Origin of the sequence: Ammoniphilus sp. YIM 78166 (assembly GCF_004522215.1) — a bacterium.
Taxonomy (GTDB): Bacteria; Bacillota; Bacilli; order Aneurinibacillales; family RAOX-1; genus YIM-78166.
Window position 1 is genome coordinate 1 of sequence record NZ_SDLR01000013.1, and the last position, 57671, is coordinate 57671.

At 47.6% G+C, this 57671-nt stretch carries 53 protein-coding genes and 2 pseudogenes (1 of these 55 running past the window's edge); 47 read left to right on the forward strand and 8 right to left on the reverse strand.

All coding sequences use genetic code 11. From position 1 onward, the window contains the following. The 3 genes from EIZ58_RS30160 to EIZ58_RS30170 form a co-directional block, all read left to right on the forward strand. Positions 1–1232 (forward strand): stalk domain-containing protein (locus EIZ58_RS30160; protein ID WP_205672417.1); only part of this gene is annotated, 1232 nt, incomplete at its 5' end. A 166-nt stretch (positions 1233–1398) separates the two neighbouring features. Next, positions 1399–1965 carry an REP-associated tyrosine transposase gene (locus EIZ58_RS30165; RefSeq protein WP_134704705.1) on the forward strand — a complete coding sequence of 189 codons (567 nt, stop codon included), beginning with the start codon at positions 1399–1401 and terminating at the stop codon, positions 1963–1965. Positions 1966–2019: 54 nt separating this feature from the next. Next, entirely contained in the window at positions 2020–2223 is a 204-nt protein-coding gene (locus EIZ58_RS30170) for an S-layer homology domain-containing protein (protein ID WP_167578052.1), read from the forward strand. Positions 2224–2293: 70 nt separating this feature from the next. Here the strand turns inward: EIZ58_RS30170 and EIZ58_RS30175 are convergent, their stop codons facing one another. Together EIZ58_RS30175 and EIZ58_RS30180 are read right to left on the reverse strand one after the other, a co-directional pair. Further along, positions 2294–3277, reverse strand: coding sequence for a hypothetical protein (locus EIZ58_RS30175; protein ID WP_134704707.1), 984 nt, complete (start codon positions 3275–3277; stop codon positions 2294–2296). A gap of 472 nt (positions 3278–3749) precedes the next feature. Further along, positions 3750–5348: a putative polysaccharide biosynthesis protein gene (locus EIZ58_RS30180; RefSeq protein WP_134704708.1), complete on the reverse strand. Its 1599-nt coding sequence runs from the start codon at positions 5346–5348 to the stop codon at positions 3750–3752. A 183-nt stretch (positions 5349–5531) separates the two neighbouring features. On the opposite strand from EIZ58_RS30180, the gene EIZ58_RS30185 reads away from it, so the two are divergent. The 9 genes from EIZ58_RS30185 to EIZ58_RS33965 all read left to right on the forward strand — a co-directional run bounded on the left by EIZ58_RS30185 (position 5532) and on the right by EIZ58_RS33965 (position 15711). Continuing rightward, the gene (locus tag EIZ58_RS30185) at positions 5532–7154 is read left to right on the forward strand and encodes a hypothetical protein (protein ID WP_134704709.1); all 1623 of its coding nucleotides are present in this window, start codon (positions 5532–5534) and stop codon (positions 7152–7154) included. A gap of 498 nt (positions 7155–7652) precedes the next feature. Then, a complete protein-coding gene (locus tag EIZ58_RS30190) occupies positions 7653–8714 on the forward strand; it encodes a TAXI family TRAP transporter solute-binding subunit (protein WP_167578053.1) in 1062 nt (353 codons plus the stop codon). Positions 8715–8788: 74 nt separating this feature from the next. Next, a complete protein-coding gene (locus EIZ58_RS30195) occupies positions 8789–10651 on the forward strand; it encodes a TRAP transporter permease (protein WP_134704711.1) in 1863 nt (620 codons plus the stop codon). A gap of 205 nt (positions 10652–10856) precedes the next feature. Continuing rightward, on the forward strand, positions 10857–11909 hold the full coding sequence (locus EIZ58_RS30200; RefSeq protein ID WP_134704712.1) for a TRAP transporter substrate-binding protein: 1053 nt from the start codon (positions 10857–10859) through the stop codon (positions 11907–11909). Positions 11910–11928: 19 nt separating this feature from the next. Then, on the forward strand, positions 11929–13386 hold the full coding sequence (locus tag EIZ58_RS30205) for an aldehyde dehydrogenase family protein (RefSeq protein WP_134704713.1): 1458 nt from the start codon (positions 11929–11931) through the stop codon (positions 13384–13386). A gap of 18 nt (positions 13387–13404) precedes the next feature. Then, positions 13405–14556: an iron-containing alcohol dehydrogenase gene (locus EIZ58_RS30210; RefSeq protein ID WP_134704714.1), complete on the forward strand. Its 1152-nt coding sequence runs from the start codon at positions 13405–13407 to the stop codon at positions 14554–14556. 21 nt (positions 14557–14577) lie between these two features. Continuing rightward, on the forward strand, positions 14578–15351 hold the full coding sequence (locus EIZ58_RS30215; protein ID WP_134704715.1) for an alpha/beta fold hydrolase: 774 nt from the start codon (positions 14578–14580) through the stop codon (positions 15349–15351). Beyond that, positions 15332–15508, forward strand: a complete 177-nt coding sequence (locus EIZ58_RS33960) for a tautomerase family protein (protein WP_167578054.1) — start codon at positions 15332–15334, stop codon at positions 15506–15508. The genes EIZ58_RS30215 and EIZ58_RS33960 overlap by 20 nt, the downstream gene beginning before the upstream one ends. Next, entirely contained in the window at positions 15481–15711 is a 231-nt protein-coding gene (locus EIZ58_RS33965) for a hypothetical protein (protein ID WP_167578055.1), read from the forward strand. The genes EIZ58_RS33960 and EIZ58_RS33965 overlap by 28 nt, the downstream gene beginning before the upstream one ends. Before the next feature lie 36 nt (positions 15712–15747). On the opposite strand, the gene EIZ58_RS30225 is transcribed toward EIZ58_RS33965, so the two are convergent. Next, positions 15748–16614 carry a R2-like ligand-binding oxidase gene (locus EIZ58_RS30225; RefSeq protein ID WP_134704717.1) on the reverse strand — a complete coding sequence of 289 codons (867 nt, stop codon included), beginning with the start codon at positions 16612–16614 and terminating at the stop codon, positions 15748–15750. 287 nt (positions 16615–16901) lie between these two features. Between EIZ58_RS30225 and EIZ58_RS30230 the strand changes: the two genes are divergently transcribed. The 4 genes from EIZ58_RS30230 to EIZ58_RS30245 all read left to right on the forward strand — a co-directional run bounded on the left by EIZ58_RS30230 (position 16902) and on the right by EIZ58_RS30245 (position 21575). After that, on the forward strand, positions 16902–18185 hold the full coding sequence (locus tag EIZ58_RS30230) for a benzoate/H(+) symporter BenE family transporter (RefSeq protein ID WP_205672419.1): 1284 nt from the start codon (positions 16902–16904) through the stop codon (positions 18183–18185). A 218-nt stretch (positions 18186–18403) separates the two neighbouring features. Further along, entirely contained in the window at positions 18404–18928 is a 525-nt protein-coding gene (locus tag EIZ58_RS30235) for a TRAP transporter small permease (protein WP_134704718.1), read from the forward strand. Beyond that, positions 18928–20208, forward strand: a complete 1281-nt coding sequence (locus EIZ58_RS30240; protein ID WP_134704719.1) for a TRAP transporter large permease — start codon at positions 18928–18930, stop codon at positions 20206–20208. Before EIZ58_RS30235 ends, EIZ58_RS30240 begins: the two co-directional genes overlap by 1 nt. A gap of 8 nt (positions 20209–20216) precedes the next feature. Next, positions 20217–21575, forward strand: coding sequence for a sigma-54 interaction domain-containing protein (locus EIZ58_RS30245; protein ID WP_167578056.1), 1359 nt, complete (start codon positions 20217–20219; stop codon positions 21573–21575). A 171-nt stretch (positions 21576–21746) separates the two neighbouring features. Here the strand turns inward: EIZ58_RS30245 and EIZ58_RS30250 are convergent, their stop codons facing one another. Then, complete coding sequence (locus EIZ58_RS30250; protein WP_134704721.1) at positions 21747–22676, reverse strand: DMT family transporter; 930 nt, start codon at positions 22674–22676, stop codon at positions 21747–21749. Between the two features lie 84 nt (positions 22677–22760). On the opposite strand from EIZ58_RS30250, the gene EIZ58_RS30255 reads away from it, so the two are divergent. From EIZ58_RS30255 to EIZ58_RS30310, 12 genes are all read left to right on the forward strand, one after another. After that, the gene (locus EIZ58_RS30255; RefSeq protein WP_134704722.1) at positions 22761–24512 is read left to right on the forward strand and encodes a sigma 54-interacting transcriptional regulator; all 1752 of its coding nucleotides are present in this window, start codon (positions 22761–22763) and stop codon (positions 24510–24512) included. Positions 24513–24718: 206 nt separating this feature from the next. Next, a complete protein-coding gene (locus EIZ58_RS30260; RefSeq protein WP_134704723.1) occupies positions 24719–25126 on the forward strand; it encodes an acyl-CoA thioesterase in 408 nt (135 codons plus the stop codon). Positions 25127–25130: 4 nt separating this feature from the next. After that, positions 25131–26150: an XdhC family protein gene (locus EIZ58_RS30265; RefSeq protein ID WP_134704724.1), complete on the forward strand. Its 1020-nt coding sequence runs from the start codon at positions 25131–25133 to the stop codon at positions 26148–26150. Beyond that, positions 26134–26754, forward strand: a complete 621-nt coding sequence (locus EIZ58_RS30270) for a nucleotidyltransferase family protein (RefSeq protein WP_134704725.1) — start codon at positions 26134–26136, stop codon at positions 26752–26754. The genes EIZ58_RS30265 and EIZ58_RS30270 overlap by 17 nt, the downstream gene beginning before the upstream one ends. Further along, the gene (locus tag EIZ58_RS30275; RefSeq protein ID WP_134704726.1) at positions 26751–29153 is read left to right on the forward strand and encodes a xanthine dehydrogenase family protein molybdopterin-binding subunit; all 2403 of its coding nucleotides are present in this window, start codon (positions 26751–26753) and stop codon (positions 29151–29153) included. The genes EIZ58_RS30270 and EIZ58_RS30275 overlap by 4 nt, the downstream gene beginning before the upstream one ends. A gap of 35 nt (positions 29154–29188) precedes the next feature. Beyond that, positions 29189–29641 (forward strand): SRPBCC family protein, encoded by a 453-nt coding sequence (locus EIZ58_RS30280; RefSeq protein WP_129199134.1) that lies wholly within the window; start codon positions 29189–29191, stop codon positions 29639–29641. Between the two features lie 22 nt (positions 29642–29663). Next, positions 29664–30533 carry an FAD binding domain-containing protein gene (locus EIZ58_RS30285; protein WP_134704727.1) on the forward strand — a complete coding sequence of 290 codons (870 nt, stop codon included), beginning with the start codon at positions 29664–29666 and terminating at the stop codon, positions 30531–30533. 5 nt (positions 30534–30538) lie between these two features. Beyond that, positions 30539–31048 (forward strand): (2Fe-2S)-binding protein, encoded by a 510-nt coding sequence (locus EIZ58_RS30290; protein WP_134704728.1) that lies wholly within the window; start codon positions 30539–30541, stop codon positions 31046–31048. Next, positions 31039–32598, forward strand: coding sequence for a class I adenylate-forming enzyme family protein (locus EIZ58_RS30295; protein WP_134704729.1), 1560 nt, complete (start codon positions 31039–31041; stop codon positions 32596–32598). Before EIZ58_RS30290 ends, EIZ58_RS30295 begins: the two co-directional genes overlap by 10 nt. A 32-nt stretch (positions 32599–32630) precedes the next feature. Next, positions 32631–33413 (forward strand): enoyl-CoA hydratase/isomerase family protein, encoded by a 783-nt coding sequence (locus EIZ58_RS30300; protein WP_167578057.1) that lies wholly within the window; start codon positions 32631–32633, stop codon positions 33411–33413. A 6-nt stretch (positions 33414–33419) separates the two neighbouring features. After that, positions 33420–34037, forward strand: a complete 618-nt coding sequence (locus EIZ58_RS30305; protein ID WP_134704730.1) for a UbiX family flavin prenyltransferase — start codon at positions 33420–33422, stop codon at positions 34035–34037. Positions 34038–34066: 29 nt separating this feature from the next. Beyond that, entirely contained in the window at positions 34067–35419 is a 1353-nt protein-coding gene (locus tag EIZ58_RS30310) for a UbiD family decarboxylase (RefSeq protein WP_205672421.1), read from the forward strand. Positions 35420–35509: 90 nt separating this feature from the next. Here EIZ58_RS30310 and EIZ58_RS30315 read toward each other — a convergent pair whose 3' ends face one another. The 4 genes from EIZ58_RS30315 to EIZ58_RS34985 form a co-directional block, all read right to left on the reverse strand. Then, on the reverse strand, positions 35510–36463 hold the full coding sequence (locus EIZ58_RS30315; RefSeq protein WP_134704731.1) for an MBL fold metallo-hydrolase: 954 nt from the start codon (positions 36461–36463) through the stop codon (positions 35510–35512). 99 nt (positions 36464–36562) lie between these two features. Next, positions 36563–37291, reverse strand: a complete 729-nt coding sequence (locus EIZ58_RS30320) for a YwaF family protein (protein ID WP_134704732.1) — start codon at positions 37289–37291, stop codon at positions 36563–36565. A gap of 310 nt (positions 37292–37601) precedes the next feature. Beyond that, positions 37602–38021, reverse strand: a complete 420-nt coding sequence (locus tag EIZ58_RS34980; RefSeq protein WP_255438472.1) for an ABC transporter substrate-binding protein — start codon at positions 38019–38021, stop codon at positions 37602–37604. Further along, positions 38018–38407: an ABC transporter substrate-binding protein gene (locus tag EIZ58_RS34985; protein WP_255438473.1), complete on the reverse strand. Its 390-nt coding sequence runs from the start codon at positions 38405–38407 to the stop codon at positions 38018–38020. Before EIZ58_RS34985 ends, EIZ58_RS34980 begins: the two co-directional genes overlap by 4 nt. Before the next feature lie 206 nt (positions 38408–38613). On the opposite strand from EIZ58_RS34985, the gene EIZ58_RS30330 reads away from it, so the two are divergent. From EIZ58_RS30330 to EIZ58_RS30415, 19 genes and pseudogenes are all read left to right on the forward strand, one after another. Beyond that, positions 38614–39846, forward strand: a complete 1233-nt coding sequence (locus tag EIZ58_RS30330) for an NADH:flavin oxidoreductase/NADH oxidase family protein (RefSeq protein WP_134704733.1) — start codon at positions 38614–38616, stop codon at positions 39844–39846. Positions 39847–39885: 39 nt separating this feature from the next. Then, positions 39886–41292, forward strand: a pseudogene (locus EIZ58_RS30335) (MDR family MFS transporter). A gap of 98 nt (positions 41293–41390) precedes the next feature. Further along, positions 41391–41585 carry a DUF2524 domain-containing protein gene (locus tag EIZ58_RS30340; protein ID WP_134704734.1) on the forward strand — a complete coding sequence of 65 codons (195 nt, stop codon included), beginning with the start codon at positions 41391–41393 and terminating at the stop codon, positions 41583–41585. Positions 41586–42115: 530 nt separating this feature from the next. Beyond that, positions 42116–42397: a substrate-binding domain-containing protein gene (locus EIZ58_RS30345; protein WP_167578058.1), complete on the forward strand. Its 282-nt coding sequence runs from the start codon at positions 42116–42118 to the stop codon at positions 42395–42397. A 146-nt stretch (positions 42398–42543) separates the two neighbouring features. Then, positions 42544–42945 (forward strand): annotated as a pseudogene (locus tag EIZ58_RS30350) (aldo/keto reductase); the annotation flags it as partial. Continuing rightward, complete coding sequence (locus tag EIZ58_RS34990; protein WP_255438474.1) at positions 42946–43077, forward strand: hypothetical protein; 132 nt, start codon at positions 42946–42948, stop codon at positions 43075–43077. A gap of 32 nt (positions 43078–43109) precedes the next feature. Beyond that, positions 43110–43409 carry a hypothetical protein gene (locus EIZ58_RS30355; protein WP_134704737.1) on the forward strand — a complete coding sequence of 100 codons (300 nt, stop codon included), beginning with the start codon at positions 43110–43112 and terminating at the stop codon, positions 43407–43409. A 34-nt stretch (positions 43410–43443) separates the two neighbouring features. Then, a complete protein-coding gene (locus EIZ58_RS30360; protein WP_134704738.1) occupies positions 43444–45450 on the forward strand; it encodes a LacI family DNA-binding transcriptional regulator in 2007 nt (668 codons plus the stop codon). Between the two features lie 177 nt (positions 45451–45627). Next, entirely contained in the window at positions 45628–46620 is a 993-nt protein-coding gene (locus EIZ58_RS30365; RefSeq protein WP_134704739.1) for a sugar ABC transporter substrate-binding protein, read from the forward strand. A gap of 91 nt (positions 46621–46711) precedes the next feature. Then, a complete protein-coding gene (locus tag EIZ58_RS30370) occupies positions 46712–48181 on the forward strand; it encodes a sugar ABC transporter ATP-binding protein (RefSeq protein ID WP_205672423.1) in 1470 nt (489 codons plus the stop codon). Positions 48182–48189: 8 nt separating this feature from the next. Next, complete coding sequence (locus tag EIZ58_RS30375) at positions 48190–49209, forward strand: ABC transporter permease (RefSeq protein ID WP_240689465.1); 1020 nt, start codon at positions 48190–48192, stop codon at positions 49207–49209. A gap of 25 nt (positions 49210–49234) precedes the next feature. Then, positions 49235–50653, forward strand: coding sequence for a hypothetical protein (locus EIZ58_RS30380; protein WP_134704741.1), 1419 nt, complete (start codon positions 49235–49237; stop codon positions 50651–50653). Positions 50654–50718: 65 nt separating this feature from the next. Further along, positions 50719–51690 (forward strand): carbohydrate kinase family protein, encoded by a 972-nt coding sequence (locus tag EIZ58_RS30385; protein ID WP_134704742.1) that lies wholly within the window; start codon positions 50719–50721, stop codon positions 51688–51690. 304 nt (positions 51691–51994) lie between these two features. Further along, positions 51995–52873, forward strand: coding sequence for a MurR/RpiR family transcriptional regulator (locus EIZ58_RS30390; RefSeq protein WP_134704743.1), 879 nt, complete (start codon positions 51995–51997; stop codon positions 52871–52873). Between the two features lie 28 nt (positions 52874–52901). Then, positions 52902–53999, forward strand: a complete 1098-nt coding sequence (locus EIZ58_RS30395) for an ABC transporter substrate-binding protein (RefSeq protein WP_167578059.1) — start codon at positions 52902–52904, stop codon at positions 53997–53999. Between the two features lie 55 nt (positions 54000–54054). Beyond that, on the forward strand, positions 54055–54915 hold the full coding sequence (locus tag EIZ58_RS30400; RefSeq protein WP_134704745.1) for an ABC transporter permease: 861 nt from the start codon (positions 54055–54057) through the stop codon (positions 54913–54915). After that, on the forward strand, positions 54915–55697 hold the full coding sequence (locus tag EIZ58_RS30405; RefSeq protein ID WP_167578060.1) for an ABC transporter permease: 783 nt from the start codon (positions 54915–54917) through the stop codon (positions 55695–55697). The genes EIZ58_RS30400 and EIZ58_RS30405 overlap by 1 nt, the downstream gene beginning before the upstream one ends. Before the next feature lie 17 nt (positions 55698–55714). Then, positions 55715–56806: an ABC transporter ATP-binding protein gene (locus EIZ58_RS30410; RefSeq protein WP_134704747.1), complete on the forward strand. Its 1092-nt coding sequence runs from the start codon at positions 55715–55717 to the stop codon at positions 56804–56806. Continuing rightward, positions 56807–57671 carry the 5' portion of a M20 family metallopeptidase gene (locus EIZ58_RS30415; RefSeq protein ID WP_134704748.1) on the forward strand. It continues 353 nt past the right edge of the window, so 865 of the gene's 1218 nt are visible here — the first part of the coding sequence; the start codon lies at positions 56807–56809; the stop codon falls past the right edge of the window.

The following is a 57671-nucleotide window of genomic DNA, read 5'->3' on the forward strand; positions in this document are numbered from 1 at the left end:
TCCTATTGTCCATTTACCAGGGTCTTGACCACAGGCACTTTATGAAGTTGTTAATCATGATTTTATTTTTAGCTCTAGCTTATTTGCCTACACAGGCTAACACTGACACCCATACCCACTCCAACACGAACGCCTCTCAACACCTGGTAGCTCTGGGGGATTCGCTCACTGTGGGTTACGAGCCTGGTGGGGCACCATACTACGGTATTATTGATCGGTTATATGAACAAGCTTTATACCGTGGGAGAGCGGAGTTTCATAACTTTGGGATTAATGGGTTAACCAGTGGGGGATTGAGAGAGCTCCTTCAGTCGGTTTCGATAGGAGGCGAGGCACCTCGAAACATCAGACAGGTAGGGGTAGGAGCAACTCCCACACCCGAGGCTTTTCAACAAGCTTTAAAAACGGCCAACATCATTACGATAACCATCGGGGGAAATGATTTCATTCGTCTTCCTTTAGAGATTCAGGGGAAAACAGACAAGCTAGCCGGTGAAGTAATTGATGCTAGAATACAAGAGTATGAAGAAAATTTAGAGTCTGTTTTGCAGATGCTTTATGATATCAATCCGGGTGCTGCCATCTATGTAGCCGATCAGTATCAGCCCTATCCGCCTGTGGATGTTCAACTGTATCGGAAGCTGGGCGAGGCAACAGAGAGATTTACCCAGACGCTGGACCAACTCGTGAAAACCAGGCAGGAAAAGGGGCACAACGTTTATCCTGTTTACGTAGCTCAGCCTTTTGTGGGGAAGGAAATAAGCCTGACCCATATTACTCGATTAGACATTCATCCCAACCAAGCGGGCTATGGAAAAATGGCGGAAGCTTTTGGGATGGCCATCTGGGGGGAGCTTTACCCTGCTCCTTTGAAAGCAGAAAATAAACCACTCTCCATCCTGGTTAAAGGGAAAGAGGTGGATTCGCCGCATAAGCCCATTTTAATAGAAGGAAGGACCTTTATCCCGCTCCGTGAATATACGGAGGCGCTGGGGGCAGAGGTGGAGTGGGATCCGCAGACGAAGTCGGCCATCGTGAAATACCAGAGTCGGGTGGTTGGATTTCAGATAGGCTGGGATCAAGCGAAAGTAGGGAATGTAACGGTCCCTCTAACGGGAGCCGTTCGCAACCATCATGGGAAGACCTATGTACCGCTTCGTGCGATGGCGGAGGGCTTAGGATTTGATGTTCAGTATGTGGAAAGGTCGAAGATCGTGTTTATCAATCCGTAAAGGAGTCTTGTTCCTGCAAGGGACAGGGCTCTTTTTGGCGTTTGGAGGGATGTGGTAGAATGAGGGGAAAGGGGGTAGAGCCGAGATGTAATAATGTAAAAGAGTCGAGGGTCAAGTAATCTATGAATCTGCTATAATTCCATAGCCGAAAGGAGCATCCCCACCTATGGGAAGAAACCGAAGAGTCTGGCAGCCAGGAGTTGCCTATCATGTGACATTTAGAGGAAATCAAAGAGCGAACTTGTATAGGGATGATCATGATTATGAAGTGTTTTTGCAATTACTGAACCTCACGAATAACAAGTACCCCTACAATCTCTACGCGTTTTGCCTCATGCCGAACCACTATCATCTCTTACTCTCCACGGATGACACTTCGCTATCTAAAGTAATGGCCCGTATTAACAAAGGCTTTGCAAACTACTTTAACACCCGTTATGGAGTTACAGGTCACGTGTTTGAAAAACGTTTTTACAGCAACCCCGTCACCGAGGGCTATGGACTGGCCTATGTCAGCCGTTATATCCACAATAACCCCGTTACAGCGAATCTCACGACAGATCCCGCTCACTATCCTTGGAGCAGCTATCCTCAATACCTCTCCGCTGAAGAAAGAAAAAACTCCATTTGTCCGGTAAAGATCGCCCGCATCCTTAGCGCTTACAAAGGGAAAGCAGTAGAAAAAAGACAGCAATATCAACGGTTTATGGAATCGACAATTTTCGGGGGGTGACAGGCACGCTATCAGGTCCTGCTCATCAAGGTATGGGAGCTAAAGCAGAAGGAGTTGGTTGCGGGTGCTGGTCTCACGTTTAAGGACGCTGAGCACATCTCAACCTGGGCTGTGAATGCGGTCCGATTAGCTACTCAGTTAGGATTGATGAGAGGGATGAGCAACGAGCGGTTCTCACCTCGAAGCTCCGCCACTCGTGCACAGGCTGCGGCTGTCGTCTTGAGGGCGATGGAGCAGTTGGGGATGATTGGCGAGTAAAAAAAGAAAACACCCGAGGTTTTCCACTCATGGAAACTCGGGTGTTTTTTTGTTGAGATGTTGGATAAACCTACCGCCCCACGATGTGTGTCCAGTCTGTTGCGAGTCCAGAGATGGAACGGACGAATTGGTAGTTTCCGTTGGCGTCAATCCGGGCAGTCGCCCCAAGACCGTTGACGTGGTTGTAGAAAAATACTCCACCGCTGGCTGTTCCGGCGATGCGGCTCCAGCCTATTGATAATCCGGGGATGGAACGCACAAACCGGTAGTTTCCGCTGCCGTCGAGGAGGGCAGTCGCGCCAAGCCCGGTTATGCCGTTGTAGAAGAGGAGGCTACCCTGGTTGGCAGCCACGATCTGTGTCCAACCTGTTGCGAATCCAGGGATGGTACGGACGAACTGGTAGTTTCCGCTGGCATCAAGCCGAGCGGTTGCGCCAAGGCCAGTCGCGTAGTTATAGAAGAGTAGGCCACCCCTGGGAGTTCCGGTGATGAGGAACCAGTGTCTGGCGAATCCTGAGATATTGCTGACGTGCGTATAGTTCCCGTTGGCGTCAATCCGAGCAGTCATGCCAGTGCCAGTTGAGGAGTTGTAAAAGAGAAGACTGCCCGCGTTGGCGGCCGCGATGTGAGTCCAGCCTACTCCTAATTGGAGGCTCCATGGGTAATGCTCAAAATTTCCGTTGGTATCCAGTCGCCCCAGCGCAGCACGGCCGGTCGGGGCGTGGTAGAACAATACGCCACCGTTGGCAGTTACGATGACGCGGGTCCAGCCGGATGCTAATCCGGTGACGTTACGGACGAATTGGTAGTTTCCGTTGGCATCAAGCCGGGCGGTTGCTCCGGCGCCGGTATTTCTATTGTAAAAGAGGAGAGCACCGGACTGTTGCCGGAGACGACGTTTCGTTTCGTTCGTCTGCCTCCTCACTTCACGTACAAACATATAATCGGATGTTAGGGGAACTCCGTAGTTGAGTTCTTTAGGTTTGGTATACGACCTGGGATAGTGTGGTATTTCATTTGATGGTGCTTTATGTTGATTTGATTTACCTTTCAAGTTTTCTCCTCCCGGCATTTGATGTCGATCATATTTAATTTATGGGTAACCGTGTAATAGGCGACAAATGAAAGGAAAAATCCGTGATTGCCTATACGAAGGTGACTGTCACTCCCCGAATTTTGTCAATGGGAGGCAAGCAGCAAGCAGGGGGGATCCTATTTTTCTTTTTAGGTTATGAAGTGAGGAAACGAAACAAGGAGCTGCCTCCAAAGCCCACATAAAGTGTGCCTGGGGTTCAGCTCCTTTTGATAAACAGAACTCAAGGATAACGAAGTTGCAAGATTAATGCTGCAACTTGCAAGAATTCAAGTAAAACTTGCAAGATTATATCTGAAACTTGCAAGATTATCATGAAGGGAGTTAGAGTGAAATGAATACCAATAAGCCGAACTTCCCTTTTAGAGGTTCGGCTTAAGTTATTCTATCTTGCACGGCATCGACAAAATCCGGGGAGTGACAGGCACTCTCTTTATGCTACCCCTTTGTCTATCCACCTTCGGACTTTTGCTGGAAGGAAGTTGGTGTCTTCGCTGTTCATTCCGCCTTTCCGGAGCAGCAAGCCTAGGTAGAGGGGGAATCCGAAGCCAGCGGTGATGATGCCCATGAGTCCGTAGCGGAGGACGGGTGGCCAGGCGGGTGTGATCCAGGCTTCGAGTCCGAGGTAGAGGAACCATACGGAGCCGACTAAGGCAAGGGATGCCCAGAGGAATCCTTTCCAGCGTTGGGCGAGGATTTCTAAGGGTACGAGTGCTTGAATGGCTCGAAGGTTGAGCCAAAGGATGATCACGAAGCTTACGGTGGTTGCCAGGATGATACCGTAGATCCCTAACCACGGTGCGAGAGCGAGGTTCAGGATGGCTTTGACCAGAATGGCGGCGAACACATGCCACATAGGGCGGGTGGTTTTGCCTAGTCCCTGCAGGATGGCCATGGAGGTCATCATCAACATTTGAAACACGCTCCCTAGGCAGAGGGCTGCGATGACCCAAGAGCCGTCGAGGTTGCCGAAGAAAAACCCGTTTACGGCAAAAGCGGCTGCTGTTAAATATAAGGCTACGGGTGCACCGGTTAGCAAGGTGAGCCGGAGGGAGACGGAGCTCATTTGGCTGACCTGCTTGAGGTTCCCGTTTGAATAAGCGGAGGCGACGGCAGGAAGCACCGCGGAGCTCAGGGCAATCGCCAGGATCGGCGGGATGGCCGCCAGAGCTTGGGCCCGCCCGGTGAGAATGCCCAGCATGCTTTTGGCCTCGCTAAATCCCATCGCAGGCTTCAGCAACGGAATGACCGTCGATGAATCAATAAAATAAAGAAACGGAATCGCCGTGGAGGCTAGGCTAATGGGAATTGCGGTTGTAAGCAGTTTGCGGTAAATCTGGCCCCGAGGCAGCGGTTGGTGGGTCTTTTGCGCGCTTCGTTCTTCCTCTCGTTTGGCTTTGGTACGATACGTATAATAAATCATCACCGCCATGGCTCCGATACTCCCCGCCACCGCTCCGAAGGAAGCGCCGGCCACCGCCGCCTCCCGGGAGTAACCGGTGGACAGCAAGTAGAGGGGGAGAAGGACCGCCACGCCCACGCGGAGGATTTGTTCCGAGATTTGCGACATGCCGGTTGGGGACATGAATTGCAGCCCTTGAAAATACCCTCTCATGATGGAGATGAGGGGAAAGAGCAGCAGCGCGGGTGCGATCGCACGAATGGCGAGAATCGATTCCGGATCATGGCTGATATAGATGGCGTAAAAGGGAGCGGCCGCATAGAGCAGCAGGGCTGCCGCCACTCCGGCTAGGACTGAAAACAGGCGCGAGGCCCGGTAGGTCTGTTGAGCTTCATGGAATTGACCCAACGCATGGTATTCCGCAATCTGCTTGCTTAAGGCACTGGGAATACCTACGGTGGCGATAATGAGCAGGATGCCGTAAATGTTATAAGCGATGCCGTAGGTCGCCATCCCTTCATCCCCGAGAATGCGCTGCAGCGGAATCCGCTGGGCGACACCGAGGACTCGCGTCAGGAGGGCGGCTGCGGTCAGAATGAGCGTGCCACGTATGAGGGCGTTCTTGGACATGGTTGGAGTTCCCTCGTCTTTCCTTCGTAAGAATGAGTTCGGATATCTTGAATCGAAATGGATTTATTATAGCATAACCCCGGCTACTTACAAGATAGACCCCTAGGCCCCTTTTGTTTTTTGGGGTTGGGACTTATGTTACAATGGGGTCATCGACAAAATTCGGGGAGTGACAGGCACTCAATGAAAAGACTAGTTATCCTTCTGGCTGTGTTGGTTGGAGGGTTTGTGTATGTGGCGAAGGGTGAGTATGGGAAGTATGTGTATTGGCGGGATCATACGGTGGTTTCGTTGCAAGAGGTCGAGGGGTTGCCGGATTTTCAGATGCTGTTGCTGAATCCGGATATGAGTTTGAAGGAGCAGAAGGATCGGAGGGTGCAGGAGGACAAGCCGCAGTTGGAGCGGGAGGTAAAGGTGTGGAAGGCGAGGCGGGGAGAGGTTCAGTTGGGGGAGCTTTATTATGAGGGGATGCGTTTTAAGAATACGGGGGACTATTATTATTTTCTCCGCTATGAGCCCGTGACGGACTATACGCAGCCGTTGAGGCTGCAAGCCTCGATTGCGTCGACGGCGAGTGAAGTGAACAAGCGTCATCTTGTGTACCCGCCGGTGCCGGAGCCGCTTTCTCCTTTTTCCATTGGGAACAGTACGTGGACGGAGGCGACTCCTTTAGCGAATGAAGGCGAGCTTCCGAAGCAGGGGCTGTATCTGGATGGGGAGGATTTCAGTTTTCACCTGAATTACGTTCATCTTTACGAGCCGCTGGGCAACGGGGTGCGCAAGGAGTGGTATGAGGAAGCCGGTCCGATTCATTATAAGTCGACGGATACGGCGAAGCTTTTGACCCTTGAACTTCCGCACGTGGAGGGAAAACAAGTGGAGCAGTGGGGTGTGTTCGGACGCGAAGGCCAATTCCACTGGGAAGACGAGGGGCAAGAGGAGCTGAAGACACGGGCCAATCTAGATCGGATCCGCAAGTGGACGCAAGGCGGTGTGCAGTATATCCCGGACCCTTCGTACGTCCCGTATGAGGAGTGGAGCTATTGGGTGGTGCCCGCGCAGCATGTGGGGTCGAAGTTTTTGCTTTATGGGACGGATCGTTTTTCGGAAAACTTTGCCCGGATGTCGTTAGAAGGCGCGCTTCACACGCAGAATGAAGAAGGCTTCTGGAACAGCGAGCCGAAGTCGTCCTGGCTTTACCAGGATTATGGGATTGATGCAGGCTTTTATGATACGAGATTTAGCACGGATGCCGCGCTGTTTCTTTTGGATGGTTATCGAAAGTTCGGGGACCCCAGCTATCTGCAAGCTGCGGAGAAGTATGCGGCGTTCTTCTTGGATTTTGCTGAAACCCATCATGACAAAACCCGAAACAACGGTTATCTGGTCTATGACTATCGACAAGGGGTGGATCCGGGGGAGCCGATTAAAACGCATGTTTCCCTGAACCACTTGGTTGCCGAGATGAATTTTCTTTATGAGCTGTACCTCGATACGCAGAAGGAAGCCTACGCCGTGATGGCGGAGCGGCTTCTCACCGCTGTCCACGATACGAGAGACCATTGGGTGAAGCAGGAGAACGGGGATTTGTGGTATGCGTATATGCCGGATGGTAGCTACGGGATGCAGGATTATGTCCATCTGACGCTAAAGGACCTGCGCTACAGCCAAGAGTTATTTAATCGACTAAATAAAAATTCGGATCCGGATTTTCAATATTTGATCGATGTGAAGGAACGTTTTCTGACGAGTATCGGTCAGCCGCTGTATGATTGGGAGGATTTGATGTTTCGGAGGAAGGAGTAGGGGGGGCTGCGGCCTGCTTACAGTTGGTGTGGAACAAGCCGGGTTCATGGTACCCGGCTTGTCTTACGATCTAGTAAATACTAAGCATTAGTTCGGTTGCAAATCCTTTATTTCCCAATCCCTCTTTAACTTTTCGCAACATGGCCCTACCTGCTTGTTCACTGTAGGATCTACAAGAAGTGTTTGATTACGAAAATAGGCCACTTTGGTAACTTTACCAAAGTGGCCTTCTTGCTTGGAAGCAGTCAAAGCCGTGAACGAAAACTAGATGGAACATCTTCAGTTCCAATGGAAACGATGCATTTCCTAAAAAACATCCGCCTAATCGGCAAGTTAAATGAGTAAAAACCTAATGATATATCAAATGTTCGCAATTGGCATAATACTTGCATTTTAAGTTTTGCGCAATGAATATATCATGACTTCCAACAAATTTGTTATCCAACGTTGCATTTGCTGGAAGCGCTTAACCAATTTTACTAAGAAAGGTTGATGGGCTTGAAGAATTCAATTCGTATTTTTGGCATGATTTTCTTAATTCTCACGTTAGCGCTTACCGCTTGTTCCCAGCAGTCCGAGCCGGCTGCGACGAAGGAGGGCGGCGGTCAGGCTACTCCAGATGCATCGGTGAATCCGTCCGCTTTAAAAATTGCTACCTTGTCACAGGGAAGCTCCTGGTATGTGTACGGGGCAACCATGGCTGAGATGTTTCGGGAGCATGTGGAGGGAATCAAGTCTGTAGACGTTCTGCCTTATTCGGGGGGACTTGGGAACGTCAAAATTGTTTCGCAAGGAGAAGCGGAGCTGGGCCTCACCTTTAGTGTAAACAATCGCTGGGCAGCTGATGGAAATGTGGCGTACGAGGAAAAAGTGGATAACATCCGTGCGCTTGTCGGAGGGTTGGACGACTACTATGTAGGGATCATTATGACCAACGATTTTATTAAGAAGCACAACGTGACTTCTCTCGCGGATATTAAGGAGAAGAAATTGCCCGTCCGGCTGTTGACCATTAACGTGGGAAGCCAGGGAGAGTTTGCCGCACGCCAGGTTTTTGAGGCGTATGGCCTCACCTATGATGATTTGAAATCCTTCGGCGGTTCGGTGAATCATACTTCTTTTGAAGTCGTAAAATCTTCGATTAAAGATAACAAGGCGGACATGTTTATCCAAGTTATGACCAAGGGGCATCCTTCCTTTACGGAAATTGCGCTTCAGTCTCCCGTTACGTTTATGTCCATCGAGGATGAGAACGCAGAGAAGCTGAAAAAGTACGGAAACCTTCGGGCTGTGCTGCCGGCCAATGTATATGCAGGGCAAACTCAGGAAGTCCAAACCATTGGTTTCCAAACCTCACTTGTGGCCAATGCGAGTCTTTCCGAAGAGCTAGCCTACCAGATTACCAAAACCCTGGTAGAGAAGAAAGACCAGTTGATTGCTGGACATAATGCGCTATCCGCTTTTGATCCGGAAAAGGGGATTCAACCCGATGTCTATGGCGGCATTGAGCTTCACCCGGGAGCGGCGAAATACTATAAGGAAAAAGGTTGGCTGAAATAATAGGCAAAAGCTCTAGATGCAAGGGAAGTTGTCCTTTCATCTAGAGCCATATTTTTGGATGAGGAGGAGCAACGATGTGGTCAAAATTTAAGTCCGTATCTGCCATTTTAGCGATTATCTGGGCGATGTTCCACATGTACACGGCTGTAAGCGGACCGATGCCAGCAACGGTGCAGCGAGCAATCCATGTGGCCTTTGCTTTATCTTTAGCCTTCTCCTTATTTCCCATCGGGGGGAATGGAAAGGGCTTCTTTAAACTCGCAAATGCGATAACGGTCACGCTACCTCTGATCATTGGTGGCTATGTCGTCTATCATGCGGAGCGCCTGAATTCGAGGATTTGGTTTGTCGATAAGGTGGAAGGTCTGGATCTGTGGCTGGGCATCGCGTTTATTCTTCTGGTTCTCGAGGCGTCGAGAAGAACGGTGGGAAAGGTCATGACGATCCTCGCACTGGTCTTCATAGCCTACGGATTCGCAGGATCTTACTTTGATGGATTGCTTCAGCATCGAGGGCTGAATGTTCAGCATCTGGTGGACTTGCAATTCCTATCGCCAGACGGCATCTTTGGTGTTCCGATCGGGGTGGCGGCGGAATATGTGTTTTATTTTGTTTTGTTTGGCGCCTTTCTAGAGGTGTCGGGAGGCGGGAAGCTATTTATTGACATCGCCTACCGAATAACTCGCCGGGGAAAAGGGGGCCCTGCCAAAGCGGCTATTGTTTCCAGCGGGCTCATGGGAAGCATCAGCGGAAGTGCGGTGGCCAATGTTGTCAGTACCGGGATCTTCACCATTCCCTTGATGAAACGGGCGGGCTACTCCGCGAAGGATGCTGCAGCTATTGAAGCGTTGGCTTCCACCGGCGGGCAGCTGATGCCGCCGATCATGGGAGCGGCCGCCTTCATCATGGCCGAAATGCTCGGCGTTCCGTACGTGGAGATTATGCTTGCTGCCTTGATTCCCTCCCTGCTTTATTACTTATCGATTTATATTATCGTTCACATTAAAGCGGCGAAAGAACAACTGGTTAGCGCAAACGAGCTAGAGGAAGAAAAAATAGAGATTTTAAAGAGGGTTCATCTGCTCCTGCCTTTAACCGTCCTTGTCGCCATGATTTTCATGGGCTATTCTCTTTTCACTGCCGCCTTTTGGGGAATTCTCAGCATCATTGCCTTTAGTTTCTTGAGGAAGGAAACCTTCATGACGCCGGAAAAGATCCTGACGGCTATGGTGAGCGGCTCGAAGCAAGCGATCCAAGTGACCATTCCGTGTGCCATTGCAGGAATCGTGGTGGGGATTATCAGCTTTTCGGGGCTGGGGCTTAAATTTACAAGCATCATTGTTCAATGGTCGCTGGGCAATCTGGTTCTGGCTTTGATCCTGGTTGCTTTGGGCTGCATCATCATGGGCATGGGGATGCCTACCACCTCTGCCTATATCATGGGCTCGATTCTTTTGGCGCCAGCGCTCGAAAACTTCGGCATCCATCCGATTGCCGCTCATATGTTCATCTTGTACTTTGCCGTGCTGTCTATGATTACCCCTCCGATCGCCTTGGCTGCGTATAGCGCCGCCGGAATATCCGGATCGGACATGAATGAAACGGGGATGAGAGCCTTCCTGCTAAGTACCGGTGCCTTTTTGATCCCGTTTGCTTTTGTATTGAATCCCTCCCTGCTCCTGATCGGCGAGGTGAAGGATATCATCTGGATGACGGTGTCGACCACCATGGGAATTGCGGCCTTATCGTATTGTGTCGTGGGATATATGCAAACGGACATCCACTGGGGGATTCGCATTGTGCTGCTGATCTCCTCGGTCATGATGATTATTCCGGAAAGCATTTCCGATGTGTTAGGATTTGTTCTCCTAATTTTTGTATTTCTGATCCAAAGGTTAAAGGCTCGTAAGGTCTTAGACAGTAATATCTCTGTATAACAAGAAACCAACGCTGGGCTACATGCCTGGCGTTTTATTTTGTAAGCAGGATCGAGGCAGAAACATGGAAACGCTTTACTTCCGATGGAAACCAAGTGGTTCCGTTTTTCTTTATAACGTTGCTGAAAGAACAAAGAACGAATTGGCATGGATCTTGCTTCTAATACCAGTTAAAGCGATTACATTGATAAAAAGGGGGATATTTATGAAAAAATTTAAGAAATCTTTTGCTCTTCTCCTTTCCGCATCCTTGCTATTACTCTCTGCTTGCGGATCTCAGTCATCAGGCACTGGCACAAGTGCCAATCCTCCTGCTGCAGGAACAACGGAGGAGGCCAAGCCGGTCACCTTGAGACTCGGTCACGTGACGCAAACGTCCCATCCCTATCATTTAGCGGCTGAGGATTTTGCTAAACGAGTGAATGAGAAATCGGGAGGAACGATCAAAGTGGAAATCTTCCCCGCACGCCAGATTGGGGGAGACCGCGATATGCTGGAGATGATCCAGAATGGATCACTGGAAATGGGCTTCATCACGAATGCGGTATTCAGTGGATTTACTCCCGTCATGGATGGGGTTCAGCTTCCGTTCTTGATCAACAGCTATGAAGTGTTCCAAAAAGCGAAAGACAGTGAACCAGCGTTAAAAATGCTGGCCAGCCTAGAAAGCCTAGGACTGAAAGGGTTAGCGATCAACGAAAGCGGAATGCGGCATATCGGAAGCAACAAAGCTCCGGTGAAAACGCCTCAAGACTTAAAGGGCGTCAAAATTCGAGTGGCGGAAAGCCCATTAATGCTTGATATCTTTAATACATTGGGAGCAAGTCCAACGCCAATGCCTTACGGGGAAATTTATAGCAGCTTACAGACAGGCGTTATTGATGCGCACGAGGCGAACTTGCCAGCTTATATTGACGAAAAATTCGATGAAGTGACGAAACACATTAGCTTATCCGGTCATTTCCCTTGGCCGAATATTAATGTCGTGAACCTCAATACCTTCAATTCCATGTCTCCGGACCAGCAAAAAGCGATGCAAGAGGCAGCCAAGGAAACGTCTGATTGGATCGTTCAGCAGCTGATCGAGGTCGATAAGAAGTCCCTTGAGGGCTTGAAAGCCAAAGGAGCACAAGTCGATGAGCAAATCGATGTGGATGCATTTGTAGAGGCGGTTCAGCCCGTCTATGAGAAGTACGCGCAAAAAGATCCTTTGATCAAAGAGTTTATCGAGGCCGTAGAAAAAATCAAAAATCCATAACAGGCAGGAGGGGTTATCCATGTTAGTCCAATTAGATCAAGCGAAAAATTTTATTGACGGTCAATGGCGAAGCGCGTTATCGGAAGCAACGATGGAATCTTTCAATCCGGCTACAGGGGAAGTCATTGGACTTTCCCCGAAGTCCGGCGTAGAGGATATGAAGATAGCAATTGCCGCTGCACGAACAGCGTTTGAAAGCAGTGATTGGAAATCCAATTCCACTCGCCGCTCTGATGCGCTGATGCAATGGGCACAAAAATTGATAGACCGAAAAGAGGAGCTCGCGCGCCTGCTGACACGCGAAAACGGAAAGTCCATCCGCGAATCCCGGATCGAGCTATCCGCTTGTATCGATACGCTCAAGTATTATGCAGGAATGGCAAGAAGTGTATTCGGCCGCTCCATTAATTTATCGGCTACATCCTATGGCATTATTGACAAAGATCCGATAGGGGTTGTGGCCATTATCTCCCCTTGGAACTGGCCGGCCATGCTTATGATCCGGGAGATCGCTCCTGCTCTGGCGGCTGGCAATACGGTGATCTTAAAGCCAGCTAGCCGCACTCCTTTAATCAGTGTAGCCTTAGTGAGTCTCATAGATGGGGTGAAGGAGTTTCCTCCAGGTACGGTCAATATTGTCACCGGTCCAGGGGCGCTAATCGGCAATGAATTAGCCTTGAACGGGGATGTCGATGCGATTAGCTTTACCGGGGATACCAGCACAGGGAAAACGCTCATGAAGCAAGCGGCGGAAAAAGTAAAGAAGCTGGCGCTCGAGCTCGGCGGCAAATCGCCTAACATTCTCTTTGCCGATGCGAATCTAGCAAAGGCCATACCGATTTTGGCTAAATCGATTTTCATCACAGCTGGGCAAATGTGCTTTGCCGGATCCCGAGTGATTGTACATGAGTCGATCCATCAGCAGGTGGTGGAGGGTTTGAAGATAGAGGCCGAAAAGCTGAAAGTGGGCAACGGAATCGATGAGGACACGGATATGGGGCCTGTAATTTCTGAATCCCAGCTGCAGAGCGTGCTTCAATATTGTGAGATCGGGAAGCAGGAGGCCAAGCTCATCACGGGCGGGAAGAGGTTGACGGGTGGAATCTATGATCAAGGCTATTTCTTGGAGCCTACCATTTTTGATGAAGTGCCGCTCGAATCCCGTTTGGCTCAAGATGAGATTTTTGGCCCTGTGCTGGCCATCCAAGTTTTTAAGGATGAAGAGGAAGCGATTGCGTTAGCGAATGGAACGATATTCGGGTTGGCTGCAGGCGTATGGACCCAGGATGTGAGCCGAGCGATGCGGGTGGCGAAGAAGGTGCAAGCCGGAACGGTCTGGATCAACTCCTACAACAAGAACTACCCGCAAACGGAGTTTGGCGGTTATAAGGAGAGCGGATTGGGGCGCACTCGAGGGATCGAGGGGCTGATGGAATATACGGAGACGAAGCATATCAACATTGAATTTGACGAATAGGAGAGAGGAGGGTTTACCTTGCATTCTGGCTTTCAATTTCACCTTCCGACCAAGATTATCTTTGGTTTTGGAAAAACGCAAGAACTCGGGCAGCTGCCTTTTGGAATGAAGAGGGCCTTTCTGGTTACGGACAGAGGGGTCATGCAAGCCGGTATTTTGGAGCAAGTGACAAAGGTTCTTTCCGAACATGGCATATCTTTTACCATTTACGATGAAGTAGAGCCTGATCCTAGCGTGGAGACGATCGATTTTGCCGCGAAGGCCTATATCGACTCGGATTGCGATGCCATCATTGCGGTTGGCGGAGGCAGCCCGATTGATGCGGCGAAGGGGATTCGAGCTGTGGCCAGCAATGGGGGGAGCATCCGGGATTATGCCGGAGTGAACCTGTTGAAAAAGCCATCGTCCATCCCTTTTGTCGCCATCCCCACCACGTCCGGAACCGGGAGCGAAGTGACTATTTTTGCTGTGTTTTCGGATTGGCAGGAGAAAAGGAAAGTCACGGTGACGAGTCCCTATCTCGCGCCCGATATCAGTATTGTGGATCCAAAGCTAACCTTATCGGCCCCAGCCGGCATCACAGCCGCTTCTGGGATGGATGCGTTTGCCCATGCGGCTGAAACGTTCGTTTCTCGCATTTCGCAACCCGCCAGTGATGCGCTCGCTTTATCCGCGATGCGGACAGCGGTGCAATATCTTCGCCGAGCGGTCTACAACGGGGAAGACCAGGAGGCTCGAATCAAAATGGCCGAGGCTAGCTTATTGGCAGGAATGGCTTTTAACCAATCCTACTTAGGGTTGACGCATGCGATAGGCAGCGCCCTCAGCGGTCATGCCCATGTCAGCCATGGGGTGGCGATTGCGCTGCTGTTGCCGAGTGTCATGGACTATAATTTGGTGTCCGCCGTAGAAAAGTATGCTGAAATCGCTGCCGTTTTCCGTCCGGCAGATCCCACAAAATCTACGATGGAAATCGCCAAACAAGGCGTGCAGGATTTGACCCAGCTTCGCGATGATCTGGGGCTTCCCACAACTCTGCGCGAAGTGGGGGTAAAGGAAGAACAGATCCCACTCATCGCCGAAGATACGCTAAAAAGCGGCATGTGGAAATTCAATCCGCGTAAAGCTTCTCCTGAACACGTGCAAGCGCTGCTGAAGACGATCTACTAACAACGGGAAAGGAGCAAGTATATGTCTATACATTATTATTCAGAGGGAACTGGGGAAGCGATTTTGTTTCTTCATAGCCTGGGAACAAGCGGGGAAGTTTGGGAAGAGCAATTTCGCCAGTTTAAGCAAGATTACCAAGTGATTGCGCTCGATTTCAACGGGCATGGGCAATCTGGTGCCAGCCTTCCTTTCACGATTGAAGAGGCAGCGAGAGATGCTTTGAGAGTCCTCGATCAAGTTGGGGTGGCAAAGGCTCATATCGTCGGGATCTCCATGGGAGGCCATGTCGCAATGGAGATGGTGAAGCAAGCGCCTGAACGCATCCATTCGATGGTTTTAGCGGATACGTGGGCCTATATGGAGCCGGCCATACGAGAAGAGCGAACCAAGCTTCGGATGGGACGGTTAAGGGAAATCGGAATGGAGGAGTTTTCCGGAGAGTTGGCTAAAAATTCCTTAGCTGCTTGTGCGACGACTGTGCAGGTGAATCGTTTAGATTCAATCATCCAATGTACGGCCGAAACCTATGAAAGTGCATGGGGAGCCGTTCATGGGGTGGATTCTCGAGAAATTTTGCCTACCATTCAAGTACCGGTGACGGTGCTTGTAGGCGATGAGGATAAAAGCACGCCGCTTCCCTATGCGCAGGAAATCGCCGGTGCCATCCCAGGCTCCGTCCTGGAAGTGGTTCCTAACGGCGGCCATTTGTCGCATATCACCAATCCGGAATTCTTTAACACTCAAATCATGCAGACGATCAAAGGGGGAAAAGCAGATGCCGTTAATCTTGGTTAGTATGAAGGAGGGTCGCAGCGAGGAGGAAAAGCTCAAGATCATGGAAGGACTGACGAATGAGTTCGTGCGCATTACGTCGATGAGTCCTGAAAAGGTGAGCGTCATTATCGAAGAAGTGAAGCCAGGCAATTGGAGCAAAGCAGGGAAGCTGATTTAACGAAAAGAATACCGCTTATCCACGGTGATGGATGGGCGGTGTTTTTTTGTCGGGATGGGGTGAAAGGGAGTCAGGATGATCGGATTGGCCAAGGCAAAAAAATTGAGAAGGAGTCCGAATGCAGGGGTGATTCGGACAGCACCAAGTCCAAAAACCGAAAGGAAGTCCGAATGCAAGCCACATTCGGACTGGGCAAGAACTAAAAATCGAAAGCCGGTTGAATGGGCTGTTAAGAAATCCTAAACCGTCTGCAATTCCCCAAGAATATCCTTCAACCGCTTTTCAAACATTTTTTGGATCCGTTCTTTCCCGTTTAATTCCGCTGGAGGTTGAATTTCACGGCCTCTGACGATGAGGGGCTGGTCGTAGCGCACCAGGATTTGTGGCAAGAATTCCTCGTGAAGCTCGAGAATGCGCTTCGCGTACTTCGCGTCACGGGCAAAATTTTTCATCATGCGGAGTCCGTACCCTACATGACGCCCCTCATCCCGCTTGATTTGCTTGAAGCCTTCCTGAAGGCCAGGAAACAGCCCGTATTGGCCGTAAGCGGCTTCAAAAACCTCGTATCCTACCATCGCTTGGACGCCTTCGATCATTCCTTGGTAATGGACGATGCCTTCGATCATCACCATGGTTCGTTCATCCTCGTCTTTATCTAGGGCAGCAATCAGTTGTTTGGCTCTTTGATCAAGGCTTTCGTGGACGACATTCAAGACTTTGGTTTCTCTCCCGCACTGCAGGACTTCCTCAAAATAGCGTTGGAAGAACTCAGTGTGCTTAAATTCTTCGACGAGCTGAGTGCTTAAATAAGCCTGTTGGGAAACAGTGGGTGCAATCATGATCCAGGGACAGAACTGCAGGGCTACATTTTCTTCAGCATTCCAAAATCCGGTGCAAAAATGAATGAGATAATCGCGCTTATTGGCATCTAGCTTTTCAAAATCGATCCGATCCTGGGAAAGGTCAATTTCTTGCGGATCCCATGTGCCATACTTGATGGCCATCCGATAAAGCTTATGGCCGAGCTCCTCTGCGGTAGCATTCAATTCTACTTTAAGGTCCTGGATGGTCTCCAAATCCTGGTCTAACTGCTCATAATCTCTCATATGAAAAATCCCCCTCTTGGTATCATGTTCTTCTCGTATAGGGTTAATTGCAAGGGTTATGCCAATGAGCAAATGCTGTAATATCAATAGTCTAGAGAGGATAGGTGAAGCTAGTGGAACGACACTCGTTCCATCTGTCACCACTGCCGTTCCACATGGAATTTTGTTATAATTCTAAAAGTATCACTTCCTAATTAAATCAACTGTCACCTTTGACATCATAACTTGGCATCATTCTTGCTTGTGGTATGAAAGCGTAAGCAAAAAATATATGAGGAGGGTTACGAGTGAGTGCCAAAAAGGAAAGAATAATTGAAACAGGTCCAGGCATCATGTCCGGGCTTCGGGATTTGCCCAAGCACCTAAACACCAAATCTGTCACAGCGGGAACCCTGGCTGCGATCTTTGGTTGTACAGGACCTGCCCTGATTGTCATGGGGGCGGCGGAGAAGGGGGGATTTACACCTGAACAGACGATTTCTTGGCTATTTTCCATTTACTTTTTCGGTGGCCTGTTTAGTATCATTATGGCGTTAAGGTTTAAGACTCCCATTAATGGCGCGTATTCCATCCCTGGGGCTGTTCTCATGGCGACCGCTCTTCTTACCTTTAATATCCATGAAGCGTCCGGGGCCTATATGATGGCAGGGATCCTGGTGTTCATCTTGGGGATATCGGGTACGATCGGGAAAATCATGAAATGGATTCCTTTGCCGATCATCATGGGAATGATTGCGGGAGCGATGTTTCGATTCGCGCTGGGTATCGTCGACTCCATTCAGGCCGCTCCCTTTATCGCGGGAGCAACGGTGATTTCGTTCTTGATCTTTTACCGTTTGTGGAAGCGGTTTCCGCCTATTCTTGGGGCTTTAGGCGTAGGCGTGCTCGTAGCTTGGACCACAGGGCAAATCCAGGTTCAAACCATGGAGATTGGTTTGGCTCTTCCTCAATTTGTGGCCCCCGTATTCACCCTGGATGCCTTCTTATCGATTGCGCTTCCCCTGGCCGTCCTCGTCATTGGGGCAGAAAATGCCCAAGCGACAGGCGTATTGATCTCCCAAGGGTATAAAGCGCCTGTCAATTACATGACTACGATTTCGGGGATCGGGGGGATGGTCACATCGCTGTTTGGAGGCCACAATGCCAACATCGCAGGTCCGATGACCGCCCTTTGTTCATCTGAATTGGCAGGAGACAAGAAAGAGGGGCGCTACGCGGCAACTGTCGTGGATGGCGTTCTGTTTACCGGATTCGGGTTGATCGCGGGGATTGCGGTGCCAGTGCTTCTGGCTCTGCCCCGAACGCTGATTTCAACCGTTGCGGGTCTTGCGATGCTGGCGGTATTAATTTCGGTTTTCCAAGGAGCTTTCTCAGGGAAGAAGTTTCAGTTTGGCGCATTTTCCGCGTTTGTCGTGGCTATGTCCGGGATTACCATCTTTAAGATCAGCGCGCCATTCTGGGCGTTGATCATCGGAGTCGCAGTCTCCTACATCGTGGAACAAAACCATTTCAGTTTGAAAAAGGCGGATGCACCTCTGGAGAATGAAGATAAAATCGTGGTGAATCATTAAGGAAATGAAGAGGGTGTCCCTAAAGGCTGGTAAGAACGGCTACTGGGGTACCCTTTTTCTGTAGGATTGACCATGAGGTGGAATGGTAGCGCATCCATTCCGGTGGAAACTATGGGTTTCCAGTTTGTTAGCCAGGTTAAACGTAGATGAAGCTCCATCGCTGGCATGATCCTTGCTTTGATAATATTGAAAGCGCAAACAGAAATGGGGGATAAAGTTTGAAAACCGTAACAAGTTGGGCGTATAGCGCTTCGAAAGCATTGATTACTATCTTTGGCATCGTGATGACGGTTGTGATCATCGCCCAGGTGTTTTGCCGGACCTTTTTGGGCTTTTCTATCTATTGGGCCGAAGAGCTGGCTCGCTATTTACTGGTCTGGATTACTTTCCTGGGTGCCAGCATGGCTTTTCGCAATGCCGATCTTGCCTCGTTTGATTTGGTTCAGAAAAAGCTCAAACCGGAGTGGCAATGGATCTATCGGCTCTTCATCGAGGCTTCCGTGCTGTTTTTTGTGGCGGTTGCCTTCTACTACGGGATCAAGCAGACCTTTTCCCCGAGCATCATGAATCAGGTATCGCCTGCATTAAGGCTTCCGATGAGCGTCAATTATATGGCGGTTCCCGCCGGGTTTGGACTGATGCTGATCTACGGACTATCCTCAATCATCACGCTCTTTCTTAATCAGCGGAAAAAGGAAGAGGTAGAAAGCTATCAAGTGGGAGTAGCAAAGGAGGCAAAATAGTGGCAGTAACGATTATCTCTCTATTCTTTGGGTTTCTGGTCGCCGGCATTCCGATCGCCATGGTACTGGGCTTAACCAGCGTCGTATATATCCTGATCTCAGGGAACTTCGCTTTCTTGATGAATGTTCCGCAGCGGATGTTCATCGCTGCCGATAATTTTAGCCTGATGGCCATTCCGCTGTTTATTTTGGCAGGGGAGTTGATGAATAGCGGGGGGATCACGAAGAGACTGACCGACTTCTCCCGCTCCTTGATCGGTCACCTCCGCGGCGGACTGGCCTACGTGAATATTCTGGTGTCCATGTTCCTGTCGGCGATCATCGGATCCGCCAATGCCGTGGCTGCGATCCAGAGCACTTCGATGGTTCCGGAAATGAAGAAAGACAAGTATGATGAGGACTATTCAGCTGCGGTGACAGCCGCCTCCTCGATTATGGGCCCCATTATTCCGCCTAGCATGGTGTTTATCGTCTATGGAGTTTCGGCCAGCGCCTCCATAGGAGCCCTCTTTATTGCAGGGATTATTCCGGGGCTTCTGTTGTTTTTAGCCTTTATGGTGATTGCCTATTTTTATGCCAGGAAGAAAAACTTCCCGACGAAAGAAAGAGTCCCCCTGAGCGGGATCCTCCAAAGCACGCTAAAGGCAATCCCCTGTCTGATCATCCCGATTGTGATCGTGGGAGGAATCGTATCGGGAAGCTTTACTCCTACGGAAGCTGGGGCGATAGGAAGCTTTATTGCTTTTGTAGTGGGAATGTTCGTTTACCGGGAGCTGAAATGGGTCGATTTGCCTGGAATCTTTACAAGAATGGGCCTCGTCACCGCTTCCATTATGATTATTGTCGCTACGGCTAATATTTTTGGCTGGACGCTAGCGATTGAAAGAATTCCGCAAATGATTGCGGAAGGAATTCTGAACATCTCTACCAATCCGCTAGTTGTGCTTTTGATCATTAATATCCTGCTATTGATCGTCGGCTGTTTTCTGGAGCCTTTTGCAGCGATTATTATTTTGGTGCCGGTGCTGCTTCCGGTCATCACCCAGTTAGGGATCGATCCCGTCCATTTTGGCGTGATTGTGACGCTGAATCTCGTGATCGGCTTAATTACCCCGCCCGTCGGGATTGTCTTGTTCGTCATTTCGGGGATTACCAAAGTTCCGCTGTCCAATCTTAGCCGGTCCGTCCTTCCTTTTATCGGGGCCGCTATCGTGGTCCTATTGATCGTCACCTATTGGCCTGACCTGATCCTGTACCTGCCGGATAAATTCTTTAGATAATGTTCGACTTGGAGCTGTATGAGGCCATAGTGGATAACCTGTATGACGGAATCACGGTGACGGATAGCCAAGGAGAAATCCTTTTGGTGAACCAAGCCTTGGAAAAACTGAGCGGAATCCCCAGAACCTCTTATGTTGGCAGGAATATTCGCGATATTATTCGGAGCGGCATCTTTCAAAAACCGTCCGTAACCCTCAGGGCCCTCACGGAAAAGAAAAACATTACTGATTTTCAGCAGTATCAGAACGGGATCACGGTGCTGGTTACGGCGGTACCGTTGTTTGACTCCCAGCAAAACTTAGTACGGATCCTGGCTAATATCCATGATATTACGGAATTGATGATTACGAAAAGCAAATTGGACGAAACGGAAAAGTTGTCTGCCAAGTATTTTTCTGAGTTGGTAGGCCTTCGCAAGCACTATCAAAAAAGGGGGATTATAACGGCAAGCGATCAGATGCATGACATGCTTGAGCTGATTGCCAGGGTGGCGCCCACCGATTCCACCATCTTGCTCTTGGGGGAATCCGGGGTTGGAAAAGAAGTGTTGGCCAGGGAAGTCCATGAAAATAGCAAGCGAAGCGAATCCGGGGCTTTTATCAAAGTGAATTGCGGAGCGATTCCGGCTGATCTGCTGGAGTCTGAATTTTTCGGCTATGCGCCGGGCGCGTTTACGGGAGCAAGAAAAGAAGGCAAGCCCGGCTTGTTTGAATTAGCCGATCAAGGAACGCTTTTTTTGGATGAAGTGGGAGAACTGCCGCTGCCCCTTCAGGTGAAATTGCTGAGAGTTTTACAGGAGCAGCAATTTACCCGAGTGGGTGGAACGGATCTGATTGAAGTCAATACGCGCATCGTCGCAGCAACCAATCGGAATTTGGAGGCGATGGTAGCCAAGGGTGAATTTAGGGAGGATTTATATTACCGATTGCATGTTATTCCGATCCATATTCCTCCTTTAAGAGAGCGAAGGGAGGATATCCCGCTTCTCATCGGTCATTTCCTTCGCGTGTTCAGTGAAAAGTACAACATTCGCAAGTCGATTTCCCCTGAAGCGCTCGAGCATGCCGAGCGCTATCACTGGCCCGGAAACATTCGGGAGCTCTCGAATGTCGTGGAACGGCTTGTGCTAACGACCAAAGAGGACTGCATGGAGAAAGAGGACTTGCCTTTCATCAAAGCGAGCCCATCATCTGGTGTCTCCCCGTTCCTTGATCTGGACGGAGGGAACTTGTTTGAAGCCATGGAGAAAAAGCTCATTCTTTCCATCCTTGAAAGCGAAGGAAGCATCCGCCGTGCTGCCAAGAAGCTAGGGGTATCGCATACGACACTTATCCGGAAAATGACGAAGCATGAGCTCAGAAATTGAACCTCAAAAACCAACGGGTCTGACCCCCACGTTGTGGGAGTCGGCCCCTTCGTCGTTTGGTGGAAATGCGTTCTTTCCGCTGGAACTCCATGGTTTCCATTTTTTACGAGTGAAAGTTATAAATCTTTCATCTTGTTGTAATGTTATAATGTTGTCTATATTCCAAACTCATTACATGGCACTTTTCTTTGTGCTCATTTCCAATTGTACAGGCTGCGGTCTTTTTCTTGTTGTTAAGTACACGCCATAGGCGACAAACAGACCGCCTATCACCTGGCTTAGGGTGATCCATTCTCGCAGAACGATGGTAGAAACCAGAGCGGTGATGACGGGAACCAGATAGAGATACATCGAAGCGGTATGGGTTCCCAGGGCATTCATGCCGTAATTCCACCATAAGAAGGCGAGTACCGAAGCGCTAATGGCTAAATAGATGATCCCGCTTACGGTTTCCCACGTCATTCCAGTCACTGGATGATCGATGATCGTCCAAAGGAAGGCGGGCAATAACAGCACCACGCCGATGACACTGGTGATGGTGATGGTCGTAAGCAAGGGGAACAGCTGCATGAGCTCCTTCGATAGAATGGAATAGGCAGCCCAGGCCAGTACGGCACCTACCATAATCAGATCTCCCGTATTGAAATCGAGGGAAAGCAGGGTTTCTACTTTCCCTTGCGAAAGGACGATGCACACCCCTGCGGTGGCCAAAACCATACCGAGTACTTGGATTCTATGAAGGACCTCCTTTCGGAAAAAATAATAGAAACAAGCGATCAGAATGGGGGTGGCCGTATTAATGAGCATGGTGTTGGTTGGACTGGTGAACTTGACGGCAATATAGGTGCAGGTCTGAAATAAGGTGACCCCAAACAGGGCAGTGAAGAAAAAGAGCTTCCAGTGCGCCAGGACCTTCCTAAAATCAATCTTCTCTCTCCATAGGGTCAATGGGATGAGGATCAGGAGAGCCGTTAACCATCGAAGAGTAGATACGGCAACGGGATGAAGAGATTCATTCAGTACCTTTCCAACGACAGGATTTACGCCCCAACATATACAAGCCCCTAACAAGAGTACATGCGGCAAGATCACTTTTTTCATTCGGTCTGTCCTCCTTTTACTTGTAGCTGATGCAATACTAATGCCAACTGAAAGAGAACATAGAGTAGAGAAGGGGTGTTAAGAATGGGAATAGTACACTTAGTAGAAACCTCGGTCCCAACGATCCAGAGCCAATCCCTGGTGAGGCATGCTATTGAAATCATCAAAAATTACGATGTGGATGGTATTCCTGTTTTAGAGGGCGAAAAATACATGGGGATGGTGTATGCAAGGAAGCTCTTGGGGGCAGGGCTTGACGAGCCGGTTATCGCGCACATCATTGCAGACCGTGTGACGGTAACAGGAGAAATTACCCTGCAAGGCTTCCCTGCTTTATCCGAACGGTATGTACCTATTGTGGAGGACGGGATGTACAAGGGGTGCATGGATGGCAAGTATCTTTTTGCCCTGTTCCGCGACCAGTTCCAGCAGCAGCAGTCCGTCATCGATCAGTCTTACGACGGAATCCTCATTGCTGATGCGCAAGGGGACATCTTATACATTAACAAGGCCTTCGAGCAAATGACCCTGCTTAAGAAATCGGAGCTGGAAGGCAAGCATATGACGGATCTGGTCAACAAGGGGTTGTTTCGCAATGAGTCCGTGGTGATGAAAACCTTGCAAACGGGAAAGCCCTATACCAATGTGCAATCCTATAAAAACAGCGGGCTGCACACCCTCGTCACTGCGGCCCCCGTCCATGATGAGCGCGGTGAACTAAAGTTTGTCTTGGCTAATGTCCGGGATATTTCGGAGCTTACCCGCTTGCAGAAGCAGCTGGAAACGTCTCAGGAGAAACTCAAGCAGCTGCAGTTCGAAAACATGAAATCCACGGGCAAGCTGATCGCCTACAGCGAAGAAATGGAGGCTGTTCTTGATTTGGTGTATCACGTCGCTTCGTCCGATTCGACCGTGCTTCTGCTCGGGGAATCCGGAGTAGGAAAAGAAGTCATGGCCAAGATTCTACATGAAAACAGTTCCCGGGTGGAGACGGGAACCTTCATGAAAGTCAACTGCGGAGCCATTCCTCCTAATTTATTGGAGTCCGAGTTATTTGGCTATGATCAGGGAGCGTTTACGGGGGCGAAAAAGGGAGGAAAGCCGGGCATTTTTGAGCTGGCGCACAATGGGACCCTATTTCTCGACGAAATCGGAGAGCTGCCGCTGGACATGCAGGTGAAATTACTTAGAGTCCTTCAGGAGCAAGAAATCATGCGCGTAGGAGGCGTAACGCCCGTTAAGATCCATGTTCGCATCATTGCTGCAACCAATCGCGATTTGGAAGACATGATAAAACAGGGAACGTTCCGTCAGGACTTATATTACCGCTTAAACGTCGTACCGATTAAAATCCCACCGATTAGAGAACGCAAGGCGGATATTGTTCCTTTACTCGGGCATTTCCTCAAGTTTTTTAATGAAAAATATCATTATTCGAAGAAGTTTTCCAGTGAAGCGGTTGATCAGCTCATGATGTACGGCTTTCCGGGGAATGTCAGAGAGTTGTCCAATCTCGTGGAGCGGCTGGTTTTGACTTGCCGGGAGGATATTATGGATGTCCGCCATTTGCCAAGCAATGTCGTTCAGGATATCAGCCAAACAGAATCCCGCTTAAAAGTAGCCGAGCCTCGCGAGGAGGAAGATATCCTGATGCTAGGATGGGACGATCCCCTGCAGGAGGAAAACCGATTTGAACAGCTGGAAAAGGAAGCCTTGGTCAAGGCTTTAAAAAGATACGGATCGGTTCGCAAAACCGGGAAAGCGATGGGGGTATCCCATACCACGGTACTCAAAAAAATGAAGAAATTTGGCCTAACGGCGGGTCAGATCCCATAGGGGGTTGAGACAAGGACAGAGTTGCTCTGTCTTTTTTTTTTTTTTTTTTGTCAAATGGAAACGCACTCATTCCATGTGGAAATGGAGGGTTTCCACTTCGGTGCTCAAGACGGCTGATTTTAGATATAAAAAGTTGGCATCAATCTTGCTTTTATAAATAACCGAGAAGCTTCCTTAGGAGAAAGAAAGAAGCAGGAGGGATGAACATGCAGATGGAAATGCAAATTACGGTTCGGTCGACCGAGATAGACGGAAATGGTCATGTGAACAATGCTAAATATCTGGAGTATTTAGAGTGGGCAAGACAGGAATGGAACACGGAGGTGGGTCTGACTCCTGAAGCCCTAGATCAATACGGAATCCGACTGGTAACCGTCAATATCAACATTAATTATAAAAAGGAAGCACGGCAAGGGCAAAAGCTTGCGATTATGACCAAGGTGGAAAAAGTTGGCCGTTCTAGCTTTGCCCTATCGCAAAAGATCCACAATGAAGCGGGCGAATTAGTAGCAGAGGCTGTGACGACTCGAGTAGCCGTACAAAATGCGGATGCGAAAAGCTGTGCGATTCCAGACGAGCTGAAGGAGAAGTTTGTCATTCAAGTGGGAGGCTAATTCCATGTCTAATATAATGAAGGAATTGCTCAGATGCAAAAGGGAAGGGCGATCCGGTGTTCTGGCCACCATTATTCAGGTTGAAGGCTCGGCTTACCAAAAGGAAGGGACGAAATGCTTCTATTCCGAGGATGGCATATTAACAGGAATTCTTAGCGGCGGATGTGTGGAACAAGACATCGAAGAACATGCTAGGGACGTTTTGCAGCAGCGCAAGCCCAAAACGATTTTCTATGATTTTCGCGGAGAGGCGAGTGACCTTTGGGGATTGGGCGTCGGCTGCAATGGGGCTATTCAGATCTTTTTGGAGCTCTACGATCCCATTCAACAGCCTGATCGCTCCGAACTGATTGAAATGTCCGTGACCAGGCTGATTCGTGAGACCCAAACGGTCGTCACCATCATCGATGGACCGGATCACGAAAGGATTGGGGAGAAGTGGCTGGCATCGGAGCAGAGGGACCTATCACTTGCGGGTTGGAAGCTTTTCCACGATCGCATCACGCCGGTTCCCAAGCTGCTGGTGTTTGGCGCTGGGCCAGACGCGGTTCCTGTGGTGAAGGGAGCCAAGGACTTGGGGTGGCATGTGACCGTGGCGGACCATCGCCCGGGCTATCTCCACCAGCCTCCCTTCGGCAGCGCGGATCAGCTCGTTCATACGCCAGCGGGGAAGGCGCCTGCCGTGGAGCTCGATTCCCATACCTTTGTCGTGATCATGAGCCATCATTTCGAGCAGGATCAATTGATGCTGACTCATGCGCTCCCGTCGGATGTGCCTTATATTGGGGTTCTCGGTCCAAGGCATCGTACGCAAAGGATGCTGGAACATATGGAATGTCAATGGAAAGCTGCAAAATTAAAACGTATTCATAGCCCGATCGGCCTGGATATCGGCTCGAAAACGCCGGAGGAAATTGCTCTTAGCATTTTAAGCGAACTGACCGCTTGTTATCGGGGAGCCATGGCCGCCGCCTCGCTTAAAGAAAAGGCAGGAGAGTTTCATTGGTATGCATCCGTCATCTAAGCCGACAAGAACCATTTGGGGATTAGTCTTGGCTGCAGGGCTTTCCCGGCGGATGGGTTCTCCCAAGCTGATCCTCCCGTTTGAAGGAAGGCCAATGATCCAGCATATGATCCATTCAGCCGTGCAATCCAAGCTAGATGGGGTCGCTGTGGTAATCAACCCGCAGTGGAAAGAGCTGGAGGATGCTGTTCAAGCTTCAGGCGCTGATCTTATAGTCCGAAATGAGCAGGCCGAGCAAGGGATGTCGACATCTTTAACTGAAGGATTGAAGTTGCTCCCGCCAGAGGCGGATGCGGTGATGGTCCTACTCGGCGATCAGCCGCACATGCAGACGGCGACCATCGATCAATTAGTAGAACGGTTTTATCAAGTTGAAAACCCGATTATTCAAGCGAATTACAGAGGCCAGAAAGGTCACCCCGTGATCTTTACTAGAGATCTTTTTCCTCAGCTCCTTAAGGTGAAGGGGGATCAGGGCGGAAAGGACATCATTCGGAGCTTGTCCGATCAGATAGAGTGGGTCGAGTTTGATAACGAACCCATAAACGACATCGATACGATGGAAGATTATGCAAGATTAATAGGCAAGGAGGTTCGTAGATGAGTTCGCTAGGAAAGCCCATGAATCGGGTGGAAGATGCCCGGCTTTTGACCGGCAAGGGGACCTATATAGATGATTTGCCGGTTTTTCCGAACACGAAGCAAGTGATGATCATGCGAAGCACGCTTCCGCATGCCCGGATTAAAAGCATTGATGTTAGCGAAGCGCTTAAAATGGCAGGCGTAGAGGGCATCTTGACAGGCCAGGATCTGCGCCAGGATCTGCGCCAGGATCTCGATTATCTGCCCGTGGGGGTAACGGCCCCGGTGGAATATTACCCGATCGCCATCGAGAAGGTTCGGTACGTCGGGGAGCCCATTGCGGTGATTGTGGCGAAGAATCGCTATATCGCCGAGGATGCCATTGAAAAAATCAAGGTGGAATATGATCCGCTTCCCGCAGTGGTGGATGTGGAACAGGCCGCGGAACCCGATGCCCCGATCCTGCATGAACAGGTCGGATCGAATGTCGCCAACCATCGCTATTTCCATTATGGGAATGCCGATCAAGCTTTTGCGGAAGCTGACCATATCATCAAGCACAAGTTTAAATTTCCTAAATATAGCGCAACCCCGGTAGAAACCTATGGCGTCCTGGCTAGCTATGACCACGCTTCAGAAGTCCATACCGTGCACGCCAATTTTCACGGACCGTTTATTCTTCATTCCTTGATGGCGAAGGCCTTGAAAGTGCCGAGCAGCCACCTGCGGCTCATTACCCCGAAGGATAACGGAGGAAGCTACGGGATTAAAGCTGGCCTGGTACCCTATATCGTCCTGATGGCTGCCGTAAGCAAGAAGCTGGGGCTCCCTGTGAAGTGGATTGAGGACAGACAGGAGCACTTGATGAGCAGCTCCAGCGGGACGGACCGAGTCACGTATATTGAAGCCGCAGTCAAGAAGGATGGCAAGGTCACCGGCTTTCGGATGAAGTTTATTGATAATGTAGGAGCGTATATCCGCGCCCCGGAACCGGCTTGTCTTTACCGGAACCATGGGAATACGACGGGGGCTTATGATGTTCCGAACCTAGAGCTCGAAACGATGGCGGTGATGAGCAACAAATGTCCGACGGGTTTAATCCGCGGCTATGGCGGTCAGCAAACGTATTTTCCTCTAGAACGCATGATGCACATCATCGCTCAGGAGCTTCAGCTGGATCCGGTTGACGTGATACGCAAAAATCTGATCGCGACGGAAAAGTTTCCGTTTCGCACGGCTACCGGCGGTGTTTATGACAGCGGAGATTATTTTAAAGCGTTTAACCTGGTGGTGGAAACGGGGAAATATCAGGAATTGCGCCAACGCCAGGAAGAGGCGAGAAAAGAAGGGCGATACCTGGGAATCGGGTTTGCTTGTATCGTAGAACCGTCCGGCTCCAACATGGGCTATGTCACCATCGCCCTCACGCCGGAGGAACGAGCAAAATCCTTGCCTAAATCCGGATGTCCGGAAGCGGCAACAGTGTCCATTGATCCGATGGGGAATGTTACCGTGCGAATCAGTACGACACCGTCCGGCCAGGGGCATGAAACGGTCACCGCGCAAATTGTATCGGATGTACTGGGCATTCCCGCTGAGCGGATCCGTGTAATCGCTGAACTTGATACCAATACGAGCGCCTGGTCGATTGCATCGGGTAGCTACTCCAGCCGATTTGCCGCTCTTGGATCCAGTGCTGTGTACCATGCCGCAGGCAAAGTAAAAGCGAAGCTGATCAAGATCGCCTCTTCTTTGCTCCACACGCCAGAAGACGAATTAGAGCTACAAGAGGGCAGAGTGTTTGTGAAGGGGCAGCTGGAAAAGCAGGTTCCCCTCAGGAGGCTCACGGGACTGGCGCACTGGAATCCGGCTGATCTGCCAGCTGGAATGGAAGCCGGTATCTATGAAACCGCGTATTTCTCGCTGCCTCAAGCGATACAGCCGGATGAGAACGATTTGATCAATTCTTCGGCAACCTATGGTTTTGTCGCGGACTTGGTGCTGGTGGAAGTGATGCCGGATACGGGAGAGGTGAGGATCGAAGATTACTTTACCGTACATGATGCCGGAACGCTATTAAATCCCAAGATTGTAGATGGCCAAATCTATGGCGGTCTAGCTCATGGCATAGGCGGAGCGCTCTATGAAGAGCTGATGTATGATCATCGCGGGCAGTTCCTGACCGGTTCATTCATGGATTACTTATGTCCGACGGCTCCTGAGATTCCGCGTGTAACCCTGAAGCATATCGAGACGCCGTCACCACTTACCCCGCTGGGGGCGAAGGGACTGGGGGAGGGCAATACGATGAGCGCCCCGGCAGCGGTGGCGAACGCTGTGAGCGATGCCCTGGAAGGTTTTGGTGTAAGAATTGATACGTTGCCTTTGAGTCCGAATTATATTTGGAAATTACTTCGATAGAATCCTACTTAATTAAAATGGTGAGGTGCATGAGCATGAATGGAAAGGGAAGTATTACGTTAGAAGCCGGTGTGGAGCAAGCATGGGATGTCCTGTTGAACCCGGAGGTTTTGGCCAAGTGCATTATGGGCTGCAATAAGCTGGAGCTGGTGGAAGAAGGGAAGTATAAAGCGGATTTGTCCGTCGGGATCGCAGCGGTAAAAGGAAGCTATTCCTCTACAATCGAATTGGCTGATCTGGAGAAACCGAAGCGCTATAAGCTGATTGTGAAAGGGGAAGGCGGCCCGGGACATGTGGAAGCGACCGGGGTGGTCGACCTGTCAGCCGTGGATGCGAATACCACCACCTTGAATTATGAGTATGAGGCAGAGGTCGGCGGAAAAGTGGCCATGATCGGCCAGCGCATGCTCGGCGGCGTAGCGAAGCTCATTATTAATGACTTTTTCAAAAAGTTCAGCAAAGAGGTTAAACAAGCCGTAGGTTCATAACGGAGAAGGGGGGAACGATGGAATGAAACCGGCTGCGTTCGATTATCTGCGACCCAGCACGCTGGAGGAAGCCCTCAAGCTTCTCGATGAGCTTGGAGATGAAGCCAAGGTCATTGCAGGGGGGCAAAGCCTCGTGCCGATTATGAACATGCGGTTGGCAACACCGAAGTGCTTAATCGATATTAATCAAATTCCGGAGCTTCGCTATATCGAAGCGGATGGCCCTATTCTGCGGATTGGTGCCTTAACCCGCCAAAGCGAACTGGAGCATTCACCCGTCATTCGGGAGCGAGTGGGGTTGATGAGCGAGGCAATTCCTTATATTGGCCACGTACAAACGAGAAATCGGGGAACCGTGGGGGGAAGCTTGGTGCATGCTGACCCGACGGCAGAACTGCCGATGACGCTTTTAACTTTAGGCGGTTCAGTTCAGATCTCCTCGCTTGAGGAAACGAGAGAAGTGAAGGCAGAGGAGTTTTTTATCACGTACCTGACCACGGATATCATGCCCAACGAGCTGCTCACCCAGGTGCTGATTCCCTGGAGCGTGGAACGCCAGGGTTATGCCTTTACGGAATTTAGCCGGCGCCATGGCGATTTCGCTCTTGTAGCGGGCGCTTGCCACATGGTATTGGATCAACAGGGCCGGATTGCTTCAGGAAGATTGGTTCTTGGCGGAGTGGATGCGGTTCCGCTGTGGATTGAAGAAGCGTTCGACCTGCTGGTGGGAGAGAATCTAAGCGAGTCTACCATCGCGCGCATTCAAGACATCGTAGAAGAACGAGTGGACCCTGAGACCGACCTTCATGCCAGCGCCGACTACCGCAGGCATCTGGCGAAGGTGATGGCGGGTGATGTTCTTCGTCAAGCCTACACAAAAGCAAAGGGGTGACCAAAGTGGATCATCACGTTCATACTATCGAAGTTACAATTAATGGAAAAAAGTACCGTGAAACGGTGGAATCTCGCCTGCTGCTCAGCGACTTTCTGCGCGAGATCTGCGGGCTTACGGGAACCCATGTGGGATGCGAGCATGGCGTATGTGGGGCGTGTACGGTTCAGGTCAATGGATCGGCTGTCCGGAGCTGCTTGCTATTCGCGGTTCAAACCGATGGCCAGGAGATCAAGACAGTGGAGGGATTAGCCGAACCTGGGAGCTTGACGCCGCTTCAGCAGAATTTCTCCGAATGCCATGGCTTACAATGCGGATTCTGTACAGCGGGAATTCTGATGTCCACGGATGATTTCTTAAGGCAGCACGCATGTCCCTCCACGAAAGAAATCAAAGAGATGCTGTCTGGTCACCTCTGCCGGTGTACCGGATATGACGGCATTGTAAAAGCCATTGAAAAAACGGTAAAAGAAAAGAATGTCGCCGAAGACAAGGAGATGAAGCTATGTACCTAGGAACCCTGTTTGATTTTAGCGTGGAGAGATTCCCCGACCGAATCGCTCTCGTACAGGGAAAACAGCGCTATACCTACCAGCAGATGAGCAACGAAGTTACCCGTGTCGCCTCCTCACTCCAGAAGCATGGAGTGGGGAAGCAAGACCGTGTCATGATCATTCTCAAGAATCGCCTGGAAACGGTCATCCTGTATTGGGCGCTGCAAAAGCTCGGGGCGGTATTTACGCCGATCAACTTCCGACTGTCGGGAGAAGAAGTGGAGTACTGCGTTAATGACGCGGGTGCAAAGGTGGTCGTCTATGAGGGAGCAAGCAAGGATGCGGTAAAAAAGGCGAAGTTCCAGAACAGCCCTCTTCTTGTTGGGCTAGAGGATGACTGTGAAGCAGAGGTTACGTACAAGGAGCTAGTAGATAAAGGGGCCGATGGATACGATAGACCCGATGTCAAAGAGACGGATGTCGCGCTCATGCTGTATACATCGGGAACAACGGGCAGACCAAAGGGAGTACCGCGCACGCACATGAACGAGTACTCCGCAGCCTTGGCCCACATCATTCAAAACCAGTATGCCGATGGTGAGAGCACACTTGGCGTAATGCCATTATATCACACGATGGGGATGCGTTCATTACTTTCCATGTTGGTTCTCAATGGAAAATTCGCGATCCTGCCTGATTTTGATTCCGAGGACGCGCTAAAAATGTTGAGTGAAGAGAAGATTAGCTGTGTCTATCTGGTACCGACCCTTTATCATGACATTCTCCATCATCCTCGTTTTGGCGAATACGATTTGTCGCATCTGAAAAAGATTGGCTATGCCGGAGCGGCGATGACGACCGCTTTGGCTGAAAAGTGCAAGGCCATGCTTCAGCCCGACATTTTTGTGAACCATTACGGGAGCACGGAAGTGTATACCTTTACGATTTGTCCGGATGTCGCCGCCAAGCCAGGCTCTGCCGGAAAGCCAGGGATTCATCAGAATATCCGTCTGGTGGTGGCTGATCCGGATGGCAAATCGACTGCAAGTGATGTCGTAGGTATCGGAGAAGTGGGTGAAATTATCGCCAACACGGAATCAGGAGAAGCCTTCAAAGGGTATTGGAACCGCCCGGATGCAACAGCCAAGGCGATTAGAGAGGGGTGGTACTTTACGGGAGATTTGGGCGTGCTCGATCCAGACGGGGATCTGTTTGTCGTCGGCCGCGTGGATGACATGATTATCTCCGGAGGGGAAAACATTCATCCCTTGGAGGTCGAAGATCTCCTCGCGAAGCATCCGTTGGTATCGGAAGTCGCGATTGTCGGGGAGCCGGATGATCGATGGGGACAGATTGTCACCGCCTATGTGGTGCCGAAGGATTCCCTGCTCACCATGCAGGAGCTGGACCAGTACTGTAAGGCCAGCGCCGAATTATCGAATTTTAAGAGACCTCGAAAGTATGTTTTTGTGACTGAGATTCCGAAGAGCCCAGTAGGTAAAATCCTGCGCAGAAAGCTGCGTGATGGCGACTTTTCTGAATATGAAGCAAGAAATAATGCCGTTTCCTAAACTACTGTTTACATTTGAGAGGAGAAATCAATATGAGCCAACAATATGATCACATTACCGTAGAGAAGAATAGAGAAAAGCAAACCGCAACCATTATTCTGGACCGTCCGGAAAAAATGAACTATGTAAGCATGCTGGGCCGCCAACACTTGACGCAAATTTTCGATGAGCTGAACCGGGATGAAGAAGTGCGGGTTATCGTTATTAAGGGTGCAGGAGACAAATGCTTTACTGCGGGGGGAGATATCCCTGGGTTCTTGGAAGTCCATCAAGAAGAATTGTCCCACTTGGCCGACAATGTTGCCGCTCCGGAGAGATCGCCTAAGCCGGTCATTGCCCAACTTCAAGGCTATACCTTTGGCGTTGGCTGCGAAATCGCCATGGCTTGCGACTTCCGCATTGCAGCAGAAGACACCCAATTAGCGTTGCCGGAAATGAACCTAGGGCAAATCCCAGGCAGCGGCGGAACGCAGCGGATCGCGAAGATCGTGGGCCTTACCCGTGCGAAGGATATGATTATGCGTGCTCGCCGCATTCCTGCCCAGGAAGCCTACCAATGGGGTCTATTAACCAAGGTGGTACCGAAAGACCAGTTAGAGGCGGAAGTAGATTCTCTGGTTGCCGAGCTTGTTCGCTTCTCTCCGCTCGCTCAAAAGGTAGCGAAAGAGGTATTGAATGCTTCGGAAGATAGCCCAATCAGCGTAGGGATTAAGCTGGAAGGCAAAGCCTATGGATTGCTTCGCAGTACACAGGATTATCTTGAAGGTACAACGGCGTTTGTAGAAAAGCGCAAGCCGAATTTTACAGGAAAGTAAGGCGAAATGGGGGGCTGGTGGGCTCCCCCTTTATTCCATTTGGGAGGCTATGCCGTGAATAAGAAAATAGTAGTAGGGATATCCGGGGCGAGCGGAGCGATTTACGGTGTCAGGATCCTCGAAACGCTCCATCGGCTGGGGATTGAATCCCACGCTGTCATCACCGACTCTGCGGTCAGAACGATTGAACATGAAACGTCTTATAGCCTGTCTTACGTCAAATCTCTTTGTACGCATCTATATGATGATCGAGATATTGGGGCTAAGATTTCCAGCGGGTCTTTTTTAGTCGATGGAATGGTCATTGCTCCTTGTTCCATTAAAACCTTGTCAGGGATTGCAAACAGCTACAACGATCATCTATTGGTTCGATCCGCTGATGTCACATTAAAGGAACGTAGAAAGCTGGTGATCCTCCTTCGCGAAACGCCGCTTCATCTCGGCCATATCAAGCTGATGCTGTCCGTTACAGAAATGGGAGGAGTCATTCTTCCGCCTGTCCCGAGCTTTTATCATAAGCCAACTAGCCTTGACGATATTGTGAATCAGAGTGTGGGGAAAGCATTGGATCAATTTGGTATTGATGCAAAGCTGTTTGATCGCTGGAATGGATTGGAAGTTTAGAAGGGAAAAGGGAAAAGGGGGAAAACATCGTGGCAAAATGCACCACAATGCGAGACTGGCTCGACTATCTCCAGGAGAAGGAGGAGCTCGCGACGATCAATAAAAGAGTTTCGCTAGATTTTGAGATTGCAGCGGTGACCAAGCTTCTTGATGGGAAGAAGGGGGCTTTTTTTAACCAGGTAGAGGATTACGGGATTCCGGTGGTTGCGGGAGTGGCTTCGACGAGAAAGCAATTCGCGGAAGCACTGGACGTGTCCGAGCGGGAGCTGATCGCCAGATTCCAGCAAGCGATTGATTCGCCGCTGCCTTGCGAGGAGGTATCGAGCTCCGTGGCTACTGTGCACCAGAACATCATCGAGGGGGACGATATTGATTTATTGAAGCAATTTCCGATCCCGGTCCATCATGAAAAGGATTCCGGTCGCTACATTACAGCGGGGCTGGCGATCGCAAAGGATCCCTTGACAGGCAAGCAGAATGTGTCGATCCACCGTTTGCAGGTGTCCGGCAAAAACCGTCTGGGAGCCCTGATTTTGCCGCGCCATTTATATAATTTTTATAAGAATGCCGAAGATACAGGAAAGCCGTTGGAAATTGCCATTGTCATCGGTGTCGATCCGATCATGCTTCTCGCTTCCCAGGCGATTGCGCCGCTTGGCCAAGATGAGATGGAGATCTCTGGTGCGCTTAAAGGGCAGGCGGAGAAGGTGGTCAAGTGTAAAACCGTGGACATTATGGTGCCCGCTGACGCCGAGATTGTGCTGGAGGGAAAAATTCTTCCTCATGTCCGGGAGCCCGAAGGTCCGTTTGGCGAGTTTCCCAAGTATTATGGCCCGAAAAGCGATAAGGAAGTTATCGAGATTACCTGCGTGACGCACCGCGACCAACCGATTTTCCAGACGATTGTTCCAGCGACCTATGAACACTTGCTCTTGGGTGCTATTCCTCGAGAAGCCAGCTTGCTTCGGTCGATTCGAAACACGGTGCCCACGGTTTCAGGCGTTCACCTGACTCTCGGAGGGACCTGCCGCTATCATTTAGTCGTTTCGATGAAAAAGCGAAACGATGGGGAGCCGAAGAACGTCATGTTTGCTGCTTTTGCGGGTCATTATGATGTGAAGCATGTGGTGGTCGTTGATGATGAAGTCGACATTTTTAATATGGAAGAAGTGGAGTGGGCCATCGCTACGAGATTCCAGGCGGAGAAGGACCTGCTAGTCGTTCACGGCGCTCTAGGCTCTAAGCTCGATCCATCTACAGACAATGGAGTAAGCTCGAAGCTAGGCTTTGACTGCACCGTGCCATTAAACAGCGAGCCGTTGGAGTTTGAGCGAATTCAGATCCCAGGACTGCAAGAGATTAAGCTGGAGGATTACTTATAGAGTGCAATCGATCCCTTTTGTGGGTTAGTCTTCAGAATTCAAGCCGAGCACCCTCTGGGAGTTCGGCTTGTTTTTCGAGATGTCAGCACCTTATCTGCTAAAGAATATTTCACCCGAAGCTTCCGCTTTTTTATGAATTTCTCCTTTTTCTACTAAATAATATAAATGGGCTAGGGTTTCCCCCATGGCGAACCTTTGCTCATGGAGTGTCAATTCTCGGTTGAATAGACTTTGACAAATCTGATAGGCGGTTCGCTCTCCTTTTATATGATCCAAAACGATTTCCAGGCGTTCTTCGTGGTGGTGCAGGATTTCTAAGATCCGTTCCTGAGCATCGTGAAATACGGGTCCATGTCCAGGGATGACCATAGAAATATCTAAGGTTTGGAGTTTCTGTAAGGAGTCCATATAGACCTGTAAGGGATTTTCTTCACCATGTCCATAATAGGAGATATTCGGCGTGATCCTTCTTAAGAGATGATCCCCACCTAGAAACACCTTTTCCTCTTCGTTATAAAAACAGAGATGACCCTCTGCGTGTCCCCCAGTTAAAATGGCTTCATAGGTTAACTCGCCGAGTTGAATTTTCTGTCCTTCTTCTATCGTATGAAATTGCTCTGGAAGCCGAATAAAGGATTGAAACCCCTTGTCATAATCCGACATTTGTTTCAGGAGTGGAAGGGGTAGTCCGTGGTTTTGAAAAAACTGATAAAGTCTTTCGTAAGAGGAAGGCTGCCATAAGGTTTGGGCTACATATTGCCCCTCCTTGCTCATGAAGACTGGTGCTTGCGTCCATGTTTGAAGAGCACCGGAAAACCCTAAATGATCGGGGTGGTAATGGGTCAGGATGACTTGATTGATTTCCTCTTGGGGGTTGATGCTATATCGATCAAATGCTTCTTGCCATGTTTTTTGGGTTTCGGGCCGATTCAATCCTGCATCAAGAATCGTCCATCCCTTCTGCTGCCTTGCAAGGTAACAATGAACGTGATTTAAGCGAAAGGGAAGTGCGATTGTCACCTGGTAAATACCATACTTCTCCATGTTTGGTTCCTCCACTGTTTTTCTTTATTGTAACATAGAAAAAACAGGAAATGTCCTCACTTCATTGGAGGACACTCTCGGGCCAGAGCCCTAATCTGCCTAGGGCAGCTCCGTTTTTCTTTTTAACCAAAACGGACTGTACAGAAGGTAAAAGCTCACAATCATCAAGAACTCCATGGAGAGAAGATACCAGGGCCATGGCCCAAGATAATCAAGAGGGGAATCATTTCCGGGCTTTTTCATGATGTACAGGTAGTTCGATCCCAGCCACTTATTAATGAAAAAGACACACGCCGCATACAGGTTGATGATGAGAACGGTCACCCATATAGAACGATGGTTCGGTCGATATGTAGTGGATACCAGCATAAACAAACAAGCGAGAGCCACTCCTCCATGCAAAACGAAAAAACCGATATATCGAATATGCGGAAACGTATACTGGCCAAGATCGGGTGTCAGAATAGCTTGAATGGAACTTGCTAACCCGGCGTAATACATGAATTGAAAGAGTTTCTCGCTATTCGTAAGTAGCATCAAAGGAGCAAGGATGACTGCAAGATCACTAAGATGAAGCGGCAAATGCGTTTTTAATGACCATGTATTTTTTCCAAACAGAAGCCATAGATGAGATAAAGCATAAGTGCCATATAGGAGAAATACTAGAGAGAATCGAAGGATTTGTTTTTTCCTCTGCTCCTGAAGCTGTTTTCTAAAGACAAACATAAGAACGCAGAGCACCACAATAATGCTGATCGTGATGAGGTGTTCCCCTGAGAAAAGGCGGAAAGGATCCCCTTTGGCGTTAACTTCAAAAAAATTTTGCATCTGGATTACCCCATTATCTGAGCTATTAATAGAAGAGCAGTTTAGTTTGGGGTAAATGGTACCACTTCTATACAGGGGATTGGGCCGGATGGATTGGCCTTTGATTATTTTTTGGAGGACATACGATACGTTATTTTGGGGGAGAAAGCGGCTTCTTAGAGGAAAGCGGACATTGAGTCCGCTATATTTCATTTCAAGAGCTGTTTTCGTTCATTTTTGATTTGATAAAGGATGCTATGTCCGGAAGTGCTTATTATAAGAGGTTTTGAGTGAAATAAGGGATCCATTGTCCAATCATAGGGACGGTGAATTATTGCCTCTTTTGGGCATGGGGTACAAATAATCCTTTTCCATATTGATCTTTACCAAAATCACCAATTACCTTTTGCGTTTCAGGGCTTATAAAATAAGAGATTAGTTTGTCAGCTAGTTCTGGGTTGCTTGTGGATTTGACTTTGATGATTCCATAGGGATTAAATAGGGTCTCGTCACCTTCTACTACTGGAACTAGATCGAATTTATCCTTTTGGGCCAAAAAGGTAGCTTCATCTGTTAAAGTATAGCTATTTTTTTCATCAGCCATTTGCAAGGTAGCCCCCATGCCTTGACCGGTTTTGATATACCAATCGCCGTTCGGCTCAATTCCGGCCTTTTTCCAAAGGTCTAGCTCCTTCTTATGGGTACCAGAGTCATCACCGCGTGAGATGAAAGGTGCTTGATCCTCCCTCATTTTTTTAGCGCATCAGCAGCAGATTGCATCCCTTTAATTCCAGCAGGATCACTTTCAGGACCAACGATCAAAAACTGATTATACATCACATCATAGGCATCCATTCCAAATCCATCTGCAACAAATTGATCTTCCGCTTTTCTTGAATGAACTAGGATAACATCGGCATTCCCATCTTCTCCAAGTTTGATCGCTTGTCCGGTTCCAACGGCTATTACCTTCACTTGAATCCCTGTTTCTTGCTCAAAAGGTGGAAGAACGACATCTAAAAGCCCTGAATCCTCTGTACTCGTCGTTGTGGCGAGAATAATTCCCTTTGTAGGATTCGAGCTCGGTTGGGTTTCTTTACCACAAGCGCTTGTGATTAATAACATTATGATTAGCATGAAAAAACATCTTGCACGTCCCATACCTTCTCCTCCGATTTTCATCAATTCATCTTAAATTATAGCAATAATGAAGAGTTGAAACACCACCTAAAGTAGTTTTTGTTGGTTTTAGTTAGTTTTAATTTGTTTTTCTTTGTACTATTTTTTATCTGCTGACTTCCGTCACGTTCTATTGGATAATGAAACCATAAGGGGGGATGGGTATGGTGCAGTTGGGGTTGGGGGATTCCATCACGTTGCCCTGCGGGGTAAAAATCAAGAACCGATTTTTAAAGTCGGCGATGAGCGAATCCTTAGCAACGGTGGATCATGCGCCTACGGAGGAGCTGTGCAGGCTTTATGGAGTATGGGCGCAGGGTGGTTCCGGCTTAGTCGTAACGGGTAATGTGATGATAGATTCACAAGCATTAGGGGAGCCACGGAATGTGGTGATCGAAAATGAACGCGATTTGGCCGAATTGCAAAGATTAGCGAGGAAGGGTACGGAGCATAATACTCACCTATGGGTCCAGCTGAATCATCCGGGAAAGCAGTCCCTGAAGCTATTGAGTAAAGAAGCGGTTGCTCCCTCAGCCATACCCTTGGGACCGGGATATGATCGTCTTTTTGCCCCGCCGCGGGAATTAAAGGAGCAAGAAATTGAAGCGCTGATTGAGCGTTTTGCTCGTGCTGCAGAAATTGGCAAGAAGGCGGGATTCACTGGCGTGCAGATCCATGCAGCGCATGGGTATCTCATTAATCAGTTTCTGTCACCGCTGCACAACCAGCGCAGTGATGGTTGGGGCGGCAGTTTGGAAAATCGGATGCGTTTTGTTATAGAGGTGTATCAAGCTATTCGAGATCGGGTAGGCTCCGAATACCCGGTGGGAATCAAACTGAATTCAACGGATTTCATGAAAGGTGGATTTTCGGAAGAGGAGTCGATGGCTGTCATAAAAAAATTAGCTGAATTAGGCATCGATTTGATTGAGATTTCTGGAGGAAACTACGAGTCTCCTAACTTCGTCGGAAAAAACCTGCAACCGGCCCAAGGAAGCCGTGAAGCATATTTTCTTGATTTTGCAGAGAAGGCTAAAGGAGTTACGGATACGCCGATGGCGGTCACCGGAGGTTTTCGTTCCGCTCGGGGGATGAAGCTTGCGCTTGAAAACGGAGTGGAAATGGTGGGGTTAGCCCGATCCATGGCAGTAGATCCGGATCTGCCCAATCGGATTCTGCAAGGTGAACCTTATGAAAGCCCGATACGGCCCATCCAAACAGGGATCAAGGTTATTGATCGAATTGCGCTGCTTGAAGTGACCTGGTATGAACAGCAGATTGAGCGGATTAGCAAGGGGAAACCCACCAAGCCATATTATCCGCCTCTTTTATCCCTCCTGCAAACGATCTGGAAAAGCGGCGGGCAAGTATTCCAAAAGAGAAGGGCGAGTAAGTGAAAAAATCGACAAAATTCGGGGAGTGACAGGCACTCTATTATGGATACCTATCAAAGAAAAATCATTACGGCGTTGCTCATTGCCACTTTTTTGTCGGCGATTGAAGTTACTATTGTGAGTACGGCGATGCCGGTTATCGTCGATAGATTGGGAGGATTAGATCTCATTAGCTGGGTCTTTGCTATCTATCTGTTGACGTCAGCGGTTGCCACTCCGATTTTTGGGAAATTGGCGGATCTTTTCGGGAGAAAAGGGATATTTATGACAGGGGTTTCTCTGTTTTTATTAGGTTCGATTCTGTGTGGCCTTTCTCAGAATATGGAGCAGCTGATTATCTACCGGGCCATTCAAGGTGTGGGGGCAGGGGCGCTAATGCCTGTCACGTTCACGATCATCGGGGATGTATTCAGCTATGAGCAGCGTGCGAAGGTGTAAGGACTGATTAGCTCCATGTGGGGGATTGCCGGGATTTTTGGACCCTTAGTGGGAGGATTTTTGGTCGATTATCTAAGCTGGCATTGGATCTTTTTCATCAATATCCCTTTTGGGTTGATCTCGATGTTTCTGATCCATAGGAATTTCCAAGAGCAGGGGGAAAACCGGGAACGAAAGATCGACTATGGAGGTGCACTCACGTTCACCATAGGTACGACGGCCCTCCTCTTTGCTTTGCTGACTGGTAGTACGGAGATCCCGTGGAATTCCGTGACGATCTTTACGCTATTTGCCTTATCCGCTATTTTCCTTTTTTTATTTGTCCGCATTCAACTTAAGCATCCGGAGCCTATGCTGCCAATCGGTTTGCTCCGTATCCGGAGCCAGGCTGTTTCTAACCTTGCCAGCTTTTTTGTGAGTGGAATCCTTATTGGTTTGACGGCTTACCTTCCCTTATGGATTCAGGGAGTGTTGCAAATGGGGGCCACTTCTTCGGGACTCACGCTCACTCCGATGTCCATCGGATGGCCGATTGGTGCGATGCTCTGCGGTAGATGGATGGTTCGCTTGGGTTCGAGGACGCTTTCTCTTATGGGAATGTTTCTGATCACATTAGGCTCATTCGCTTTAACGATGATTCATCCGTCCACACCGAGTCTCCTTTTGGTTGTCATGATGTTAATCATTGGTTTCGGCTTTGGCTTGTCGATGACCGTCTTTATGGTTATCGTACAATCTAGCGTCGAATGGAACATGCGGGGAGTCGCTACTTCGACCAATACCTTTGTTAGAGTATTAGGCCAGACCCTAGGGATTGCCGTTTTAGGTACGGTTTTAAATCAGCATATCGGGAAGTATACCGAGTCTAAAATCCCTGTTCCTCCTGAGATACTGGCGAACGGACTACATAATGTATTTCTCATTCTTGCTGTTTTGGCCATTGCAGGCCTGATCGTCACGCTGTGGATTCCATCCCAGCAGGAGGAACTGAACCAGGAGAAAGCGTCGTAGAAGGTGAAATGCAAGAGGGGGTTCCATCTGAGGCTCGTGAATAGGTGTTGGGCAGTTATTCCATAATAAGATGGAAAAGGTATGGGAGGTGCGAATCGATGATTGAGCAATTAGAGAGCAATTATGACTGCGCAAATGCCAGTAAGGATCTGCCTGAGCTTCAGCACGAGCTGTCCAACTTAATGGCAAATGTCAGCGGGGAAGCGGATAAGGAAACGCAAGAGAGAATCAACCGTCTAGAGAACCAGATTGATTTTATTAAAAACAAGTGCAGAATTAGGCCAAATGATTGAGTAAAAATACCCCTTGCTTGGCAAAAGGGTCAGTCAATGCCTCTTTCTAAAAATTTAAATGTCAAAGAATACCCCCTCCGTAGTGACGAAGGGGGTATTCGTATTCCTATAAAATGGAGTAAGGCGGGGCTGGGACCATGCCATAAAAAAGAGTGCTTGCTTGTGTTGGTTTCGACAGAGCTGGCACTCCGAATTTTTACGGAAGTATACATTAGTGGCTGGCCATTGCCTTTTTTAGAAAGAAATCAAAGTGGGTCTGCTTGTGGTCCTTCCAGCCCAACAAAGCAAGTTTAAATATCGCAAGATTACTGAGTATTTTGCAGCAATATTAGAAGATGTCAGAGTGTAGAATAGTTTCTAGTTTGTAATGCGGCGGAATAAAAAAGCCAGCTATTTGCCTGTGTTAGGAGCCACCAGGTGCTGATTTATAGGGATTAATGGGTGCTCGACTATGCAGTGGGTTAGAGTTTAACCATGTTGTGTAATACTATAAACGCTCCTCGATCTTCTTTACAATAGGATTAACCCTGGTGGCCACTCAGACCGCCAATTGGTCTCGCGCGGAAGCCTTAGCTCTTGCGGAGAACTGGCTGCAAACCTTTCAATTAGATGCGATTGTTGCCCATAATGATGAAATGGCGCTAGGTGCATTAAAAGCGGTTGAGTCTCATGGCAAATTGGGTCAAATTCGAGTCATCGGGATCGATGCGATTCCAGATGCCTTAGATGCAGTCAAAAATGGAAAATTGGACGGCAGCCTTGGCCTGTTTGTCGCCTGGCAGCAGAATATGAAGAAGTCTATCAGCTATTGAGAGAGATTTTGCAAGAATTAGAGATGAGTCATTGCGAAGAAATGATATTTGGTAGAAATGCGGCTAGATTCTACAACCTTGCGATTGAAAAGAGAGGAGATCAAACAACCCATGTTAAATCATGAAATCTGAATCGGCTTCATCGGCTCGGGATTTTGGCACGCGTTCCACTGGAGAGTGGCTTGCTGACTGGAAAATTTCGCGCAGAAACACAATTTGAAAAAGACGATCATCGGAACTTTAATCGGAATGGTGAACAATTTAATGTTGGAGAAACGTTTGCAGGGCTAGATGTTAACCAGGGAGTAAGGTTAAGCAGACAACTGGAGTGGATTGCGGAAAGAAGGGGGAATATGACGCGGGGCGCTCTGCGGTGGATATTGGATCATGATTCAGTAACTACGGTCATCCCTGGATTTAAAACCACTCAGCAGGTGGCTGATAACCTGGCGGCATTGGAAGCTGCCTCCTTTAGTCCCAGTGAAATGGAGAAGCTTTCTTACTTTTATTGGAATTCGGTTCACGAACACATCCGGGGGGCTTATTAAATGACTGCGGAAGTAGAGGATAAATGCATCCGATGTGAGGAAGTCCTTGTGATTTGGGAAAGGAATCGCAGCGAATGTTGGAATTGCTCCAAGTTAGCGGTCGTTACCCATTATGATCCAGATGGTGAATAACATTGAAGGTAGGGAATTGGGGAGGGAAATACGTGAATACAGCCATACAGGGGAAAAACTATTTGAATTATATCAACGGAGAATGGGTTCAAGCATCCACCCATGAAGTAGATGCCAGTATGAATCCAGCGAATAGGAATGAGATCGTAGGCTATGTCCAGCGGTCAGGGAAACCCCTGCTAGCCTTAGTTACTTGTGTTTGGTCGACACCCCATTTTCACGACTTCCTTTCTGTATTTTACGTAAACAAGAAAGTGTTTTTTCGTAAATACAGCTTATTCCACCTCGAGTTGATTGACCAGGAACCTAAACAAGTGTTACAATTTCACTAAATTTACGTAAAAAAACGGTGTTAGGGGGGTATAGATGGCTACGATAAAGCAAATAGCAGAAGAAGTGGGCGTTTCAATTGCTACCGTTTCTCATGTGATTAATAAATCGAGGTATGTCAGTCCGGAACTGGTTGAAAGAATAGAAGAGGTAATTAAGAAAACGGGATATGATAAAAAAATAGGAAGTAAGAGCAGTAACTTGAAGATCGGGAAAAATTCCGAAATAGCCATCATTGTCCCGGATTTATGGGGAACCTTATATTCTAAGTTAGTGGCTAGCCTCTCTTCTTATCTAACCGAAAAAGGCTACAATCCGGTGGTGTACTTTCATAATGACAGTATCAGCCAAGAGAAGGATATTATCACCAATGTGCTTTCTAACAAACGGATTGCGGGATTAATCATAGTTCCTGTCAGTACGGATGATAAACCGTTTAAGAAGTTAATTCAACAACGCGTGCCTTTCGTATTTCTCAATCGAACGGTCAAAATTAAAGATGTTGCCTCCGTTCTGTCCGATAACGAAGGGGGAATCTTTAAGGGATGCGCGCACTTATTAAGATCGGGACATGAAGAAATCGTATTGATTATGGAAAGCGGGAACTTCTCCTCTTTAGAAGGCAAGATCAAAGGTTATCGTGAGGCTTTGGAATACTACAATATCCCCTTTAGGGATGAGTTCTTAGTGGAAGTAGATCAAAATAGCTTTGAGGATCTTGAGAAAAGAGTCAAAGAAGTTTGGAGCAAGTATAAACCCACTGCTTTTTTAGCCAGCGGAAATCGAATCACATTGAATCTATTAAAAGTGATGAATAAATTAAGTCTTGAGTGTCCATCAGATATATCCATCATTGGATTTGGGGATGAAGAATGGTCAGAAATCATCAATCCTCCATTAACGATGTTAAAACAAAATACAAAAGATATGGCCATCCAAGGTGTGGATCTGTTATTAAGGAAAATTGAAGATGACACGGTTTTTTCTCAAGAATTTAATATTCCGATGGAGCTATCGATACAAAAGTCAACGCAAGCCATTGGAAAAGGACCGTTTGGAGAAAAGACGGTTTCAGCGGAAGAGATCACGATTTCTAAAGCTGAGGCGGAGCAATTGGTCTCAGGCAATTACAAGGTCGCAATTTCTTTTCACTATGGCGGAACAGCGTGGGCGAGGCTGTATGAGAACGGGATTCGAAACACGCTGGATAAATACGGAATATCCATTGTTTCGATCACGAACGCGAATTTTGATCCGTTGTTACAAGTGGCGCAATTGGAAGGATTAAGGCTTCAACATCCTGATGCGATTATTGCTATTCCTGTAGATGATGAGATCACCGCAAAAAAATTCCAGAGCATTTCTGAAGAGATTAAATTAGTATTTATGAGCAATGTCCCTGAAGGAATGAGTATAGACCAATATTCTTGCTGTGTATCCGTAAATGAGCGAGAGAACGGCCAGAATGCAGCATTACTCTTGGGGAATTACTTTAAGAATGAACAAGATGTAAAAATAGGGTTTATTGGCCATGGTGCCCAGTTTTATGGAACGCATTTAAGAGACGCAGTGGCGAATGAAGTCATCAGGACGAATTTTCCTAATATTAATATCGTCAGTGAAAAATATTTCTACCAAATTGAGAACACGTATGAGGTATGTAAGGAAATGATCACCTCTAATCCTGAAATACGTGGATTATATATTTCTTGGGATCGACCGGCCCTTCAAGCTATAAAAGCGCTTAAGGAATTAGGCAGGGAAGATATCGCTGTCTTTACTTTTGATTTGGATTATGAAATTGCAACCTTTTTAGCTAAAGAGGAAATCGTGAAAGGAATATCCACTCAAAGACCTTATCAACAAGGTGTAGCCGTAGGATTAGCTACAGCAAAAGCGCTGCTGGGTAAGGACAGTTATAAATACATTGGGGTCCAACCCTATGTTGTAGAATCTAAAAATCTATTAAAAGCGTGGAAAGAAATTACCCTTGAACCGGCTCCTCCAGAAATAGAAGAATTAATGCTGAAGAAATTTACGTAAAAAGTAATAAAAATTAATATTTTATTTAAATTTAGTTAAAAGTATTGACGTAATAATTTTCTGTATGATATATTTTACGTAATAAAACATAAAAGCGTTTTAAATAAAACGCTTTTATGAGAAGTAAACTATGAAAGATTATATGAAACAATAAAATTTAACAAAATGGGGGCTATTATGAAGAAACATGTCGGAAAACTAGTTTTAGCTTTATCTATGGTTTTTGCTACAGCGCTTACAGGATGCAGTAATGGAGATAGTAATGCTTCTTCTACTCCTGCACCGGCTTCTACTGATTCTGGTAATAACGAAGTTTTAAGTTTTGCTTTCCTACCAAATACGCAAAATAATACCTTTCAAACAGCTATGACGGAAACTTACAAAAAACTAGCTCAGGAGAAAGGTTACAAGTTTACGATGTTAGATCCGGATTATGATCTAAATAAACAAATGAATCAAATGGCGGATGCGGCAAACCAAGGTTTCGATGCGGTGTTTGTCATCCCAGTTGACTCTGCTGGAATCCGTCAAGGGTTAGAACAGCTGAAGAGCAAAAACATTCCGGTATTTAATGTGGATACGGCAGTTATCGAAGAAGATCAAGAATTAGTGGAAAGTGTCATTGCGACCGATGCGTTTATGGCTGGTAAGCTCATGGGAGAGCAAATGGTGAAGGACTTCCCGGATGGTGGAAAAATTGCTATCTTAGACTTCCCTTCCAATGAAAGCTGTGTTCAACGCGTGGAAGGATTCTTGGCTGGTCTAGGTGAAAACAAATCTAAATTTGAAATCGTGGCCCAGCAAGATGGGAAAGCTGCGCTAGACGCTTCCCTGCCAATCGCTGAAGATATCATTCAGGCTAACCCTGGGATCAATGCTTTCTTTGCCATTAACGATCCTTCCGCATTAGGTGTTGCTGCAGCCATTGATGCAACGGGCAAAAAAGACATTAAAGTTTATTCCATTGATGCGTCTCCAGATGGAAAAGCAGCATTAGTGGATGGTTCCTTTACGGCCGTAGCGGCTCAAGTCCCTATTCAAATTGCAGAAGCTTCTTTCCAAGCAGCTGAAGATTTCTTAGCAGGAAAACAGGTGGAAAAGCAAATTCTATTGCCTTCCATTAATATAACGGTAGATATGGCAAAAGAAACAGCAGGTAAATGGCAGTAAGATCTTGAGGCTGCCGCCTGCATGGTTGGGCGGCAGCAAAATTTTTCTTAGCATTCGGAGGTGAACTTCATTGTCTGGAAACGTGATAGAGATGCGTTCCATTTCAAAAAGCTTCGGGCCAAACCGCGCTTTAAATGGAATCCATTTTAAACTGAAGTCTGGAGAGATTCATGCGCTGTTGGGCGAAAATGGTGCAGGAAAATCGACCTTAATCAAAGTATTGGGTGGTATCCATAAACCGGATGAAGGGGAAATCCTCATTGACGGGAAACGTGTAGATATTCAAGGCGTACAGGATGCCCAATCCCATGGGATTGGGGTCATTCACCAAGAAATCGTGCTTGTACCTTATCTAAGCGTAGCGGAGAATATTTTTTTAGGAAGAGAACCGGTAACGAGGTTTGGATTTAAAGATAAAAAGCAAATGAATTCTCGAGCTCAACAAATGGTGGAACAACTAGGGTTGAATATTGATGTAAACACGTTAGTCGGAGAATTGACGGTTGCCCAGCAACAATTAGTAGAAATCGTGAAAGCTATTTCGTTTAATGTGAAAATTTTGGTCATGGATGAACCCACATCCTCATTATCTGATGAAGAAGTCAATCACCTCTTTATTACTATGGAAAAATTGAAAAAAAATAATGTAAGCATTATTTATATATCACATAAATTTGAAGAGTTATTCAGAATCACGGAACGGATCACGGTGATTCGAGACGGTACTTATGTTGGAACCGTGAATACGAAAGAGACCCATCCGAATGAGCTGGTTTCGATGATGGTAGGAAGGGAATTAGATAACTTTTACACCAGAACGTATGCCCGCCAAGAGGAAGTCGTATTAAAGGTTGAAAATCTTTCGAAGGAAAATGTGTTTGAAGATATCAACTTTACGGTTCAAAAGGGTGAAATCCTCGGTTTCTCCGGTTTGATGGGAGCAGGAAGAAGTGAATTGATGCTATCCATCTTTGGGGCTGATCCCTACGATCAAGGAACCATTTATCTAAATGGTGAGGAGCTTAAGGTGAAAGAGTGCAGTGAAGCGATCAATAAAGGGATTGCGATGGTCCCGGAAGATCGCAAGGGTCAAGGGCTTGTCCTCATTAACTCCGTTGCTTTCAATATGACGTTGGCTGAGCTGAAGAATCTCATGAAAAATAAATGGCTTGTGAGCGAACAGAAAAGAAAAGATTTAATCGATAAATATGTGAAAGATTTACGCATCAAAACCGCTTCAAGTGACATTGAAGTGTCAAGCCTGTCGGGAGGTAATCAACAAAAAGTGGTTATTGCTAAATGGTTGGCTACCCAACCAAAATTATTAATTCTTGACGAACCAACAAGAGGTGTTGACGTAGGGGCAAAGGCTGAGATTTATTCTATCATCAACGAGTTGGCTAAAGAGGGTTTGGCCATTATCTTAGTATCTTCCGAACTCCCCGAAATCATCAATATGTGTGATTCAGTCTGTGTCATGAGGAACGGAAAAATAACTGCACAATTAGCGCAATCTGAATTGTCCCAAGAAAACATCATGCGCTATGCAACAGGAGGTTAAGGCGGCATATGACCAAAAAAATGGAGAACCCATTTAACGCTGTATCAACCATTATCAGAGGCAATATTGGAATTATTACGGTTTTATTAATCTTGTTTATTACTCTATCTTTTCTGTCCCCCGTATTTTTAACGTCGGACAATCTGATTACGGTTTTGCGACAAATATCCATTAACGTCTTTCTAGCTCTTGGCATGACCTTAGTTATTATTCTGGCAGGTATTGATCTCTCTGTGGGTGCGATCGTTGCCTTATCCGGTACGTTGACGGTAGGGTTAATCGTTACAACAGGGTTGCCTATCTTTCTTGCGATATTGATCGGTCTTTTGGTCGGAGTGGTGATCGGCTTTCTAAATGGAGTTATTATTAGTCAATTTAAATTACCGGCTTTTATCGTGACGTTAGCCACTTTGAATGTTGCATCCGGTGCTGCTTATATCTACAGTAACGGCCAATCCGTTCGGATTCGAGAAGAAGCCTACACCATGATTGGTACGGGTCAGCTTTTTGGATTTCTTCCACTGCCGGTGGTGTATATGTTTGTAGCGATCGCAATTGTCTCTATTCTATTAAATAAAACGAAGTTTGGAACGTATGTGTATGCAATCGGAGGAAACAGGGAAGCAGCCCGTCTTTCCGGAGTACCTACCAAAAAAGTTGAAATTGCTGTTTATACGCTTACGGGTTTTCTAGCAGCTTTTGCAGGGATTGTACTCTCGGCTCGAATGTATTCCGGTCAGCCTTCTGTAGGAGCGGGATATGAAATGGATGCTATCGCTGCTTGTGTACTGGGTGGGGTATCTATGGCGGGAGGTAGAGGAAGGATCAGCGGAACTGTATTTGGAGCCATGGTGATTGGAGTCATCAGTAATGGTCTAAATTTGCTTGGCGTAAGTTCCTTCTGGCAATTAGTTGTAAAAGGCTTGATCATCTTGGTGGCTATTTTGGTGGATGCCCAGAAAGGAAAAAAACTCAATTTTTCTTTTAAGTTAGCCAAATCGAAACAGCCTTCTAACCAGAATATTTAAAACAACATGAAATGAGGTAGTAAAATTGGAAAACGCAAAATATAAATTCCAGATCATGCTTAACAACCCAGATCAACTGCCTAGAAAAAAAGAACCGGTCATTACGAAGTTGAATTTTACCGATTACCGCGTTCACAAAGATAGTCTTGCCTTGTTTGATGACACCAATAACAGCATTCCTTTTCAAATCATAGATACTATCCTGGATGGTGACTACATTCAAGAAGCTTCCATTGTATACCTAGTTACGATGGATAACCTGGTAAGATCCTACTGGCTGTATGCAGATGAAAAACCCCTTGCACAAAAGGAAGAGTTTAAAGGGATAGAAAAGCTGGAAGTCACCCAAGCGGATGGGTTCAGAAGACTGGATACGGGTCACTATATCCTGGAGCTATGTTCTGGAACGGCGGATGGTACCTCTTATGGAAAATGGGGGATCCGCTATTTTGAGGCAAAAGAAGAAGGGAAAAATCTAATCAAGGATTATTCCAATGCCATCGGCGGATTTTACGGTCCATTCTTTACGCCTAAAAACGGGTTAATTAACCCTCCTGAACATACTACCGTGGATATCATCGTTGAAGAAGAAGGTCCGCTCTATTGCAGATATGTATTTAAGGGGACCGTGCCGGACGGATTAGATGAGAATCTGATGGGGAAAAACTTTTCCATCACATGGGAATTCTTCTACAACACTCCATGGTTTAGAAGAAAGTATGATGTAGATCCTTTCTCCACTACGGTCGATGGAATTCCTGTCGTCAACAAAATTACGGTTGGGGATGAATTCGAAAGCGGTCAAGGGGATCGAGTGTTCAACCGCTTTGCAAGCTATGGCGGTACCTATTACAGAGAAGGCGACTTATATGCGAACATTCTGTCTGAAGGAGTTCATAAGTTGCTGGAGCATGCCGATGAAATGGGCAATCCCAACGTAAAGAAATATAAAGATAGCATTGGTGAAGATATCAACAAGGTTTCTTGGGATTTCTTCTGGAGATTATTCTGTGTGAAAGAAGGAATTCTTACGCCAGATGAAATCAGAGAGCATATTTCTCATATTATTCCTGAGTCTCATAGCGTGGTTCACCAAAGCGAGCGAAACGAGAACGTATTGTTTGATCAATTCGTGGATGTGAATAGTGCACCAGAGCAAACGATTTTCCCTATGAGCGCGAATAAAACAGCGGAGTTAAATGATAGCACGGGCTATGCGATGGTATGGTACACCAGCGAAGTGGTTTCTCGTTATCAAATTGTGCAACGAAATGATTCCGGATGGGTAAACTGGGGAACGAACGGTGAAAATGAACATCCAGAGCTGCCGATTGGATCCACTATCTATACGGCATATGGCAAATTTGATAATTGGGAAGTTCAAGCCGACACCATGGAAAAAAATATTGATTCCAAGCAAGGTCTTGCTACCATTCTTAAATAATTAAGGGTTTAATCACAAGTGGTATGTAAGTACCACTTGTATTTTTTCGTAGGGGTGAATCGTGTATGAACAATACCAATGCGGTTGTATGTATCGGAGAGCTGTTGATCGATTTTTTTTGTACAGATATTGAAGTGGCTTTAGTAGAGGGATCCCATTTTTTAAAACAAGCAGGCGGAGCACCGGCCAACGTCTCGGCTGCTATCTCCAGGTTGGGTGGGAATTCCCTTTTTGCCGGGAAGGTCGGAGACGATCCTTTTGGTCATTTTTTGAAAAAAACTCTAGAGGCTGAAAAGGTAGACACCTCGATGCTCGTTCTCGATCCGCACTCCAGTACGACCTTAGCCTTTGTATCCCTGCAAGCGGATGGGGAGAGGGACTTTACGTTTCATCGAGGGGCTGATGGTTTACTCAAGCTGGACGAGTTGGATCTTCCTAAAATGATGAAGTCAAGGGTGATCCATTTTGGGTCAGCCACTGCTATGCTCGAAGGCTTTTCCCAAGAGACGTACTTTCAAGTGATGAAATTAGCGAAGGAAAATCACATCTTTATCTCCTTTGACCCGAACTACAGGGAGTTTCTTTGGAAAGGGAATATCGAGGGATTTGAGGAATTAGCCTTAAAGGCGTTGTCCTACGCTGATTTCGTCAAAGTCAGTGAAGAAGAACTGCAGTTGCTTACTGGTACAAAGAATCTGGAAGAGGGGGTTCAGATTCTTCACCAATATGGGGATGGGGCGAAATGGGTTTGCGTGACCCTCGGGAAAAATGGAACGTTTATCTCCAATGGTAAACAGATGGCCATTGTAGAGAGTATCCCAGTCAAAGCGATCGACGCCACAGGAGCTGGAGACGCTTTTGTAGGGGCTACCCTATTTCAGATCGCGCAATTAGAAAATCCTCTGCAGATGATCCATGAATTTGAAAAAATGAAGGAAGTGACTTCATTCTCCAATAAAGTGGGGGCACTGGTTTGTACCCAAATGGGAGCTATTTCCTCCCTGCCGACGTATGAATTAGTAGTTAGTCATGGTTAGGCTGAAACAAGGTAGGAATACAAAAGATTGAGTAACGCATACGGAAAATAATATCCTTTGGACTTAATCTTAATCGACAACCATCCAGTTTATACAAGATCCTTCGCGACAGAAGGGAGTCAATTTGTACTACGGGCAAGTGGAAGGTAATTAAAGAAGAAGACCCCTTCGCGATTTGAAGGGGTTTTTATTTTCTATACATAAAAAAGGTTGAATAAATTTTCTAAACAATGATATAATACAAAACAAAGAATACTTCTTGCTAAGACAACAATATTTATTGCCAAGCAGAAAGGGGGGTATTATGAGTAAGAATCTAAGTCTTTTTGAGAAGATTCAAGTTTCTATGCCTGCTATGAGTGACGCAAAGAAAGCCATTGCGAAGTATATACTGGAGAACTGGCAAGAGGTAGCTTTTTTGTCCGCTTCAAGACTAGCACGTCAGGTAGGAGTCAGTGAGTCTGTAGTCGTCAGGTTTTCACAGGACCTTGGGTATACGGGCTTTCCGGATCTACAAGGAAACTTGCAAATGATTCTTCGCAATCGCATGACTGGAATGTTTGGGCAAAACGGCGAAGATGCTCAGCTTGAACTGTTAGCGGATAAGCACTCGTCGGGTTCAGTACAAAGAGTGTTTGACTTAACTATTAAGAACTTGCAAACAACTCTGCACAGTAATAGCTTTGAGACCTTTATATCAGCAGTAAACCAAATTACGGAAGCAAGAAGAATTGCCATTATCGCAGGTCGAAACGCCATGGGGCCGGCTTTGACGCTCTCGATCCATCTCAACGAAATTTTTACAAATACGCAGTTGATTGGTTCTGGTCAAGACGATATGTTTGATCACCTAAGATCCCTAACAGAGCAAGATTTATTGATTACCATAGGTCTTCCGGGCTATAGCAGAAATACTGTAAGGGCCGTTGCTTACGCAGAAGAGAGGGGCATTAAACAAATTGCTATCACTGACTCTCTTTCCAGTCCGTTAGCACGTCCAAATTCCGTTGTGCTGTTGACCTCGTTTAAGTCATTAGCTTATGCAAGCTCTCATGTTTCTACGGTTTTTTTAATCGATACGCTTATTCACCTCATTACAATCAAGGACAAGGGACAGGTTTTAAAATCATTAGAAGAGCTAGCAGAAATTAATAAGCAATATGGTCTTTACGAGATTGAATAATGATACAGGAAAAAAAGGGGGAAAAAGAATGTTCAAGAAAAATAAGTGGGTTAAAAGTTCTGTTGCACTCATACTCTCCTCATCTATCCTCGTCGGCTGCGGAGGACAAAGTAACACAAGTACCAACCCCGAGCCAACTGCACCGACATCGGGGAAGGAATACGAGGGTCGTACCCTGACCATCGCTTCCTACGGTGGAGCATTGGATGAAGCCATGAAGAAATATGTGATTGATAAGTTCGAACAGGAAACTGGGGCCAAAGTGGTATTGGATCCTGCGTACCAGTATGCGAAGCTTCTTTCTGAACAAGGAAGCCCTAGTGTGGATTTGATTTATCTGGATGATGCTCGCGTAATTGAAGGAGGAAAAGTTGGCGTATTGGAACAGCTAGACTCCTCGAAAGTAAGCGAATGGAACAATCTATATCCACAAGCCGTGGATAAGGGGAACTTTGGGTTAGCTTGGGTGTTTGGATCCTACGGTATTGTTTACAACAAAGATCAGATCAAAGAAGCTCCAACCTCCTGGGCTGACCTGTGGAAGGAAGATTATAAAGGGAAGATTGCCGTAAATGATTTGGTCTCCAATGGGGGAGTGCAAGCTTTCGTTGCGGCGGGCAAATTGGATGGAGGGGACGATAAGAATCTTGAACCAGCCTTTGATCGTTTCAAGAAGCTAGCCCCGAATCTACTAACCGTTTCTGCTAGTACAGCGCAACTTACCGATATGCTGACTAGAGGAGACGTCTGGATTGCCCCATGGTGGGATGGCCGGGCGCTAAATTTAGAAGATAAAGTAAGTAACATTGGCTTTGTCCGCCCTGAAGAAGGTGCATACGCAACCATCGTTATGCTATCCATTCCTAAAAATGCACAAAATCAAGATATGGCCTATAAATTTTTAAACATGGCGTTAAACCCTGAGGCTCAAGTAGGTTTTTCCCAAGATATGTACTACGGCCCAACGAACAAAAACACTAAACTTCCTGAAGAGCTAGCACAGCGTGTCGTCTACGGGGAAGAAGAAATCGAAAAGCTTCAATTCGTAGATTGGGATCACATTGCTACCGTCCGCAGCCAGCTCATCGATCGTTGGAATCAAGAGATTGTTCCATTATTGAAATAATGTCGTGATTAATGGGCGGGGATACCTCGCCCGTTCTCATTGAGGGGGTGTAATTATGAATTCCGTCAGAACATGGTGGCTCATGATGCTGCCTGGATTGTTGCTGATGCTCCTATTATTTATCCTGCCAATGTTCATTTTGGTTCGATATAGTTTCTATCAGCATATTCCCGGTCAGTTTATGCAGCCTGCCTGGGTGTTGGATGCGTACACGAATTTTCTTACAAATGCCCACTATCGATCGATATTAATAGGATCCTTATGGCTTGGGATCAAAGTAGTTTTTTTCTGCATCCTACTGGGTTATCCAGTAGCTTACTTGCTCGTGAGGAAAAACTTTCCCTTCCGTCAGTTGGCCTCATCCCTTGTGGTTATACCTTTGCTTACCAGCCCAGTGGTAACGGCGTTCGGATGGGTGGTTATCGTAGCAGATTCCGGTTTACTAAATCAGATATTACTAGGATTGGGGCTAGTCGATTCGCCGCTCCGCCTCATGTTTAATGAAACAGGAGTTATGATTGCGTTGATTCAGAGCTCCTTACCCTTTATGATCCTGTCTGTCCGAGCGGCTTTAGGTGGACTAGATCGAAGTCTTGAAGAAGCAGCTGGCAGTCTGGGCGCATCACCATACCATACCTTTTTAAGGGTTACCCTTCCGTTGTCGCTCCCAGGGGTATTTGCTGGAAGTCTACTCGTATTCATAAGTACGATAAGTGCTTTTGTTACCCCCATTTTACTAGGGGGAGGGCGAATCCAGACGTTGGCTAGTCTAATCTATAGCGAAACGCTTGTGACCTTGAATTGGCCGATCGCTGCAGCCGCTTCGATAATCATGCTTGTCCTGACGATCATCCTATTATGGGGATACGGTCGACTAATGGAATCCAAATTTCTCGGAGGAGGAGGGCGAGCCTGATGCGTATCTTCCAAGGACTGTTTATTGCTGTAAACATCCTAATTTTTATTTATCTCATTGCGCCTATCGTAGTTTTAGTAGGAGCTGCATTCAATGCGGAAGCATATATGGCTTTTCCACCTAAATCCTTCTCGCTTCATTGGTTCCAAGTTGTGATGAATGATCCGGCCTTTATGAATGCCCTATGGGTTTCGATACAGCTTGGTATAGCTGCGAGTCTGCTGGCATTGATGATCGGAACGATGACAGCTTACGGGGTAGAACGTCTTCCTTCCCGCTGGAGAAACGGGATGAACGCCTTCTTAAACAGTCCGCTTCAGATTCCAACCATTGTGCTGGGGATTGCGTTGTTTCAGTTATTTAAAGGAATGGGCATCGCCTTGAGTTTCACTACTTTACTCTTGGGCCATATCATTTTATGCATGCCTTATGTCGTCCGTACGGTTGGAGCTTCTCTTTACCGCTTTGACCGTTCCGTCGAGGAAGCAGCTCTTACACTCGGGGCTTCTCCGCCTGTTGTTTTCTGGAAAATTACTTTGCCCTTATTGCGTCCTGCCTTGTTGGCATCCGCTATTTTCGGGTTTGTCGTTTCGTTCGGGAACTTGGCGATCTCGATGTTTCTGACCAGTTCTCGAATTACGACCCTGCCTATACAGATGTTTGGCTATGTGCAATTCAGTCCGGATCCGCGAATTGCGGCGATTTCCGTGGTCGTGATTTTTGTAACGGTATGCATTATGTATTTGACTGAAAAGCTCGTAGGATTGGATCGCATGTTTTAATAAAGGAGGTTTAAGTCATGGCCGATCTAGTAATCAAAGACCTATATAAACGATATAACGAAAACGAACCGCCAGTCGTTCGCGGAGTGTCTCTTGATTTGGAGGGAGGGGAGCTCGTTTCTTTCCTGGGGCCGAGTGGCTGCGGTAAAACGACGATTCTTCGCATGATCGCAGGATTACTCATGCCGGATCAGGGGTCAATCAGTATCCAAGGTAAAGAAGTCGCAAATTTGCCTGCATATAAGCGAGACATTGGAATGGTGTTTCAAAACTATGCCCTTTTCCCACATATGACCGTGGCGGAAAACGTAGCTTTTGGCTTGAAGATGCGCAAACAAAATGGCAATCGCTCGGAGATGAAAGATCAGGTTGCAAAGGCATTAGGGATGGTAAATATGAGCGCGTTTCATGAGCGTTATCCCAAACAGCTATCAGGCGGTCAACAGCAGCGTGTGGCCTTAGCACGTGCCCTTGTTCTCAAGCCAGCTGTTCTTCTGTTAGACGAACCCTTAAGTGCTTTAGATGCAAAATTGCGCCATGAGACCCGAGAAGAGATCCGAAGACTACAGCAGGAACTTGGATTGGCTACCGTGTTTGTGACCCATGATCAAGAGGAAGCGATGGCCGTTTCGGATAAAGTGGTGGTGCTTAGCCACGGCATTGTTCAGCAGTACGATGAACCGCAAAACATATTTGAAAGACCGGTAAATGAATTTGTTGCGCGGTTTATGGGTGTCCCCAATGTGTATCCCGTAGTGTCAGAAGAGAATGGAAGGTATGTGACCACAGATGGGTTACAGGTGTTGGCCGATAGGATATTAATGGGGATCTCTGCCATTGGGGTACGCCCCGAAAGAGTCCAAATCGTCTCGGGTTCGGCTACGCCTGAACAAACCAATAAATTCCAGGCCGTGATTAAGAAACGAAGTTATTCAGGAACCATGGTGAAATTCGAATTGCAAATGAAAAATGGATCACCCATCGTCTCGATGATCCCGAGCTACACCGAAGCAGCCAGATTAAAAGAAGGGGAAAATGTCTTTGTCTATTGGGCACCCAGCGACACCCTGCTTCTACTGCCAGAAAAAAAGAATGAAGGAGAGCTTTAAATGTTGTTAAAAAAAGAACAAATCCTATCAAAGATTAATGACCAGGAGTTAATTCAGCTGCTTCAGACGATGATTCAGCACAAGAGCTACAGTGGAAATGAGGGGGAGCTTTCCCAGTACTTGGCCGATTATATGAGGAAAATGGGATTGGAGGTTGAACTACAGGAAGTCGAGCCAGGTCGTTTCAACGTAATTGGTTTCCTTAAGGGGACCGGTGGAGGAGAAAGTGTCATGTACAATGGTCATATTGATACCAACCCAGTAGGACTTGGCTGGACAGTTGATCCTTTAGGCGGTGTAGTAGATGACGAGTGCATTTACGGTATTGGCGTCTCCAATATGAAAGCATCAGATGCTGCCTTTATCGCTGCGGTTCGGGGAGTAATTGAATCAGGGATCCAATTAAAGGGGGATGTTACTGTCGGGCTGGTCATTGGGGAACTACAAGGGGGAATCGGAACTCTCCATCTACTCGATTCAGGGATTCGTTCTGATTGGTTCATCAATGGCGAACCAACAGATCTATCGCTCATGACGCTTCATGCCGGTGCATTCGAGATTACCATCCATGTGTATGGAGTTAGTCGACACTTATCGAAGGCAGAAGAAGGGGTTAACGCGATTGAAAAAGGAACAAAGGTGATTGAGGCCTTGCGGAAGATGCGGTTTAGCGGGGCGAGCAAGCCCGAGTATGCGGGTCTTAACCGGTATAATATTGGGGTTATTAGGGGGGGGCTAGGAGAGGAATACCACGAATGGAGAGTTCCCCAGCTCCCGGATCTTTGCTCCATCAAGGTGGCACTTCGATACGCGCCAAGTCAGACCCCGGAGGGTATGATTGCCGACGTACAGCGCATGCTAGATC

Bases quoted from the DNA above. Each gene is read 5' to 3' on its own strand.
- EIZ58_RS30195 (WP_134704711.1), top strand. From the start codon at position 8,789: ATGTGGTCAAAATTTAAGTCCGTATCTGCCATTTTAGCGATTATCTGG.
- EIZ58_RS30165 (WP_134704705.1), top strand. From the start codon at position 1,399: ATGGGAAGAAACCGAAGAGTCTGGCAGCCAGGAGTTGCCTATCATGTG.
- EIZ58_RS30275 (WP_134704726.1), top strand. From the start codon at position 26,751: ATGAGTTCGCTAGGAAAGCCCATGAATCGGGTGGAAGATGCCCGGCTT.
- EIZ58_RS30400 (WP_134704745.1), top strand. From the start codon at position 54,055: ATGAATTCCGTCAGAACATGGTGGCTCATGATGCTGCCTGGATTGTTG.
- EIZ58_RS30375 (WP_240689465.1), top strand. From the start codon at position 48,190: ATGACCAAAAAAATGGAGAACCCATTTAACGCTGTATCAACCATTATC.
- EIZ58_RS30265 (WP_134704724.1), top strand. From the start codon at position 25,131: ATGTCTAATATAATGAAGGAATTGCTCAGATGCAAAAGGGAAGGGCGA.
- EIZ58_RS30260 (WP_134704723.1), top strand. From the start codon at position 24,719: ATGCAGATGGAAATGCAAATTACGGTTCGGTCGACCGAGATAGACGGA.
- EIZ58_RS30315 (WP_134704731.1), bottom strand. From the start codon at position 36,463: ATGGAGAAGTATGGTATTTACCAGGTGACAATCGCACTTCCCTTTCGC.
- EIZ58_RS30370 (WP_205672423.1), top strand. From the start codon at position 46,712: ATGCGTTCCATTTCAAAAAGCTTCGGGCCAAACCGCGCTTTAAATGGA.
- EIZ58_RS30255 (WP_134704722.1), top strand. From the start codon at position 22,761: ATGGGAATAGTACACTTAGTAGAAACCTCGGTCCCAACGATCCAGAGC.
- EIZ58_RS30320 (WP_134704732.1), bottom strand. From the start codon at position 37,291: ATGCAAAATTTTTTTGAAGTTAACGCCAAAGGGGATCCTTTCCGCCTT.
- EIZ58_RS30295 (WP_134704729.1), top strand. From the start codon at position 31,039: ATGTACCTAGGAACCCTGTTTGATTTTAGCGTGGAGAGATTCCCCGAC.
- EIZ58_RS30300 (WP_167578057.1), top strand. From the start codon at position 32,631: ATGAGCCAACAATATGATCACATTACCGTAGAGAAGAATAGAGAAAAG.
- EIZ58_RS30340 (WP_134704734.1), top strand. From the start codon at position 41,391: ATGATTGAGCAATTAGAGAGCAATTATGACTGCGCAAATGCCAGTAAG.
- EIZ58_RS30395 (WP_167578059.1), top strand. From the start codon at position 52,902: ATGTTCAAGAAAAATAAGTGGGTTAAAAGTTCTGTTGCACTCATACTC.
- EIZ58_RS30390 (WP_134704743.1), top strand. From the start codon at position 51,995: ATGAGTAAGAATCTAAGTCTTTTTGAGAAGATTCAAGTTTCTATGCCT.
- EIZ58_RS30285 (WP_134704727.1), top strand. From the start codon at position 29,664: ATGAAACCGGCTGCGTTCGATTATCTGCGACCCAGCACGCTGGAGGAA.
- EIZ58_RS30305 (WP_134704730.1), top strand. From the start codon at position 33,420: ATGGGGGGCTGGTGGGCTCCCCCTTTATTCCATTTGGGAGGCTATGCC.
- EIZ58_RS30330 (WP_134704733.1), top strand. From the start codon at position 38,614: ATGGTGCAGTTGGGGTTGGGGGATTCCATCACGTTGCCCTGCGGGGTA.
- EIZ58_RS30410 (WP_134704747.1), top strand. From the start codon at position 55,715: ATGGCCGATCTAGTAATCAAAGACCTATATAAACGATATAACGAAAAC.
- EIZ58_RS30270 (WP_134704725.1), top strand. From the start codon at position 26,134: ATGCATCCGTCATCTAAGCCGACAAGAACCATTTGGGGATTAGTCTTG.
- EIZ58_RS30405 (WP_167578060.1), top strand. From the start codon at position 54,915: ATGCGTATCTTCCAAGGACTGTTTATTGCTGTAAACATCCTAATTTTT.
- EIZ58_RS30385 (WP_134704742.1), top strand. From the start codon at position 50,719: ATGAACAATACCAATGCGGTTGTATGTATCGGAGAGCTGTTGATCGAT.
- EIZ58_RS30200 (WP_134704712.1), top strand. From the start codon at position 10,857: ATGAAAAAATTTAAGAAATCTTTTGCTCTTCTCCTTTCCGCATCCTTG.
- EIZ58_RS30215 (WP_134704715.1), top strand. From the start codon at position 14,578: ATGTCTATACATTATTATTCAGAGGGAACTGGGGAAGCGATTTTGTTT.
- EIZ58_RS34985 (WP_255438473.1), bottom strand. From the start codon at position 38,407: ATGCTAATCATAATGTTATTAATCACAAGCGCTTGTGGTAAAGAAACC.
- EIZ58_RS34990 (WP_255438474.1), top strand. From the start codon at position 42,946: ATGACTGCGGAAGTAGAGGATAAATGCATCCGATGTGAGGAAGTCCTT.
- EIZ58_RS30225 (WP_134704717.1), bottom strand. From the start codon at position 16,614: ATGAGAGATTATGAGCAGTTAGACCAGGATTTGGAGACCATCCAGGAC.
- EIZ58_RS30280 (WP_129199134.1), top strand. From the start codon at position 29,189: ATGAATGGAAAGGGAAGTATTACGTTAGAAGCCGGTGTGGAGCAAGCA.
- EIZ58_RS33960 (WP_167578054.1), top strand. From the start codon at position 15,332: ATGCCGTTAATCTTGGTTAGTATGAAGGAGGGTCGCAGCGAGGAGGAA.
- EIZ58_RS30205 (WP_134704713.1), top strand. From the start codon at position 11,929: ATGTTAGTCCAATTAGATCAAGCGAAAAATTTTATTGACGGTCAATGG.
- EIZ58_RS30250 (WP_134704721.1), bottom strand. From the start codon at position 22,676: ATGAAAAAAGTGATCTTGCCGCATGTACTCTTGTTAGGGGCTTGTATA.
- EIZ58_RS30180 (WP_134704708.1), bottom strand. From the start codon at position 5,348: ATGTCCAAGAACGCCCTCATACGTGGCACGCTCATTCTGACCGCAGCC.
- EIZ58_RS30360 (WP_134704738.1), top strand. From the start codon at position 43,444: ATGGCTACGATAAAGCAAATAGCAGAAGAAGTGGGCGTTTCAATTGCT.
- EIZ58_RS30185 (WP_134704709.1), top strand. From the start codon at position 5,532: ATGAAAAGACTAGTTATCCTTCTGGCTGTGTTGGTTGGAGGGTTTGTG.
- EIZ58_RS34980 (WP_255438472.1), bottom strand. From the start codon at position 38,021: ATGAGGGAGGATCAAGCACCTTTCATCTCACGCGGTGATGACTCTGGT.
- EIZ58_RS30365 (WP_134704739.1), top strand. From the start codon at position 45,628: ATGAAGAAACATGTCGGAAAACTAGTTTTAGCTTTATCTATGGTTTTT.